This window comes from Mycobacterium sp. UM_CSW (assembly GCF_000455205.1).
Taxonomy (GTDB): Bacteria; Actinomycetota; Actinomycetes; order Mycobacteriales; family Mycobacteriaceae; genus Mycobacterium.
Genome location: NZ_AUWQ01000065.1, coordinates 1 through 56,972 on the forward strand (window position 1 = coordinate 1; position 56,972 = coordinate 56,972).

Here is a 56,972-nt window from a genome sequence, read left to right on the forward strand (position 1 = left end):
GTCGCCACCATGATCAAGCGCACACGCGTTGTCAGCGGTCACCGGGGCTTGCCGCAACGTCGTGACACCCTCAGACTGGTTGATATGCGCGATCGGGAGGCGATCGACCAAGAGCTGAGGCGCATAGCCCTTGGGCGCCAATCGATGGGTGAGCACAGTGGTCGGCCGTCGATCCGGGACATCGACGCGCTGCTCGACGAGCGCCTGGGCCACCCCGTCGAGGTCGTCGAACCCGAGGCGGTTGACGAGGTTCCGGTCCTCACAGCGACCTCATCGCCGCGCAACGGGCCCCACGGCCGCAAGCGTCGCCGTCGCCGCTTCGTTCCCCTCACTGCGGCGTTGCCGTTGTCTTTACTGGCCGTCGCCGCGGCCGTGGTGGCGGTCATGTTCGCCGCGCACAGATCGGACCCGGCGCCGTCGGCCGACCCAGCATCACCGTCGGCCGCCCCGCCCCCGGCGGCCGTCCCGCCGCCGCCGGCCGCTGCACCCAGTCCGGCCGCGCCGGCAGCACACGCCCCCACGCTGGAGATCGTCGACAGGGCGTTCATCGGCGCGCTCAAGCAGGATGGCGTGCCGGTTCCCAGCAACGAGTACGTGACGACCCATGGGCACGCGGTCTGCGAGTTCCTAGCGAACCAGCCAGACTTCGCCGAGGCCGTCCGCGTCCTGCAGCAATCGTCGGTGTGGGATGCGAATCAAAGCGCCAGCGTCGCGGCCGGCGCCGTCGTCGCGTATTGCCCTCAGTACCAGCCGTCCGGCCAGGAGCACCTCCAGACCGGCTTCCAAGATGCCCTGTCCGGACTGCAGGCCATCGAACGTGATCTGCAGGGCATCAATGGCAATTTGCAAGACATCCGGGATGGCCTGCCGCCAATCCCGGGCCAGCAGTAGCGTTCGCTATCACCTGGGGCGAACCACATCCGATCTGTTTGCAGCAGTCCATATTTGGCTCGACCAGACCCAGCGCGGCGGTACGCGTCGGGATGCGCCGCCTAGCTTCGTGAAGGGTCTGTCGAGGTCGTCCCGATCGCAGCCGGGCCGCAGTGGGTCGGCGAGGCTGTCTACGCCGCCATCCGCGACGAAATCTCGCGACCGCGTCTCCTGTGGCGACGCGGAAGAACCGCCCTTACGATCCGACGACCGACATCGTCCTAGTCACTCGAGCCGAAAAGGAACCTGTCAGCGATCGCATGCTCATTGCGAATTGACATCTCTTGCGCGGTGTTGAGCCAAAGTCCGTCAAACCCGGCCGAGTGCATGCCGGCGTGGACGGCGCCGATGTTTCTCAGGTCCTGTGACGGCAGCTCACCCCAGCCGTCGTGGTCCTGCCACCGCTCGAAGACCTGCCATTGCGTCTCGGGCACCTCGCCGGGCGCAAAATGCTCAAGAGAGAACATTTCGAACGTGCACCGATTCGGATCCTCCGCGTCGGGCAGCATGCGGTATCCGAGCAGACAGGACTTCTCGACCAGGATGACCATGGTAGGAAACACGTGCCAGTCGCCGTTCCCGGCGAAGTACTGCTCCATCGACATCTGTGGAAAGTCAACGCCCTCGGCGCGTGCGAGTTCCTCGCACATCTGGTGGTACAGAACAAACGGCGGGACGTCGCTGGGTTCCATCGCGGCCAGCTTCTGCGCGGCCCGATAGTCACGTTCGGTGACCAGCGATCCCACTTCCAGGTATTGGTACTTCATCGAATTGGCGAACACCTCGGGTCGGGCTGCCTGTTCTTGGCGGCCCCTGTCGCGACCGGCATGCTCGGGGCGTTGCGTATAGACGAACCGGGAGTGGTTCTTATACGTGATGGTTGGGGTGTAGGGGGCGTAGACATACTCCTGCGGCGAAGCGGGCTCGGCCGACGGCCGCGGGCCCTCCGCCGATCGCATGGTCTGCGGATGGGTGCCGGGAGTGTGGTAGCCCTCGATGAACGCGTCGATAACGGTCTTGTAGTTCGCCGGCAAGAAGGTGCGCTTGCGCCAGCGGTAGCGCATGTCCTGCAACCGAAACGGCGCCAGCGCGGTCGGCAGCGGGTCAAGCCACTCGAGCAGATCGGGTGGATTCTCGGCCATGCTGACGAACACCCATCCACCCCACGTGCCGACAGCGACCGGCCGTAAGCCCCACTGCTCGCCTGGGCGGGGAGCAAATTCGTCACGACACGGGACGAAGGACGACCGGCCGTCTAACCCGTAGCGCCATCCGTGAAACTCACAGCGCAAGTCCCTGTCGCCCGAGCAGCCGCTGCCCCGAATAACTTTCATCCCGCGGTGGGCGCAGGTGTTGTGGAATGCCTTGATGCTGCCTTCCTTCTGGCGCACGACGGCGATGGACTGCCGGCCGATCGTGTACTCGTAGAAGCAGCCGGCGTCCGGGATTTCTTCTTCGCGACACGCGGGCTGCCAGACCCGGGTGAACAATCGCTCGAGCTCGAGGTTCAAGAATTCGGGGTCGATGTACCGGCTCTTGGGCACGAAAGTCTCGCGGCAGGCGAACTTCTGGGGCACCCGCTCGGTGGCAAGCTCGGTCATTGTCACACTCTTCGTCGGCTCAGCTGGACGGTGGCTTGTCGAAGATGTTGGGATACAGCACCGCTTCCTTGAACGACGTTTCGATCTCGGCGAATGCGGTCGGGATGTCCCACGTCCCAGATGCCGACACGATCTCCCGTTCGACGACGGGATTGGACATCAGGCTGATCCGGCCATTGCCGGCGAAGATGACGCGGCGATTGAGCCATTCGGACTGCTCGCTGGCCAGATATACGACCGGCGGCACACAATTCTTGGGCGACAGGCGAACGTTGGCGTCCGAGTAATCCATGCTGCCGCCGCCCTTGATGCCCTGCGTCATCCGGGTGCCCGCGATCGGCGCGATGGCGTTGCAGCGCACCCCATAGTTGCGCAGCGCGTTGGCGCACGAGAACGTCAGGCCGACGATGCCCATCTTGGCCGCGGCATAGTTCGGCTGGCTCGGCGCGCCCTGCAACCCGGACATCGATGTGAAGGTGATCAGCCGGTACTGCCCGCCCCGGTTCTCCCGCCACCAGGCCGCCGCGTGGCGCGTGACGTTGAACGTTCCTTTGAGGTGCACGGACACCACTGCGTCCCAGTCCTGCTCGCTCATCTTGAAGACCATGCCGTCCCGAAGGATCCCCGCGGCGTTCACCACGACGTCCAAGCCGCCGAGCGTCTCGGCGGCGCGGCCGATGAGGTCCGCGCACGCGTTGAAGTCGGTGATGTCGGTGGTATCGGCGAACGCCTTGCCGCCACGGCTCGTTATTGCCGCCGCGACGCTTTCCGCCGGGGTGGAGTCGTGTCCGGTCCCGTCGACGCTGACGCCCGCATCGGACACCAGGACCGTAGCGCCCTCGGCGGCCAAGCCCTCGGCCACCGCGGCGCCGATACCTCGCCCGGCGCCGGTGACCAGCGCGGTACGTCCGTCAAGCACACCCATCGTCACTCAGCTCCTCGTGGTTTCGCGCTAGTACGAGCATACAGAACACCCATACATTATCTGTATAGCTGTATAGTCTGCGTTACTCGAACCCCCACTCCGCGTAGCGGCGTTCGAGCTCGGCCATCGCCTCTCGGCCGCCGCGGGTACTGCGTTCCTTCATGAAGTTGAACTCGTCGTCGCGCCATACGAGGTTGCTGAACACCGTGTGGCCCATCGGAACCCAGTCACCGAACTGCGCCATGCCGACGGCGTGCCAGAACGCGATCAAGGCGTGCTTTCCCACCATCAGGCCGTCGGCCGAGTGGTGAGCGATCGCGCGGGCGTACCGCAACGCCTCGTCGCGGAGCCCGTCGGCGGGCACCACGGACGCGGCCACCCCCCACTCGCGCAGTTCGGTTGCGGTCACCCTGCGGCCGGTGATCATCGCCTCGTAGCCGCGGTTGGGCCCCAGCTTGAGCAGCGCGAGCGGCATGGCGGTGGAGAATCCGGCGAACCCGATGCGCGCCTGAGGGCGGGCAAGGTACATGTCATCGGAGACCAGCAGAATGTCGGCGGCCAGGGCCAGATTCATCCCGGCGCCCAGCGTGGCGCCCTGGCAGCCGGCGATCACGGTCTTTGGAAACTCCAACCAATTGGTCAGGTGCCGGTGCAGGCGCCGGGCGTTGCCCAACCGCGCGGTCTGCGGCAATCGTTCCCCCTTGCGCAGTCCCGCCTCTTCCACCGGGAGTCGGCGCACGTCGTCGCCACTGCAGAAGTCCTTGCCCTCGGCCAGCAACATGACGACCTTGACTTCGTCGTCGTCTTCGGCCCGGTCCAGCCGTTGCTTGAAGAGTCGATGCATTCCGGGCGACAGGATGGCGTTGCGCCGTTCTGGCCGGTTGATGGTGATCTGGGCGATGTGCGGTTCGACAACCTCGTAGCCGACCCAGTCCTCATCGACCTCGAATTCGCCTTCAGCGGCGGCGTCAGTGCCCATCCGCCCTCCTTCGCGCGTCGCGGTACATAAGTACAGTAGTCGATCAATTGTCACATCTGGTGATACGGTCAGCGAATGCCAACATTCACGGTCACCAAGCGCCTCGCGGCGCCACCGGAGGCGGTATGGGCCGTTCTTGCCGACTTCGGCAACGTGGACTGGATCCCCGGACCCAGCGACGTCAAAGTCGAGGGCGAAGGGCCCGGCATGCGGCGGTTCATCGCCGCGAGCACCGAGAAGCCGGTCATCGAGACCCTCATCTGGATTAAGCCCGACGAGCGCGCACTGTCGTATGAGATCACCAACAATCCGATGCCGGTCAGCCGCTTCGTGGCCGTGAACACCGTAACCGGGAGCGCGGATGCCGCCGGGGAGTCAATCGTGGTCTGGGACATCGACTATGAGCCCATCGGTGACGATGCCGCCGCACGCGATGCCATGGAGTCGGTGTACGGCTTGATGGCGGGGTGGGTGCAGGACTTCGCGTTAGCCCGCGAACCCAAATAGAACACTTAGACAGAAAGTGTCTATTAGTTTAGGATTATTCAAGTGATTGATCCTCTCGATCTGGTACTGATCAGCGTCGACGACCACACCGTGGAACCGCCCGACATGTTCGTCGGCCGGGTGCCCAGCCGCTTCGCCGACGACGCGCCGCGCATCGTAGAGGACGCCGACGGCGTGTGTTTCTGGGTGTACGACGGTCTGCAGCTGCCGAACATCGGGCTCAACGCGGTCGCGGGGCGGCCCAACGACGAATGGGGATTCGAGCCGTCGCGGTTCACCGACATGCGGGCCGGGTGCTACGACGTCGACGCACGGGTGAACGACATGGACGCCTCCGGTGTGCTTGCCTCCCTGTGCTTTCCCTCGTTCCCCACCATCTCGGGCGCGCTGTTCACCTATCGCGGAGACCGCGACGTGTCGGAGGCGATGGTGCGTGCCTACAACGACTGGCACATCGAGGATTGGTGCGGCCGGCATCCCGACCGGTTCATCCCGATGGGGATCCTGCCGTTGTGGGACCCGGCCCTGGCCGCTGGTGAAGTGCGGCGCCTGGCGGGGCGGGGCTGTCGCGCGGTGACGGCGCCTCAGCACATCGGCAATTACGGGCAGCCCCCCTGGCAGGATCCGCACTGGGACCCACTGTGGGAGGCGCTGTGCGAGGAAAACACCGTGGTGAACATTCACATCGGCACGGGCGGCGGGATGCCGGTGCCGTCCGACCTGACCACCTACCTCGCGTACAACGCGATGATCCCCCTGGACACCCAGCGGTTCACCGCCGATCTGTTGTTCTCCCCGGTGCTAACCAAGTTTCCGTCCATCAAGTTCTCGCTGTCCGAAGGCGGCATCGGCTGGATCCCATTCCTGTTGGAACGGTTCGAGGACATCTACTCGCGCCAACGGGCGTGGACGGGCGACGACCTCGGCGCCGGGCTGACCCCGACGGACGTCTACCGCCGCAACTTCATGTCGTGCTTCATCCGCGACCGGGTCGGCATCGAGATGCGGGAGCGCATCGGGGTGGAGACCATCTGCTGGGAGATGGATTACCCGCATTCGGACAGCAGCTGGCCGGATGCCCCCGAGCAGCTCGCCGCCCAGCTGGAGGGCTGCACGCCCGACGAGGTGGAGGCCATCACCTGGCGTAATGCGGCTCGCGCCTTCGGCTACACCGGCGTCGAGCGACGCGGCAGGGAAAACTGCACCGTCGCGGCGCTGCGGCGACGGATCGCCGGCCTTGATCTCTCGGCGCCGAAGGTGGATGCCGGACGCGCACCGAAAGCCGGCGCCACGGCAATCACCTACGGCGACATGAAGATACGGATGGCGTCGATACTTCGCGGTGGGGCGTGACCGAACCGGATTACGGGGTCGCCCTCACCGAGGCCGATCGACAATTCCGCGACGAGGTCCGCGCCTTCCTGTCATCGGCACTGACGGACGACGTCCGCGGTTCCGCGCGCGACGAGGCCGACCGGTTGCAGCGAATGCGCCTGTGGCAGAGTCGGCTTCACGACGCCGGCCTGGCCGCGATCTCCTGGCCCGTGCAGTTCGGCGGACGCGCCGCCACCCCCGTGCAGCAACTCGTCTTCAACGCCGAGATGGCCGCAGCGCACGCCCCGGAGCCCATCAACCGCAGTGCCGTCAATCAGCTCGGCCCCACCATCATTCAGTGGGGCACCGACGAGCAACGCCATCGCTACCTGCCGAAGATCCTTTCGGGCGAAGAAGTCTGGTGTCAGGGCTTCAGCGAGCCCGACGCGGGCAGTGATCTCGCCGCTCTGAAGACCAGGGCCGAACTGTGCGACGACGAGTTGGTCATCAACGGCCAGAAGATCTGGACCTCCAAGGCCCAGTACGCCGACTGGATCTACATCCTGGCGCGCACCGATCCGGCAGCGGACAAGCATCGAGGGATCAGTTACATCCTCGTGCCCCTGAACACGAGCGGCATCGAGGTGCGCCCCATCCGCCAGATCACCGGGCAGGCCGAGTTCAACGAGGTGTTCTTCGATTCGGTGCGGGTGCCGCTCGCGAATGTGCTCGGGCCACTGCACGGCGGTTGGCAGGTGGCCAAATCCACGCTGGGCTACGAGCGCGTCGGGCAGAGCCGCACCCACCGCATCGAACGGCGGCTGGCGATTCTCGTCCGGATGGCGCAGGAGCAGGGGGCGCTGGGGCGCGAGGGCCGCGATGACGGCTACGTGGCCGATCGTCTCGTGGGGTTCGCCGCGCGAGTGGAGGCGTTGCGTCAAATTGCGGCGCAGGCAACGGCCGCCGGTGTCCGGGGTGTCAGTCCCGGACCCGAAGCGTCGGTGGCCAAGCTGATGACCTCGGAGGTCGACCAGGCGATGGCCGATTTCGGGCTGGAAATCGCCGGCTGCGCGGGAACCCTGGAGCGCGGCTCGGTAGGGGCGACGAAGAATGGCAACGTCGCACAGAGCTACCTGCTGATGCGGGCCGCAACATTCGGCGCGGGCACATCGGAGATTCAGCGCAACGTGATCGCCGAGAAGCTGTTGGGGTTGCCGCGTGACACCTGACGGCCTGTCATCGTTGAGCGACATCGCCCAGAGCGCAGAAGAACTGGCCCGGCTGCGCGCGTCGGCCGATGACATCCTGCGAAGGGCTTGGTCGCCTCAGGCGTTTCGGGCTTTGCTCGACCGCCCGGGCGCGGTGTTCGACCCCAAGCTGTGGCACACCATCACCGAAGCGGGTTGGGCCGACGTCTTGGTGAGCGAGACCGCCGGTGGGGGCGGGGGTGGCGTTCGCGAACTGTGTGCCCTGGCCGAGGCCGCCGGCGCCGCGTCGGCACCCGTCCCGCTCACCTGCGCGGCGGCGGCGGGCTGGTGTGCGGACCGCTGCGCCGACGGCGTCAGCCTGTTGCTGCCCGAGCGCGGTGAGCGCACCGAAGAGGGCGTCTCAGGGCTATGGCCCCTCGTGCCCTACGGCGCGGTCGCGACCAGGCTGCTGGTCTGCGCGGGCACGGGTGACGCGACGGTTCTGGGCGTGGTCGAACCCAGCGCACCGGGCGTGCTCTGTGAACCGGTGACCCCGCTCGACCACAACCCCGCGGCACGAATCACGTTGCATAACACGCCCATTCAGGTCATCGAGTCGGGCGAGCGCGCCGGACTTCGCCACCGTGAGGCGGGTTTGCGGAGTCGCGTTGCTCAGGTAGCCGAACTGGTCGGCATCGCGTCGGCCGCCAACGACGCCGCAACCGCGTACGCGAAGTTGCGCGTCGCTTTCGACCGCCCGATCGGCGCCTTCCAGGCGATCAAACACCGCCTGGTCGACCAGCGGTGCGCGATCGAAGTTGGGCGTGCGCTCGTCAACCGGGCCGCCGACGCCTGCCAGCAACAGCATGCCGATGCCGCGGCGCTGGTATCGCTCGCCGCCTACTGGGGCATCGACGCGCTGCGGGCCGTGCCGGAGGGCGCCACCCAGGTATTCGGCGGCATCGCCTACACCTGGGAACACGACGCGCATATCTACCTGCGCCGCGCGGCGACCGTAACGGCGAACCTGGGCACGCGCGCCTACCACCGCGACGCGGTCACGCGGTGGCTAACCGCACGCCATCCGGCCGCCGGCGCAGGACGGGGCACCACATGACCGCCGCCGGCCGCGCGACATTCCTGTCGGGCATCAGGGTTCTCCAACTGGGCGACGGGATCGCCGGCTCGGCCGCCGTGGCCCTGCTGGCTGACCTCGGAGCCGAGGCCACGAAGGTGGCAGGAGGGGCTGCGCCCGCCCGCGTGGGACCGGCGATCGCCACTGCGGCCGGTCCCGTCGCGGCGATCGACCTCACCCTCGACCGGAGAAAACGAGTCATCGAATCTCATTATTATTCAAGGGCATTGATCGACGAACACGACATCGTGATCGTCGACCACGGCACCGCCGCCGTCGCACCACCCGCCGCCGAGAACGCGGTTGTCGTGACGGTCAACCCGTTCGGCATTGACGGGCCGCGCTCGTCGCACCCCGGCGGCGAGCTCGTCGCGCAGGCCGCCGGCGGCATGCTCGCCACCATCGAGGGGTCGGACGGGGCACCGGTCCCGGCGCCCGGTTACGTCGCGCTGAAGACGGCGGGAGCCGTAACCGCGCTCGCGGCATTGCATGGCCTCGATCGGCGCAACGACAGCCACGGTTCGGTGCTCGTTGACGTGTCGGTGCAGGAGGCGGTCGCGTTCACCGCTGCGCTGCCGGAATGCGCCCACGTGCTGTACGGGTGTCCCGGGCGGGCGGGCAGTGGCCGTTACCTCGCGCCGTCGGGACTGTTTCCCTGCCGCGACGGTCTGGTCCGCATCACGGCGGTCGAGAATCACCAGTGGCGGGGTTTGCTTGCGGCGCTGGGCCATCCGGACTGGGCCACCGGTCTCGACGAACGCCAGGCCCGCATCGACCACGCCGATGTGATCAACCAACACGTAACAGCCTGGGCGGCAACGCATGACAAGGAAGAGTGCGCGGCAACACTACAAGCCAACGGCGTGCCGTCCACACCGGTGAATGCCGCCAAAGAGATTTTGGCATCACCGCAATTCGCCTTCCGCGGCACTTTCTCGACGACACAGCTCTGCGGTGTCGAAGTCCCCGTGCTTGAGTCGCCGTGGCTCACCTATGTCGGACAACGGTCGGATCACCGTCGCACTGGCCGTCTGAGCGACTTGCGGATAGCCGAACTGACCCACGTCTTAGCCGGGCCGATCGTCGGTGCGCTGCTCGGTGCAATGGGCGCAAAGGTGTTGCGGCTCGAAGATCCTCAGCGCCTGGACATTTACCGGCGTACTGGTCCCTTCGCCCGGGGTAAGCCCGGCGTCAACCGCGGTGCGTATTTCGCGGTGGCCAATCACTCCAAGCAAAGCCTGCTGATCGACCCGGCCCGCGCGGTGGATGACGTCGCCGCGGCGCTGTCCGACGCTGATGTCCTCATCGAAAACGTCGGCAGCGCGCGACTCGCCAGGCTCAAGGTGGAGCCCTCCGCCGTGGCCGGTTCGGGGAGGCTCGCCCTGCGGGTCTCCGGATTCGGCTCCGAAGGCCCCATGGCCGGATATCGGGTGTACGCCAACAACGTTCAGGCTTATGGTGGGTTGGCCGGATTGACGCTCGGACCGGATGGAGCTCCGGCACGGCTCGGCACCGTGATCGCTGACCCGCTGTCCTCGGTCGTGGCCGCCGCGGTGATCGCGGCGTGGGCCGTCGGGCCGGCACGTGACACCGGTGCGGTCATCGATCTCTCCATGGCCGAGGTCGTCGCGTCCACCGTGGCCGAGTTCGTCGCCGCAGCCGCGGCTGCGGGTAGCGCCGACGCCGGCGATTGCGGGCATCGCGGCGTCTATCGCGCCGCCGACGGCCGCTGGGTCGCCATTGAAGTCGTGGACTCCGATGAGTGGAAATGCCTGGCAGAAATCTTTGGAGTATCGAATGATTCGGAACATCCCGCGATCCTGGAGAAGCTGGCGGGCCTGGTTGCCGCCGCGTCGGCCGACGAGGTGGCCGCGCGCCTGAGCGGGTCGGGTTTGCGCGCCGCGGCGGTGCAGCGGGCAGAGGACCTGGTTTCGGACCCGCACCTGGCGATTCGCGGATTCTTCCCGGAGATCGCTTACCCGGACCCGGACATCGGTACCGCACGTCTAGTCGGGCTGCCATGGCGATTCGTCGGTCACGGCCCCATCCCGCTCATGCCGCCGCCGGCCCTGGGCAACGTGAACGCGCGCGAAGGAGGCATGACCAATGTCGGATGATCGCCGCGCGACTGTGTGGGCGTCGACCTTCGTTCCCGGGAAGTCACCGATCCCCGGCTACGGCCAGGACGGCTACAGCGTCGCCTGGGTCGACACCTCCGACGGGCGGCTGCAGATCTTGGTGTCCGGGCCGCGTCCGGTGCCCGGCACCGCCGGCCGAGTCGTCGAAAAGACAGTGGGGGACGACACCATCATCCTGTTCGAGGCGGAATCGGAATGACGGGCGCGCACATCGCCGGTATCGGCGTCACACCGTTCGGTAGGCATGCTGACACCGCGCTCGCCGCGCTCGGCGTCGCGGCCGCCGAGGCGGCACTCGCCGACGCGGGCATCGGTTACGACGCTGTGGGCGAGGTGTTCACGTCCTCCTCGATGGCGCCGCCCCAGACCGGACTCAAAGTCGCACTTCGCTTGGGCCGCACCGGTGTTCCGGTGACCGCCATCGAGAGTGCCTCGGCGGGAGGCATGGTCGCCCTGCGGCACGCCGTGTGGGCGGTGGCATCCGGTCGCTGCGACACCGCGCTGGCGATCGGCTACGAGAAAACCACGGCGCTGGAACCCGGCGGCGTGGTGCCGGCGGCGGTCGACTTCTGGGATTCCTTTCCGCCGCAGATCCACTACGCCATCGAGGCGAATCGGTGGCTGTATGAGACAGGTTGCGCACCGGAGGTTTTCGGAGCCGTCGCGGCAAAGTCGTACAACCAGGCTCGTCTCAATCCATTGGCGGCGCGGCGCAATGACGACGAGGTCACCGTTGAGCAGGTGATGTCGGCGCGGATGGTGGCCGAGCCGCTCACCAAGATGATGTGTCACGCGTCCGTCGACGGCGGCGCGGCGATCGTCGTGACCTCCGGGCAGCGGCCCCGATCCGTGGCGATCAACGCGATCGAGCAGAGCAGCTGGCCGCGGGACCCGGCCTGGCCACTGGCCGGTCCGTGTGTCGGCCCGCCGTCACAGATCGCGCTGACCGCTCGGCGCGCGTTCGAAGCGGCGCAGGCGGCGCCGGCCGACATCGGGGTGGTCTCCCTGCATGACATGTGCGCCAGCGAGGAGGTCACCGCGTTGATCGCGCTCGGCCTGGTCGAGGGCCGGGAGGTGGCCGAGCTCGCGTACTCAGGCGGGCTGGGATCCAAAGGCGAGCTGCCGACCAACACCGACGGCGGCTGCCTTGCACGCGGTCACGCGTTCGGTGCGACCGGCCTGGCGCAGGTCGCCGAGGTCGTCGGTCAGCTTCGGGGAGAGGCGGATTCGCGGCAAGTTGCCGATCCCCGCGTCGGGCTGGCGCAGGCGATGGGCGGCGGCGGGTCCTGCGTCGTGGCAGTGCTGGGCCGGTGATTGGCGGGCATGTCGATGGGTTGGTCGCGACGCAGATTCGATTACCGGAGTGAGGTAGATCGATGATGGTTCTTGATGATCCGGTGCAGTTCTTCGGGCCCGAGGCGCTCCAGGATCCGTATCCGTTGTATGACCGGATGCGTGCCGAGGCGCCGGTGCATCGCATCGGGAGCTCGGCGTTCTACGCGGTGTGCGGGTGGGATGCCGTGCTGGATGCCGTCGAACGTGTGGACGATTTTTCGTCGAACCTCACCGCGACCATGGTCTATCACGACGACGGGACGGTCGCCCCGTTCGAGATGGGTCCGCCCGGCGACCCCTCTCACGCGTTGGCCACCGCGGATGATCCGGTGCACGCCATGCACCGAAAGATCCTGCTACCGCACCTGTCCGCGAAGAGGGTCCGCATCATCGAGGAGTTCGCCGCCCATACCGCCGACCGGTTGTGGAGCGAGCATCTGCGCGGCGACCGGATCGAATGGATGAGCGCGATGGCCAACCGGCTCCCGATGATGGTGGTGGCCAGACTGCTGGGTCTCCCCGACGGTGACGTCGACACGCTCATTCGCCTCGGTTACGCCACCACGACCCTGCTCGACGGGATCGTCACGCAGACACAGCTCGAAGCCGCCGGAGCCGCGGCGATGGAACTGTCCGGCTATGTAGTGGAACATTTCGAAAAGGCAAGTGTTGAAGCCGAACACGGCCTGATGGCGGACCTGGCGCAGCGCTGTGCGGCCGGCGAGCTGGAGCGCCACCCGGCGCTGACGATTATGCTCACCCTGTTCAGCGCCGCCGGCGAATCCACTGCATCACTGTTGGGAAGCGCGGCATGGATTCTCACCGACCGCCCCGAAATCCAAAGCCGGGTTCGTGACAATCCCGAGCTGCTGGGCGCCTTCATCGAAGAGGTATTGCGCTACGAGGCGCCGTTTCGGGGCCACTACCGCCACGTGATGCGCGATACCACGCTCGGCGGCGTCGAGGTGCCCGCCGATTCCCATCTGCTGCTGATGTGGGGAGCGGCCAATCGCGATCCCGCGCACTTCGAGGCGCCAGACGAATTCCGCCTCGACCGCAGCAACGCCAAGGGACACGTGACCTTCGGCAGGGGAGTGCACTTCTGCCTGGGGGCCGCGTTGGCCCGCCTGGAGGCCAAGATCGTGTTGGGGATGCTGGTCGAGCGCACCAAGTGGGTGGAGGCCACTGACGTCGGAGAGTGGTTGCCCAGCATTCTCGTTCGGCGACGGGAGCATCTGGAGTTGGCCGCCCGTTAGCGGCTTTCAGCCGATGGCGCCGCTGTCTTTGAGCGCGGCGATTCGCTCCCACTCGCCACCGAGTTCCATGAGCGCCACGGCGTGTTCGGCGAACGCATTGGGACAGTCCAGGAGCCTGTGTGGTTGGCGCGGTGGAAGGCGATGAGCGGGTTGTGCGGTGTCAGCGGCCGAGCAACTGCGCCAGGGGTATCAGCGGCTGCACGCCCCCACCGCGATTGAGAACTGGTTCTAGCAAACGCATTTGCCGCATGATGCGGCGGTGGAACAGCCGAATGAGTTCGGCGTCCATGTTCTCGGGAGCCCGCAACACAAATGCCTCCAAGGCCTCATCGCCCGCACGCCAGTCGGCGCACCGGGAGCCAAGCAGATGCTCAATATCGTCAAGGTTTTCGGATTCGATCGCGGAATCGTGCCGACAGCAATCGGCAACGTAGCGTGCGGTTTGCGCGGTTTGACGCCGGCGAAAGCGCTCAACTTCGGTCTCGGCGGGCAAATCCTCGATGATGGGCGCCAATGCGTCGATAAGGCCGCCGTGCCGGACATCTGCCGGCGGCGGAAGTCGGTAATCGCCGAGGGCGAGGCCCTCGACGGCGGCCATTGCTTCGACGGCGTTGAGCGAGCATTGCTGAAACCACTCCTCATATTGCAGCAAGTCACTCATCGGAAAAGGGTTGTGCAAGACCATCACCAACGAGAGAGGTGTGGTGAGTGAGAACTGCGCGGTGTGGAACTCGACCACCGGCAGGTCCAGTTCTACGCCGGAGACCTCCTCATAGCGCCGAAACGCGCGCTCGAGGTCGCCGAAGGGCTCCGAGATGTCGCGCAGGCGCAGTCCTGCCAGGTCATGCGCGGTGTCGCCGAGGTAGGCCAGTTCGACGTCGAGCAGTCCGGTCACGCGCCCATCGGCGAACATGAACTGCCCTGGATCGCCCAGGACGAAGCGAGGGTCGAACCGATGCGCGGGAATGTGGCGGCGGATCCAGCCGATGCCGAACTCGAGAAACGGTTCGGGGCGCTTTTTGGTAGACCGGTACCGCGCGACGGACTCTTCGAAGCTCGACAACGCTTGCTGCTGAGGGTCTTTGGGTAACTTAAGTCCGACGGCGGAGAATTCACCTGGATCCAGCCGATGGATCCGCGCAAGGATTTCCATGTATTCGTCGATGACCGAGTTGCGCTCTGTTGCGCTCGGTGAGGTTGACAGATTGCTGGCGCCGGACAAGCGATCCATCACGATGGCCGGTGGCGCGTCAATCCGACCGTGAATGTGTGGAACTGGGATTCCTTGCTTCTCCAGAGCTTCAAGGACTTCCGCTTCCCGATAGGTGGACATCGAGAACTCCATGCCCACGCGGTCGCCACGCACATACAGCGGCATGACTGTGCCGTCACGTTCGACGTCGGCGAACCAGGCTGGACGCCAACGTGGTTGACGCTCGAAGGCTCGCACGGGCCCGAGGTTACTCTCGAGCCAGCTTCGTACCGCCTCATCGGGTGTCATGTCAGCTGGTGCCCTCGTCGGCGAGATGGACTGCGTGACCGCGTCGTTGTCCGCGCGCGGCGCCCGTGACGACCGCTACTTTGCCGATAACGCGATTCATGTGCTTCCTCCGTTGTTGGCTCTTTCGCCGTCAGGCCATGAAGGTCGTCACGCGATGGTTCCGCTGTCCTTGAGCACAATGATGTCGTCCCAGTCCTTGCCCAGTTCGAGTAACAGCGCTTCGGTATGTTCCGCGAACTCCGGCGACGGCCCGAGCCGCAGCGGGGTCTCGTCGAAGAGCACTGGGCTAGCCACCAATTCGTACGACTCGGTATCACCATCAACGGATACGATGCCGCCGTTGGCACGCACCTGAGGGTCGGTTGCCACCTCGGCGGTGTTGAGCACCGGCGCCCACTGGCCGTCGAAATCCGCGAGCGCCTTGCGCCAGTGGTCGAGTGGCTCCGCAGCGATGACCTTGCGCAGCACGGCGATGGCTGCATCGGCGTTCTTGGCGAGCAGCTCATGGCTGGCGAACCGTTCGTCCGCCCCAAGTTCGGGAACCCCGACCCGCGCACAGAAGTCGGCGAAGTACCGAAAAGCCTGCAGCATGGACAACCCCAGGAACCTGTTGTCGCTGGTGCGGTAGAAGCCGGTGAGCGGGTTGTGCGGTGTCACGTTGGCGCCGGCCGGGTTCGCAACCCACGGCTCGCCGCTGACCAGGGCGGCGTTCACCGCGACGCCCATCGCCCAGACACCCACGCCGAGCAGTGAGATGTCCACCGTGCGCGGCACGCCGGTGCGCTCGCGTTGGAAGAGCGCGGCGGCAATGCCGCCCGCGATCGTCATGCCGCCAATCGAATCGCCGTAGGCCGGACCGGGTTGGGCAACAACGCCATTCAGATCACTGGGGGTGGTGCTGGCGGCCCCGGCGGCACGACTCCAGAACCCGGTCATGTCATAGCCGCCCTTCCGGCCATCATCCCCGAGGGGGCCGTAGGCGCTGCCGCGCGCGTAGATGATGTCGGGGTTGGCCGCACGCAGGTCGTCGACATCGATCTTGAGCTTCGCGCGCGCGTCCGGCAGGAAGTTGGTCAGGAAGACGTCACTGTTCCGGGCGATCTCCATCAACAGCTCATGGCCGTCGGGGGTCGAGATATCCAGCGCGACGGACCGCTTCCCCCGGTTGGCGTGTTCCATCACGGGGTTGCGCGGACCATCGATGGTGATCTTGCCGAGCTGCCGCAGGCCGCGCTGCGAATCGCCGGTGCGGGGATGCTCGATTTTCACGACGTCGGCGCCCCAGTCGGCCAGGACGGCTCCCGCGGCGGGGACGAACGTCCATTGCGCGACCTCCAGGACGCGCACGCCCGCCATCGGTCCGCCCATCATTAAGCCCCTCAGCGGTAGTCGAGTACGACAGGCAGGTGATCGTGCGTGTGCACCAATGTCGACACGCGGGGCACGCGGTCGCCGACCACGTGAATCCCCTTGGCACGCCGCGCCACTTCCTCCAGGAGCAGACGAGCTTCGCGTCGGGCCAGGGCGGCGCCCATGCAGAAGTGCTCGCCGACCCCGAAGCCGAGGTGATTGGCGGCGTCCTGGCGGTGGATGTCGAACTGTTCGGCGGTCGGGCCCCAGTGCTCTTGGTCGCGGTTCGCGGAGGCGTAGGCGAGCAGCACCCCGTCGCCTTCCTTGATGTCCGAGCCGCGCAGGCGAACGTCGCGCGCCGCCTGCCGGGCCATGCTCATCACCGGCGTCCAGTAACGCAGCACCTCCTCGACCGCGTTGCCGCTGAGGTTCGGGTCGGCGAACATTACTGCGGATTGGTCGGGATGCGCGTCGAGACAGTCCGCGATTCCCGCGATCAGGCTCTGCGTCGTCTCGCTGCCGGCGGCGAGCAAGGTGAGCGCGTAGATCATCACCTGCATCTCGTTGAAGGGTTCTCCGTCCACGGTCACCTCCGTGAGCAGCGTGAGCAGATCGTCCTGCGGACGTTCCTTGCGTTCGGCGACGAGCCCCATCAGGTAGGGTCCGATGTGCTCGAAGATGAACGCGTAGTCCTCACCGCTCGCGGCTCCGCCACCGACGTTCGCGATCGTGGTCGCCCACCCGGCGACCTTGGACCAGTCCTCCTCGGGCACTCCCAGCAGGTAGGCGAACACATATACGGGGATGGGCTCGGCGACTCGTTGAATCCAGTCGAATTCACCGTCCGGCAGACCGTCGAGCACGTCGTTGACGACCTGGCGGACCCGCGCCTCCATCTTCGCGACCGCGGCCGGTGTGAACCGCACACCAACGGCTTTGCGGTGCACCCGGTGCACCGGCGGATCCATGAACATGATGCCGCGGTTCCCGTACCCCTGGGGTTCGCGGCCCTCCCGGTGCGCGATCAGGTCCATCATGATCCCGATGCGCTCCGACTTGAACTTCTCGGGTCGAGCGGAGATGTTTTTGATGTCGTCATATTTGGTGATCACCCAGAACTTGCCCTCGACGTACCAGTGCACGGGATCGTGTTCGCGCAACTGCGCGAACGTGGCGTTCGGGTCGCCCAGATAGAACGCCGGCTCGTCGAAGCGGGCCGCTGTGATCGTCACCATAAGACTGAACAATAGAACATCGACTGTTAATCTGCGAGTAGCCCTCCGCTCAGCCGAGGCGCCCGCCCAGGCATTGGCAGAAGAACAAATTCTGTTTTATTGTTGCATAGTGAGCGCCGGCCTATCGCATCTTCGGGTGTGCGATCTGGGCGGTCAACTGGCCGGCGCCGGGGCGACAAAGATCCTGGCGGCCTTCGGCGCCGAGGTCATTCGAGTCGAGGACCCCGTCACGCGCGGTATGTGGGACGCCCTGCGCGGCGTCGGCCCGTTCGTCGACGAACGTCGGGGCGTGAATCTGGGCGCGGGCTTCAACAACCACAACGTGGGCAAGCTCGGTGTGACCATCAACCTGCGCCTCGAGGCCGGCAAGGAGCTGCTGCGTGAGCTGATCGCCGTCTCCGACATCGTCTGCGAGAATTTTGCGGCCGGCGTGCTGGACAGGATGGGTTTCGGCTACGACGAGCTGCGCCGGATCAAGCCGGACATCATCTACGTCTCCAACTGCGGCTTCGGACACAGCGGCCCGTACCGCGATTTCAAGACCTGGGGTCCGATCGTTCAGGCGCTGAGTGGGCTGACCTTCACCGCCGGGTTGCCCGATCACGAGCCCGCGGGATGGGGCTACTCGTACATGGACCACGTTGCCGCCTACTACATGACGGTCGCGATCCTGGCGGCCCTGCATCAGCGTGAACGCACCGGCGAGGGCCAGCACATCGATTTGGCCACGGTGCCAGCGGGTATCGCGATGCTGCCCACCGAAGTGTTGGACTGGACCGTCAATAAGCGGCCCGAGCGCCGGCCGGGGCTCCCGGACGGTAACCACGCCGACTTCGGTGAGATGGCTCCGCATGGGATCTATCCGTGCCTGGGGGACGACCGGTGGATAGCCATCGCCTGCCGCGACGACCGGGACGTCGCGCTGCTGTCCAAAGTCATCGACGAACCGCGCCTGATCGACGACCGGTTCGCCACCCTGGAGCAGCGGTTGGACGGCGCCGACGCACTCGACGAACTCGTTAGCGCGTGCACCCGGACCCGCGAAGCCTCCACGCTGTCAAGCGAACTCAGCGCGGCCGGGGTTCCGGCGAGCGTCGTCAAATCACCCCGGGAGCGGATCGACGAAGACCCGGACCTCGCCGAGTGGGGACTCTTCCCGACCGTGGCGCACCCCGAAATCGGGACGGTGCGCGTCGAGGGCATTCCGCTGCGCATGTCGGCCTCGCCGTGGAGCATCTCGCGGGCCGCGCCGTGCCTGGGCGAACACAACCGGGACGTGCTGGGCGGGCTGCTCGGGCGCAGCGACCAGGAGTTGGACGACTTGACTAAGCACGGTGTGATCTGAACGCGCTGAGCGGGATCCGCGTCGTCGAGATCAGCGGCCAGTTCACCCCCGTCGGGGGAAGGCTGCTCGCCGAACTCGGCGCGGAGGTCGTCGTCGTCGAACCCCTCGCCGGGTCCTCACATCGGTCGCGGCCGCCGTTCGCGCACAACAACATTGGGCCGGACACCAGCCTGCGCTGGTGGGGCGGCAACGTGGGCAAGCGGTCGGTGACGCTCGATCTCGACACCGCGCAGGGCGTCAGCGCACTGGAGCGCCTGGTCTCCGGCGCCGACATCGTGATCTCCGACGCCGGCCCCGTCGGCGATGCCCGGCATCCGTCCCTGATCTGGGTGGCGGTCACCCCCTTCGGGCTCGACAGCGTGCGGGCCGACCAACCGGTCACCGACCTCACCATGCTCGCCGGCGGCGGTCCGGTCTGGAACTGCGGATACGACGACCACTCCGTGCCGCCGATCCGCGGCGCCGGCGAGCAGTCGGCCAACATCGCCGGCTTGTATTGCGCCATCGGAGCGCTGGTCGCCCTGGCGCACCGCGACCAGACCGGCGAGGGTCAGCTTGTCGACGTCAGCGTCAACGCCGCCTGCAATGTCAGCTCCGAACAGACGACATACCACTGGCTGGTCAACAACGAGACGTGCGTCCGGCAGACCGGCCGTCACGCGTACTTCACGCCGAGCCAACCGACCCAGGTTCGATGCGCCGACGGCGCCTACGCCACCACCGGCGTGCTGCCGCGCAAGCCGCCGGAATTCGCGAAGCTGCTGGGTTGGCTCGCGGACCTCCGCCTGACCGACGACCTTCCCGAGGCGGTGTTCTTGGAAATGGCCGCCTCTCGCGACGAGCCGGTCGACATCGCGAAGATCGGTGCCGACGACGAGACCACCGCGATACTGACGGCGGCCCGCGACGCGATCACCTTGATCGCTTCCCGGATGCCGGCCAACGAGTACTTCCTGGAAAGCCAGCGACGCGGATTCCCCGCCGGAGCGGTGCTGTCACCCGACGAGGCCTTCGAGAACGAACACATAGCCGCCCGCGGGTTTCATGTTCCGGTTGACCACCCCGAACTGGGGGAGACCTTCCGCTACCCGGGCACGCCATACCTGTTCGGCGCCAATCCAGCAGTCGGCCGCGCACGGCCTCCCCTGCTCGGGGAACACAACGCGCTGCTCGACGAACTCGCCGACGACACCGCATGAGCTCCGGTGCCCGCCTCACCCATATCGGGCTGTGCGTCAGCGATCTGGAAAGGTCAGTCCAGTTCTATTGCCTGGCATTGGGATTCGACGAATGTGGTCGACTGCGGGTCGACGGTACCGAGACGGCGCGGCTGCTCGGTGTGCCCGGGCTGGTGCTCGACCTCGTCTACCTGCAGCGCGACGGGTTCCGCCTCGAGTTGCTCAGCTACCCGGCGCCCGGGGTTCGGAAGAAGCGCCGGCCCCGCCGGATGAACGCGGTGGGCTTTACGCATCTTTCGTTCCGCGTCGACGACCCGAACGCGTTCGTCGCGGGTATCGAGCGCCTGGGTGGCCAGGCTCGACCGGAGCGGACGGTGACGTTCGAGGGGGGCAATCGGGGACTGATGGCCACCGACCCCGACGGCAACTGGATCGAGTTGATCGAACGCACACCGCCAAGCAACTGAGCAGTTAGTCACTCAACGTCCGATTGTTCATCGGGATGATAGAGTCATGGCTGTGCCAGCGACCAGCGAGTTGATGTATTCGCCGTTCTCCAAGGCGATCTTCGACGATCCCTACCCGGTGTACCGGAGATTGCGCGACGAAGCGCCCGTCTACCGGGATCCCGAAAACCGCTGGTGGGTCCTGTCCAGGTTCGACGACGTGTCGCAGGCACTGCGGGACTGGGAGACGTTCTCGTCCAAGCGCGGTCCGGCGCCGGAGAACCCGGACAACGACGGACGCAAGTACTCAGTGATCTCGATGGACCCGCCCCGTCACGACCGCATTCGCGGCGTCCTCAAGGGTTTCTTCACGCCAAAAGCGGTCGCCGCCATGGAATCTGCCCTGCGGGCGGTGGTCGACACGCACCTGGGCCGGCTGCGACCGGGTACCACCATCGACGCGATGCAGGCCTTCGCGTTCTCGGTGCCCACGGACGTGATCGGTGATCTCCTCGGCGTGCCGCACAGCGACCGTGCGCAGCTGCGCGTCTGGTGGGAGGCCTTCCTCACGCGGGAGGAGGGGCAGGTCGCGATGCCGGCCCAAGCCATCGAGGCCAACCGCCTAATCAGCCAGTACATCGGTGACCTGATCGAACGGCGCCGCACCGACCCGGGTGACGACTTGATCAGCATCGTGCTGCAAGCCACGTTCGACGACCCCGAAGCCGGCAAGCAGCGCGCACTGACCCCGCACGAGGTGCTGATGTTCTGCAATCTCCTGTCGGCGGCCGGCTCGGAAACCACTCAGAAGCTGATCTCCAACGGCCTCGTCGCGCTCGCCGAGCACCCCGACGAGTGGCAGCGCATCGTCAAGGACCGCAAGCTGATTCCGGCGGCGGTGAACGAGGCGCTGCGCTACGACACGCCGAGCCACTGGGTGGCGCGCACCTTGACCCGGCCCATCGAGCGGCACGGCGTCACCATGGACGCCGGCGACTGGGTCCTGCTGCTCCTGGGTAGCGCCAACCGCGACGAACGGCGCTACCACGATCCGGACCGCTTCATCATGGGCCGACCGCGCGGCACCGACGTGTACTTCGGGTGGGGAATCCACATCTGTCTCGGGCAATGGCTGGCGCGCCGGGAGGCCCAGCTGGTGTTCGACTACATCGCCGACAAGTTCCCCGACTACGCCATCGGGGCACGCGAACGGGTGCTCACCGCGACGGTGCGCGGATACACCAGCGTGGAGATGACCCTGCGCTGACCATGGAGATCGCCTTCACCGACGAGCAGCAACTGCTCCGCGACACCGCCGCGCAGCTGGGGGAGAGCGTGGGCGTCACCAGCGCGGACGAGATCCCGACCGGCGAGGCGCTCGCCGCCCAGTGGCGCCGCCTGGTGGATCTCGGTGTGCCAACGCTGCGTTCGCCCCGCCTGTGCGGCCTAGAGGCGAGCGGCGTGGAAACCGTGATCGTCATCGAAGAACTCGCCAGAACCCTCAGCGCCGTTCCGGTGGTGGGCCAGGCGGTGCTGGCCACCGAGCTCCTGGAGGCGGCCGAAGCCGAGAAGGAACTGGAGCTCGTCGCGGAAGGCAGCCTTCGGCTGGCGCCTGTGCTGGGCCCCGACCTGATGGGTTTCGGCTCGGCTCACCGACCGGGGGTGGCATTCGACGCCGCGGGCGCCACCCACGGATTACTGGCCGCCCATACCGACGGACAACGCCGGCTTGTGTGCGCACCGCTGGGCGGCGCCGAGCACCGCGCGCTCGACCTGACGCGTGAATTCCGTTGCTTTGCAGCCGATGCGGCCGCGTCGGCGGTGGTGACCGGAGAACCCATCGATGACGAACGGTGGCGGCGGGTCGAGTCGTTGGCTTTGACCGCAGTCGCCGCCGACCTGGTCGGCGTCATGCAGGGTGCCCTCGACGACGCGGTCCGCTACGCGGGCGAGCGGGCTCAATTCGGGGTGAAGATCGGCTCGTTTCAGGCCGTGGGCCACCTGCTCGCGGATGCCCTGGTGCGAGTGGAAGGCGCCCGGAGTTGCCTCTGGCACGCCGCGTGGGCGATCGACCACTTGCCGGCCGACGAGGCGCGCCTTGCGGCGATGACGGCCAAGGCATACGCCTCGGCCGCGGGCCGGGAGGTGGTGGAGACCACGGTTCAGGTCTTCGGTGGCATCGCGATCACCTGGGAGCACGTGTCGCACCTGAGGCTGCGCCGGACCCTGTTGGACCGGCGGTTGTTCGGTGACGAGACGGTGCACTACGAGGCCATCGCCGCGCTGCGGCTGGCCAACCGGGAGCTCGCTTAACGATGGACTTCAACGACAGCGCACCCGAAGCGCGGTTCCGCGCCGAGCTCAGGCAGTGGCTGTCCGACCACGCCCCCGACGCCGCGATCCCCGACGACCCGGCCGCCCGGGCGGATGCGCAAAATGCCTGGCACCAAACGCTTTACGAAGCCGGATACATCGGGTTGTCCTTCCCCGTCGAGTACGGGGGACATGGTAAGGCGCCGGTCTACGAGGCGATCCTCAACGACGAGCTCGGGCGGGCCGGCGCCGCGCCCATCGAGGGCGTTGGTCACCTCAGCAACGCATTGCGGCTGTTCGGGACCGACGAGCAGCGCGACACGCTGTTACCCGGCCTGTTGTCCGGCCGCGTGCGCTGGTGCCAGGGGTTTTCCGAACCCGAGGCGGGATCCGACCTCGCCGGCCTCAAGACGCGGGCCGATTTGGTCGACACCGCCGGGCGTGAAATGTTTCGCGTCAACGGCCGCAAGATCTGGACGAGCTTCGGTGCGGTCGCCGACTGGTGCTTCCTGCTGTGCCGCACAGAGCCTGACGCGCCGAAGCACGCGGGCATCTCCGTGTTGCTGGTGCCGATGTCGACGCCCGGCATCGAGGTGCGCCCCATCGTCAACGCCGCACGCAACCGCGAGTTCACCGAGATCACCTTCGACAACGTGGACGTCCCCGCGAGCAACCTGCTCGGCAAGCGCGGGGATGGCTGGTCCATTGCCAACCAGTTGCTTGCCTACGAGCGCGGTCCCAGCGACATCAACTGGATCGGCCGCCTCAAGACGCAGCTGCGGCGGCTCGAGGAGGACGTGCGCGTCGGCTGGCTCGAAGACTCCCCGTCGGCTCGGGCCCGGCTCGGGCAGGCCTATGTCGAGCTGCGCGCGCTGCAGATCAAGGTCATGAGATCCCTCACGGAGCGCCAAAACGGCAAGCTTCCCGGGCCCGAGGGGTCGGTGGACAAGTTGCTCATGACGCGCGCGGACCAGTTCTTCGCCCACGCCATGATGGACCTGTCTGCCAGTGGCCCGCTGCTCACCGAAGGCCTGGAATGGGACATCTACGTGTGGTCGCGCGCCGCCGGCATCTACGGCGGGACCGCCCAAATCCAGCGCAACATCGTCGCGCAACGGGTGCTGGGATTGCCGCGGGCCTGAGCCCAATCAGCCGTGCCGGTCCGCCGTCAGGTGCTTGTAAGCCTCTTCGAGTCCTTTGAGTCGTCGAATCAGGGTCTCGTCCTTTCCATCCGACGTGGCGAGTTTGGCTTTGACCTCGGCTATTTCGGCGGCGAGGCGTTCGGCCGCCTCACCCTTGGTGAGCAGGTCCTGGTCGGCCCAGTCGTCGTGCGGGATGCGCGACGGTGGCGTTTCGGGTGGTGTCATGGTTCTCCTTGGTGCGGCCTGTTCGTTTGAGCTCCGGCCGCGATCGGCGCTATAGTCAACTAGTCACAATCTGTTCACTTGTACCGTATCGCACGACTTCGAGAGACGATTCCCACAATGCCGCTGCAACCTTCGATGAAGCTCCTGTCCGTCGACGACCACCTGATCGAGCCACCGCAGGTCTGGGCGGACAGGCTCCCGAAGAAATTCCTCGACGACGGTCCCCGCATCGTCGACTTTCCGCGCGAAGGGGCCCCACCGGTGCAGCAGTGGGTGTACGAGGGCAGGGCCTACCCCAACATCGGGCTCAATGCGGTCGCCGGCAAATCGCCGGAGGAGTTCGGCGTCGATCCGATCCGCTACGCCGACATGATTCCCGGGTGCTACGACCCGAAAGCCCGGCTGGCGGACATGGACATCGACGGAGTGCACGCGATGCTGTGCTTTCCGTCCTTCCCGCGCTTCTGTGGCACCGTATTCCTGGAAGGCGAGGACAAGGAACTCGCGCACCTGTCCGTCCAGGCGTGGAACGACTTCTCGCTCGACGAGTGGTGCGCCACCGACCCCGCCCGGTTCATCCCGATGGCGATCACGCCGCTGTGGGACCCGGCCCTGATCGTGGCCGAGATCGAGCGGGTAGCGGCCAACGGGGCGCGGGCGATCGGGCTGCCGGACAATCCGACCAACCTGAAGCTGCCCAGCTACCACACCGCGTACTGGGAGCCGGTGTGGTCGGCGCTCGAAGAGACCAACCTGACCGCGGTGATGCACTTCGGTAGTGGCGGATTCCCACCCCAGACCGCACCCGAGGCGCCGTTCGCGGTGATGATCACGTTGATGGGTACCACGTCCATGGCCGCGGCGACCGAGCTCATCTTCTCGCCGGTGTTCCACAAGCACCCGAACCTCAAGGTCGCGTTCTCCGAAGGCGGCGTCGGCTGGATGCCGTACCTCGTCGAGCGCGCGGACTACGTCTGGCGCAAGCACAAGTACTACCAGAACATCCATCCCACGGTGGCGCCGTCGGAATTGTTCCGGCGCAACATCTCCGGATGCTTCATCGAGGACGAAGTCGGCATGTCGATGCGCCACCAGATAGGAATCGACAACATCACCTGGGAATGCGACTACCCCCACTCGGACTCGTTCTGGCCCAAGAGCCGCGCGCGCGCCGAGGAGATGCTCGCCGACGTGCCCGACGAGGAGGCCGCCAAGATCGTCGAACTCAACACACGGCGTTGGTACGCCTTCCCCGAGGATGGCTTCAAATCCTGCACTGCGGATGCCGGATGGCGCCCCAACGGCGGCAACCCGCCGGAGTACGACTACGACGAGGTCATGGCCGACCACGGCGGCATCGGATTGGAGGGCTTCCTGAACAAGATGGAAGAGCAGAAGTCGCACAAGGTTTGATCTGGCTCCCGCACCTGCACGTCAATCGACCGGGACGGCGATATCGGTCGGGCTGGCGCGCCCACGAAGCACTTTGGAGTCGACGACCCGCCACCGCCCCGACTCCTGACCGGCCCTGGCCAGTGCCGCGGCCGAGGCCGCGACGCCACCCGACAGCTTGGCGACCTCGGTCAGCCGCGCCGCCTCGTTCACCGGGTCGCCGATCACCGTGTACTCGTAGCGGCCAGGGTGACCGACGTTGCCGGCCACGGCCATGCCGGCCGACACGCCGATGCCGGCCCTGATTGGGGCGCCGGGCGGATTCAGCAGCCTGTTGAGTTCACGCGCGGTCGCCAGCGCGTGCGAGGCGCAGTCGACGTCGTCGACGGGAGCGCCGAAAATCGCCAGTGCGGCGTCCCCTTCGAACTTGTTGACAAGACCCCGGTTTTGTTCGACGACGTTCACCACTGCCGCGAAAAACTCGTTGAGCGTAGCGAGCAATTCGTGGGGCTCCACTGTGATGGCCAGTCGGGTCGAGCCGACCAGATCCACGAACAACACCGCGACGTCGCGGTTGACCCCGTCGAACTCGATCCGGTCACCCGCGCCGGCGAGTTGCTCCGCCCGACGGGCCACCTCACGGCCGACGTGGCGGCCGAACAGGTCGCGGACTCGCTCGCGGTCACGCAACCCGGTCGCCATCGTGTTGAAGCCGGCCTGCAGCAGGCCCAGCTCGGACGCGTCGAAAACGGGCACGGACACATCGAATTCGCCGCGCTGAACCGACTGCATGCCGTCCCTGACCTCGTCGATGGGACCGGCGATGGTTGACGCGTTGAATGCGGCGACCACCAGACCACAGGCCATGGCGCAACCCCCGAGTACCAGAACAACCAGCGCAAGCCGATGCGCGGAGTACTCGACGAAGAGGGCGCTCGCGGCGACGAGCATGACCATCAGCGTCGGAATACCGGTTCCGATCACCCAGGCGCTCACCGCGCGCAGCCGAAGACCCGGCCCCAATGGCCGTGTCGGCGGGTCTTCGGTGAGCAACCTGGCCGCCGTCGGGCGCAGCGCGATCTTGCACATCCAGTAAGACAGCGCGGTTGTCACGATGGCGCCCAGGATCATCGACACGCCCAGCGTTGCCGCCAGCCACGGTCTGCCGAGATTGATGAGCACGAAAACTGCGCTGGCCGTTGACCACACCGCCCCGTGGAGGACGGCCATTCTCCTGGGTATGGCCAAGACGACGTGCCGCGCGGTACCGTCGCTCGCGCCCGCCGGCAGGCTCATCCACAGGTAGCCGCAGATCACCGCAAAGGGCAGGCTGATAACGCAATAGCACAGCGCCACAACGACGTTGAGCCTCAGCACATGGTGTTGGGCGAGCGCCGTGCCGGTCGGGAGACCCCACAGTGCCAGCGCGGCGATCACCGCCGCGCCGACGAGGGTCGGGATGACCGCACCGGATATGAGCAGTGGTCTTCCGGCGGGAGCAAACGGTGAACGCAGGCGGCGTGGGACCAGCCTCACGGCGACGCCCGGGCAGCGCCTAGGTGTTCCCGCCAGTCCTCCACCATGACCAGTCGCCCCGATGAGGCGAGCGTCATGAACAACGTGTCGCCATCGGCGCTCAAGGCGACGTTGGTGGTCATCGGGTCGTCGGCCGGAATAGCGCCCAGCAGTTCGCCGTTGGGCGAGAAGACGGTGACACCCCCCGTCCCGAGGGTCGCGACGAGGATCCGGCCGGCCGCGTCGACGCAGAGCCCGTCGGCCCCTCCGACATTCAGCGGACCGCCGCTGGGCACGGTTGTTAAACCGCGCGCCCGGGACACCACACCGGGCCCGTCCAGTGTGAATTCCCAGACCCGGCGCGTGCGCGTCTCGGCCACGTAAAGCAACGCCCCATCCGGGGACAGCGCAACGCCGTTGGGCATCTCGAGCGGGTAGACGATCTCGCGAAGCCCACCGTCGACGGTGCCGTAGAGCAGTCCCGTCATGCCGCGGTTGCGGTTGCGCACGGCTCCGCCGTCGGTGACATAGAAACCACCATCGCCGTCGATGCAGATGTCGCTGGGCCGCATCAGCGCCAACGTGGTGCCGGAGCGCGTGGCGAATTCGGTGTACAGGGTTCTGACCTGGCCGTCGGATTCGACCAGCTGCAGCGCGGGAACGACGGGATGGTCGGGCGGGCCGACCGGCCGGAAAAGCGTTGCGCAACCGGCGAAGTCGTACGGCCACGGCCCTTGCCCGAAGGTGGAACCGCCGTTCTGGCAGACCACCAGCCGACCGTCCGGAAGCCGGGCCACCCCGTTGGGGCCGCCGCCGGTCTCGGCGACCGTTTCGGCGACGCCGTCCGGGCGGACGCGGGTGATCTTGCCGGCCGCCATCTCCGACAACACGACGGAACCGTCGTCCAAGACGACCGGGCTTTCGGGAAACAAAAGCCCATTGGCCAGGCAACGGCCAGCGCTCACAGCCGCTGTTCCCCCTCGCTCCGCGCCGCCGCGTTGGTCTGCCACCACGCCGTGAAGACCGGATCGGTCAGCGGCAGGTCACCGACCCCGGTCTGATTTCGGGGCCAGGAGGCGGCTTCTTGAGTCAGCGGCGACGTTCGGCGGCTTACGCCGTAGAACAGCCGATGCCTTCGGTGCAGGAAAAGCCAACGCCCGCCGTGGCGTTCGTAGCGGTCCTCGTACTTGATGAGCTGTTCGACGAACCCGTCGGTGTGGGTCTGGGCGAAGCACTGGGCCCAGACCTGCCCGTGGGCGCGGTCCTCGGCGTCCAGCTCGATGAGGTGGTTAGCGACGAGGATGACGGCGAACAAGCTGGCGTCGACGCTGGCCGACATCAGCCGGCGCAGCGCCTCTCGGCCCTCACCGTGGTCGCCGAAGCGGGCGTGCGGGGCGAACAGTTCGGCCATCGCGTCGACATCCCGCGTTTCGATCGCGGCGGCGTAACGGTAGGGCAGTTGACGAATCTCCTCCTTCGCCAACAGTTCCCGGACTTGCGCGTCATGCATCGGGGCTAGGGCACCGAGGTCGGCGGGCCTAGTATGTAGCGCCCGGATTGCGGATGGTGATACCAGCCGCCGGCCGCCGATGTCCCGCCGTCGACGTGTAGCGTCTGCCCGGTCACGTAGGCGCTTAGGTGGGTGGCGAGAAATATTGCAGCTCCGGCCATCTCGTCAACGTGTCCGGCGCGACCCATTGGCACCATCAGTTTGGCGTTCTCGGTGCCGTTGGGCGCCATCGTCGCCAGACTTTCGGTGAGCGTGAAGTCGGGCGCCAGCCCGTTGACGCGGATGTTGTGCGGCGCCAGTTCGAGTGCCGCGGTCTTGGTGAAGTTGACCACCCCCGCTTTGGCCGCGGCATAGGCGGCAAACCCGGGCGCGGCCCGTACCGCCTCAATGGTGCTGATGTTGATGACGCTGCCACCCCGCCCCGCCTCCACCAGGGCCCGCGCGATGCGCTGAGTACAGAGCAGAACCTGAGTCAAATTGATCCGGATCAGGGCATCCCAGCCATTGGGAGAGGTGTCGAGCAGTCCGGACCAGAAGACCCCGCCGGCATTGTTGACCAGAATGGACGGCACTCCGAGTTCGTCGACGGTGGTGGCCAGCGCCGCGTCGACCTGTTCGGCGTCGCGTACATCGGTGACGCACGCGAGGCCGCCGACGCGCGCGGCCACCGCCGTGGCACTCCGCGGGTCTTTTTCCCAGATGGCCACCCGCGCGCCGAATTCGGTGAAGGCCGCGGCGATGGCGCTTCCGATCCCCCCGCCGCCGCCCGTGACGACCGCGACCTGGCCGTCGAGCGATGCGGCGTTCCGGTGCAGCGTCATTCGCTTCTCCTCACGCCCATCGGACCGCGTCGGGGAGGGGCCTTCACCAGCTCACCGCGAGTGACAGATTAACACTGAGTGTTCTATTATCCAATCAGTGGCGGCTGCCACGGTGGCGCGGAGCGTGCCGCCGAATCGGACGATGGAGGACCAGATGCAGCGTCTGAGCGGCAAGGTCGCCGTGATCACCGGCGCGGCGCGCGGACAGGGCCGCAGTCACGCCATCCACCTCGCGGACGAGGGCGCCGACATCATTGCGCTGGACATCTGTGCCGACATCGACACCAACGGATACCCGCTGGCGACGCGCGCCGACCTGGACGAGACGGTCAACCTGGTCGAAAAGTCGGGCCGGCGCGCGGTGTCCGCGGTCGTCGATGTTCGCGATCGCGCCGCGCTGAAGAAGGCGATCGACGAGGCGGTCGCGGAGTTGGGCGGTCTGCACGTGGTCGTGGCCAACGCCGGCATCTGTCCACTGGGCAACGACGTTCCGTCGCGCGGTTTCACCGACGCGTTCGACGTCGACTTCATCGGCGTCGTCAACGCCGTCCACGTATGCCTGGAGCACCTCCGGGCGGGCGCCTCGATAATCGTCACCGGATCCATCGCCGGCCTGGTCGACCAGAAGGATCTGGCCAGCGGCGGTGGCCCGCAAGGTCCGGGCGGTGCCGGCTACGGGCTGGCCAAGAAGATGCTGCGCGAGTACACAAAGGGATTGGCCCTGTCGCTGGCTCCGGAACAGATCCGAATCAACACCGTGCACCCGACGAACGTCAACACCGATATGCTGCACAATCTTCCGATGTACCGGACGTTTCGCCCGGACTTGCCCGAACCGACCCGCGCGGACGCCGAGATCGTCTTTCCGGTGCTGCAGGCGATGCCCGTGCCGTGGATCGAGCCGGAGGACGTCTCCTATCTCGTGGTGTACCTCGCCTCCGACGAATCGCGCTACGTCACCGGACAGCAAATGTTCGTCGACGCGGGTGCGGGTCTCAAACTAGGTCTGTAGCGATCGAGCAACAGCGGCAGTTCAGCGTCCACGAAAGTCCGGGTTGCGTCGCTCGGTGAAGGCCGCCATGCCCTCGGCGACGTCGTCGGTCGCGGCGACCTGCTCCACCAACAGCGCCTCGGTGCGAAACGCGGCATCGCGGTCGACGTCGAACGCCTGATTCAGCATCGCCTTGGCCGCCGCCAGCGCACGGGTGGGCCCATCAGCGAGCCGCTGGGCCCAGGCCGCCGTCTCAGCTTCCAGGTCATCGGCTGCGACGACCTTGTTGACCAAGCCGAGGCGCTCGGCCTCCGCAGCGGACAGCTCCTCGCCGAAGAACAACAGCTGCTTTGCCACGTTGAACGGGACCTTGCGTGCCAGCAGATAGGCGGCACCCCCGTCGGGTGCGAGCCCCCGCCGCGCGAAAAGCTCAATGATCCGGGCACTTTCAGAGGCCACAATGAGGTCGCAGGCCAGCACCATGCTGGCGCCCACCCCGGCGGCAATGCCGTTGAGCGAGCACAGCACCGGCTTCTCGCAATCGAGCAACGCTGACACCACCGCCTGAGACCCGGTGCGCAAGATGCGGGCGGCGTCGCCCGCAACCCGATCTTTCTTGGGCTGCATTCCCGGGTCCCGGAGATTCGGTCCCGTACAGAAATGCTTGTCACCGTGGCCGGTGAGCACCACCGCCCTGACGCCTGGCTCGTCGGATGCCGACCGCAGGTTTTCGATCAGGGCCTGCTGCACCGCCCGCGTCACCGAATTGCCGGCCTCGGGGCGGTCCAAGACCAACCAGAGCACCGCGCCGTCGGTGCGGACGGCAAGGCCGGGGGTCACAGCCGCATCGGCACGCTGGCCGGACCGCGTACGGAATTGGTGTGCACGTAGGTCACCGCGCCTTCGTCGACATCCCAGGTGGGGAAACGCTTCAGCGTCTCTTCGAGGGCAACCCGGGCCTCCAGGCGGGCCAGTGCCGCACCCAGACAGAAGTGCGAGCCGTGGCCGAAGCTGACGTGGCGAATTCCCGTGCGCTCGACGTCGACGACGTCGGGGTTCTCGTATTGGCGTTCGTCACGGCCCGCCGACCCCGTCAGCAGCGCAACGCGCGAACCCGCCGGGATGAGCGTCCCGTTGTAGGTGACGTCGCGTTCCGTGTAGCGGCCCTGCACTGGCGACGGCGCGTCGTAGCGCAGCAGTTCCTCGACGGCGTTGCCGATGAGGTCCGGCCGGTCGACCAGCTTGGCCCGCTGGTCGGGGTACTGCGCCAGTGTCAGCGCGGCCCATCCCAGCAGACGCGCAACGGTCTCATTGCCGGCGACGTTGATCATGGCGATGAACATCAACACTTCGCCATCGTCCAGGCGACGGGTCTCGCGGCCCGCCTGGATCAGGTCGGAAGTCATCAGGTTGCCGACGATGTCGTCGGTCGGCGCGGCCCGCCGTCGCTGAATCTGGTCGGCGTAGTAGCCCAGCAGCTTCGCGTTGGCCTGCTGGCCCTCCTCATTCAGCTCGGTCGTGCCCTCGTCGCGATGTAGCTGGGCATCCGACCACTCGCGCAGGTTGTCGTGGTCGTCCTCAGGGAAACCCAGCAGCGAGCTGATCACCATCACCGGGAGCTTCATCGAGAAGTCGCGCACGTAGTCAAAGCCGTCGGTGCCGACGAAAGCATCGAGGTAGGCGCAGCACAGCGAGCGGACCCGGTCCTCAAGCTGGGCGATCTGGGTGCGAAAGAACGTGCGATTGACCATCTTTCGCAGTGCGGTGTGGTCGGGTGGGTCCATCATGATCATGGCCCGGGGCGGCGGCCACGGCTCGTCGGTGATTGCATCCAGGGTGATCCCGTGCGACGACGAGAACGTTTCGGTGTCGAGCGACGCTTCCAACACGTCGGCAAACCGGCTCAACGCATAGAAATCGTACTGGTCGTTGTAGTACGTTGGCGCTTCGTCGCGCAGCCGCTTCCAGACTCCGTACGGATTCTGGTGCAGCGCGCGGTCGAACGGATCCCAACGTAACTCGATCGTCGTCATCGGCACCGTCCTCTCGCCAAAGAACATTAATACATAATCTGTATAGTTGCACCATGCTGACGGCGTGGTGATCGCCCGCCCGGTGTTGAGGAGGACGAACGATGGAAACCCGAGAACTCGAGCACGTGGTCTACGAGAAGGATGGCCCGATCGCGCGGATCATCCTGAACAACCCGGATGCCGCCAACGCTCAGAGCTCGGAAATGGTCCACAGCGTCAACGAGGCGCTGGACGATGCGCAGTACGACTACGACATCAAGGTCGTCATCATCAAGGCCAACGGCAAGGGGTTTTGCTCCGGTCACATCCCTACCGGCGCGTACCCCGAGTTCATGGCCGAACTGCAGGCTTCCGGGAAGGTCTGGCGTTCCGCCGCGCAGTTGTTTCTGTGGCCGGTGCTGAAGCTGTGGGAATTTCCCAAACCCGTGATCGCTCAGGTGCACGGGTATGCGATCGGCGGGGGCACCACGTGGGCGCTGATCCCCGAGATCACCGTCTGCTCCGAGGACGCGTGGTTTCAGATGCCCCTGGTGCCGGGTTTCGGGCTGCCGGGCGCCGAGACCATGTTCGAGCCGTGGGTCTTCATGAACTACAAGCGGGCCGCCGAGTACCTCTACACCGCTCAGCGGTTGAGCGCGGCCGAAGCGCTCGAGTTCGGCCTCGTGAACCGGGTGGTCCCCGCCGACCAGCTCGAGGCCACCGTCGAGGAACTGGCCGCACAGATCGCCAAGGCGCCCCTGATCACGTTGCAGGCCGTCAAGTCCGGCATCATCCGCGCGTGGGAGACGATGGGCTTTCGGACCCACCAACAGACGACCAATGACCTGCAGGCGATGGTGACCGGCAGCAAAGAGTTCCAGGAGTTCATGGCGGAGCTGATGAAGAAGGGCTCCAAACCCACCGAGCGCATTTAGCCATGCCTTTGAAACCGATCATTCGCTTCGGCTGTGATGAGAGCGCCGAGTCACTGCGGGCCTCAATCCGCGAGTGGCTGGCAGCCAATCTCCCGGACGAATTCCGGCGCACCGCGGCCAATCCCGACTACCTACCGCGCGACGCCCACGAGCGTGCGGTCGCATTCTGCAAGAAGCTGCACGCGCGGGGCTGGTTTGTGCCGCATTGGCCCGCCGAGTACGAGGGCGGCGGACGCGGGATCGTCGAGCAGGTGATCATTCGCGAGGAGCTAGCCTATGCGGGCGCCCCGCTGGTGAACACCAACGGGGTCAACATGCTCGCGCCGGTGCTGTTCAAATACGGGACACCCGAACAGAAGGCGGAGCACCTGCCCGCCATTGCGCGTTCGGAACGCATGTGGGCGCAGGGTTATTCGGAGCCGGAGGCCGGCTCGGACCTGGCGTCGCTGCGCATGACGGCCCGCCGAGACGGCGACGAGTACGTCTTGGACGGCCAGAAGACCTGGACCAGCAATGGCGTGCTCGCCGACTGGATCTTCGTGCTGGCCCGCACCTCGCCCGTGGCGGACAAGCGCCAGTCCGGCATCTCGTTCTTCCTCGTCGACCTAGAAAGTCACGGGATCACCCGTCGGCCCATCCGGTCCATGACCGGTTACCCGACCTTCGCCGAGGAGTTCTTCGACGGTGTGCGCGTGCCCGCCGCCAACCTCGTCGGGGCCGAGGGGGAGGGGTGGAAAGTCGGTAAGGCGCTGCTTGACGCCGAACGGTCGAACATCACCAGGGCGGCCCAGGCGCAGCGCTATCTCGATGAGCTCGTCGACTGGTGCCACGCGCAGAAGGGCTCGGCGCACGACCCCCTGTCCGATCCGGCCAACCGCATCGCGCTGGCCCGCGCCGTCGAACGCGTCGAGGTGGGCCGCGCCCTGTCGTACCGCGTGGCGCACCTGCAGGCGGCCGGGGCGCTTGACCCCACGCTGCCGTCGTTGTCGAAGTTGTACCACTCCGAACTGACGGCCGAGTTGCGCGGGCTCGGAGCCCAAATCCTCGGTCCGGCAGGCGGACTCATGCCGGATGACCCCGGCGCCGTGCTCGACGGGCACTTTTCGGAAGGCCTCTTGCTGTCCCTGCTTCACACGATCGGCGGCGGTACCAGCGAGATTCAGCGCGACCTGATTTCGACGGTCGGTCTGGGGATGCCGCGCTGATGTCAGGAGTAGGCGGCCCGTCCGTCGGCGGCCGCCGAACGTTGTTGCGCCACGGTCGCCATCGCCAGCTCGAGCGGATGAAAGGCGGCGAGCTGAGCGGCCTCGGCCGAATTGATCAGCCGCTTGGTCATTTCGACCGCCCCGGCGTCGGCTCGGCCGAGCTCATCGGCGATGAAGACCGCCCGCGCGATCGCCGAACCCGGCTCCACCACATCGGTGACCAGCCCCAGCCGCTCGGCGTCTCCCGCCGAGAGGCGGATTCCGCGTAGCAGCAACGACGCCGCGCGGTGCCGCCCGAGCTGCTGGGTCAGGCGCCACGCCAGCCCGCCGTCTGGGACCACGGCGCGGGCCACGAACGGCGCGGCGAAGTAGGCGTCGGACGCGCACACCACGAGGTCGCACGACAGGGCCAGGCTCCACCCGAGGCCGATGGCCGCGCCCTCGACCGCGGCAAGGGTCGGCACCGGCACCGCTCGAATCTGCTCCATCACCCGTTGCGCGTGTTCGACGCGCCCCGCCGGGCCCAGCGGGCCGCTGCCATGTGCCGGCCCGGTCTTCAAATCGCCACCCGCGCAGAAGAACCCGTCCGCACCCGCGAGCACAACGCCGCGAACGTCATCCGCGACGACGCCGTCAAGCACCTCCGACAGTTCGGTCCACGACTCGTAGCGCAGAGCGTTGCGCTGTCGCGGCCGGTTGAGCAGCAGGAGGGCTATGCCGTCGCGGTCCTCGCGGCGGATCAACGGATCGTTTGCTGTCACTTGCGGCCGAGGAAGTTGTCGATGGCGGCCCGGTGTTCCGGCGTGGTGAAACACTCAGTCTCTGCGGAGATCCCGTATTCGAGGATGCCGGTGATCGCGCGCTGGGCGTGCAGGTTCAACGTCCGCTTCGTATCCTGCACGGCCCGTGGTGGTAACGCGGCCAGACGGTTTGCAATCGACAGCCCCTCCTGCTTGATCTCCGCGTGCGGCACGACCCGGTTGGCCAGGCCCAACTCGACGGCCTTGTCGGCCTTGATGCGTTCGCCGAGCATCAGGTACTCCTTGGCCTTCAGCAGGCTCATCAGCAGCGGCCAGAGCACCGACCCGCCATCGCCGGCCACCAGCCCGCTCGCGACATGTGTATCGGCGAAGAACGCCCGGTCGGACATCAGGACGATGTCGCACAAGACCGCGATGCTGCACCCGAAGCCGACCGCGGGCCCGTTGACGGCGGCGACGACGGGCAGCGGAAAGTCGATCATGTCGCGCACGATGCGTCGGGCGTCGCGCATCCCGGCACGGCGAGTGACCGGATTGTTGACGTGGGTTTCCAGCCACTCCACCAGGTTTCCGCCGGCGGAGAAGTAGTCACCGGTGCCGGTGATCAGCACCGCCCGCGCGTCGGCATCCTCAGCGAGGTCCGCCCACAGTCTGGTAAATGCCGTGTGCATCGTGTTGTTGACCGCGTTGGCGTCGTCGGGGTTGTTCAGCGTCACGATCCGGACGGGACCGTCGGCGGCCACGAGGATCTCCTCGCACCCGGTCAGTTCCGACGTGCCCTGCGGTAGCTCGGTCATGGGCAGTCAGCCATCCTCGTGCGGCGCCAGCCACGCCGACCGTCGGGTCTCAACGAACGCGTCCCGATCGCGGTTGACCGCCCAATCAGGAGATCGCTTCTGCAGGAACGCCGTGAAGGCCTCGATCTGTTCGGCGGTTCCTATTGAAGACCAGTAGCCCGTCACGTCGACGGGTGGTAGCGCGCGCGCCATCTCGCGTTTGACGGCCGCGCGGGCGGTGGGGCCGGTCTTACGGACACGCTCGAGCAACGCATCGACTTCCGACCCAAGGGAGTCGTGCGCGACGACCTTGCCGACCAGTCCGAGACGCTCGGCCTCTTGCGCGTCGATCCAATCATTGCCGTAGATAAGGTGATTAGCCCTCAGCGTGCCCAGCCGCTGTGGCAAGCGCGCCGCGACGAACGCCTCGTACACGCCGCGGGTGAGGTCCGGGACCCGAAACCGGGCGCGATCGGAGGCAACAACCAGATCGGCGAACAGGGTCATCACTAACCCGCCACCCATGGCGATGCCGTTGACGGCGCAGACGACGAGTTTCGGTATCTTGCCGAGTGTTTCGAACGGCGTGCCGTCGTAGGACTCGGTGAACGCATCCCACCCGCGATCGGCATTCTGCACGGCGTTCATGTCGCCGCCCGCGCAGAACACGTCGCCCGTGCCGGTGATCACCAGGAAGTTCAGGTCCGGTTCGTCGGCGACGATCATCGCCGCCCTTTTGATCCCGTGATAGCCGTCGGCGGTGACGGCGTTCTTTTTCTCCGGTCGGTTGATGGTGACGGTCAGCGTGTCGCCGTCGATCCTGCCGTGGAGCTCGGCGGCACTGAGGTCGACATCGACGGACTTCGGGAGCGTGCTCACCGTGCCTCGATCACGGCGAGCAGTTCACCGACGTCATAGCTTGCCCCGGCGCTGATTTTCCAGGTGACGATGCCACTGGCGGGCGCCTCGACGTCCATCTCGACCTTGTCGGTGGCGATCTGGTAGAGCGCATCGCCCTCGGAGACGTGGGCGCCGTCCGCCACGTAGATCTCGGTGACCTCCGCTTCGGTGATCGCGTCACCCGGCTTCGGCATCCGCACCTCCGTCACACGATCCCCCTGACCGCTTCGACGAGTCGCGCGGCGTCCGGGCGGCAGGCGGCTTCCAGTGTCGCCGCCCGCGGCACCGGTGTGTAGGTGCCGGCCACCCGCTGGATGGGACTCGCCAGCACGCCGAAAAGCTCCGTCCCGACGGCTGCGGCGATTTCGGCTCCCGGGCCGCAGAATCCGACGGACTCGTGTGCGACGACCAGACGGCGGGTTTTGCGGACTGATTCGAGGATGGTGGCCAGATCCAGCGGCACCAGGGTGCGCAGGTCGACCACCTCCACCGAAACACCCTCGGCTGCAAGCTGTTCAGCGGCGGCCAGGGCGGCATGCACCAGGCTGCCGTAGGTGCAGATCGTGACGTCGGTGCCGGCGCGTTTGATGTCGGCCTGGCCGAGCGGGATCAGGTAGTCGGCCGTCGGCACCGGTCCCTTGCCGCCGCCGTAGTACAGCTTCATCGACTCGATGAACAAGCATGGATCCTGTTCTGCCAGGCAGGCATTGAGCAACCCGGCCGCGTCGGCGGCGGTGCTGGGCCACACGACCTTGATGCCCGGTGTGTGCATCGCCCAGACCTCGAAGGCCTGGGAGTGTTGCGGGCCGGCCGCTGTGCCCACCATGGCGCGGATGACCATCGGGGCGCCCTGCCGGCCACCGGACATGTAGCGGATCTTGGCTGCGTGGTTGGCGATCTGGTCCATGGCCACACCGAGAAAGTCCACGAACATCAGCTCCGCAACCGGCCGCAGCCCGCCCAACGCCGCACCCACGGCGGCGCCGATGATCGAGGACTCGGCGATCGGAGTGTCGCGCACCCGGTGGCTGCCGTACTTCGTCGACAGCCCGGCGGTGATCTTGAACATGCCGCCCGACGGGTCGGCGATGTCCTCCCCGAGGAGCACGATCGAATCGTCGGCCGCCATCGCGCGGTCCAGCGTGCGGTGAATCGCCTGCACGAGGCCGAGGGTCTCCGTTTCGCCCTCGGGAATCGCGGCACGTTCTGTCACCGGTGCCGCGATCTCGACGCCGTGCGCGGCGAACACGTCGCGGGTCAGTTCGTCGGCGTCGGGGAACTCGGCGTCGCGCGCGGCGGTGAAGGCTGCGTCGATCTCGGCAATGAGATCCGCGTCGATGCGATCGAGGTCGGCCTCATCGGCCAGACCCGCGTCGATGAGCTGCCGCCGATACCGGGCGAAGGGCGGGTCGGCGCGCTTGGCGGCCAGTTCGTCGGGGTCGGCGTAGGGCATCTGGTCGCCGAAGTAGTGCCCCTGCAATCGGTAGGCGACCGCTTCGACGAACGACGGGCCCGCTCCGGACCGTGCGCGCCCGGCGGCCTCGGCCACGGCCCGGTACACCGCGTGCGGGTCCGTGCCGTCGACCGTGACGCCGGGCATCGCGTAGCCCGCGGCCCGGTCGGACAATTGCGTCGTGCGGGTGTAGCCGGCGACGGGTGTGCATTCGGCCCACGCGTTGTTCTGGCAGAAGAACACCACCGGAAGCGCCCACAGCGCCGCCATGTTCATTGCCTCGTGGACGTAGCCGATGCTGGTCGCCCCGTCGCCGAAGCTCACCAGAACCACGCGGTCACTGCCCTTGATGGCCTCCGCCAATGCGATCCCGTTCGCGATCAGCGGGCCCGCGCCGACGATGCCGGTTGTCCACGCGATCCCGTGCTCGGGGTCGTAGATGCCCATGGCGCCGGCCTTGCCCTTCGACAGACCGGTGCCGCGGCCCAAGATCTCGGCGAAATACCCGGGCAGGTCGATGCCCTTGGCCACCACGTCGCCGAGTCCGCGATAGGTGGTGACCAGTTGGTCGCTGCTTGACAGGGCGAGCGCGGCCCCGGCCGACATCGCCTCCTGGCCGTCCACCGGCCAGTAGCTCATCGCGATTTCACCGGAAGACAGGCCCTTTCGGACGCGCTGGTCGCTGTGGTGCACCTTGCTCATCAGTCGGTACAACTCGACGGCATGGTCGCTGCTCAGGGCCCGGGTTCCAGTGTCTACTTGCGTGGCCATCACCACTCCTTCGCGATGTGCACTCCGCCGACGAGCATACAATACAATATGACGATATCTGTTCAGTCGTCCGATGGGGCGACTCAAGCGCCAGTTGAGGAGAACTTCGACCGCGATGCCCGAGCGACCAGCCCTGCGGGCCGGTGATGATCTGCCCACCCACGTGCACGGTGCCGCCGACCCTCGATTTGCCTGCGCCGTGAAAACCTTCGCCACGCTGTTTCCCGGCCCACGCTATGGCGGCGGGGCGCTGTCCGTCTATGTCGATGGACAACCCGTAGTCGACGTGTGGACCGGCTGGTCGGATCGCGAGGGGCGGGTGCCCTGGTCTGCGGACACCGGCGCGATGGTCTTCTCCGCGGGCAAGGGCGTGGCGTCGACGGTCCTGCACCGGCTCGCCGACCGTGGGTTGCTGTCCTACGACGACCCCATCGCCCACTACTGGCCCGAGTTCGGCGCCAACGGTAAGGCCGACATCGCCGTGCGTGACATGATGCGTCACACGACGGGCCTGTCCCGGCTCGGGACAATCACCACCGAGCAGTTGCTCGATCACCGGTTCATGGAAGAGCGGCTGGCCGCGGCGCCGGTTGACCGCCTCGCCGGCCGGGCGGCGTATCACGCGTTTACGTTCGGATGGTTGGCATCCGGATTGGCCCGCGCGATCACCGGCAAGGGCATGCGGGAGCTGTTCCGCACGGAGATCGCGGGACCACTGGACACCGACGGCATTCACCTGGGGCGGCCGCCGGCCGACGCTCCCACGAAGGCCGCGCAAACGATGTTCCCGCAACGCTTCTCGGGCGGCCCGGTGCTCGGCCGGCTCATCTCGCTGATGGCCAGACTGCCGGTTCCGGGCCCGCTCGGTGCGACCTACGTACCCGGTATCACCTCGCTGGTGCAGGGCGACATGGCGTTGCTGGACAGCGAGATTCCCGCCGTGAACGCGGTGGTGACCGCGCGGGGGCTGGCCAAGATGTACGGAGCGCTCAGCAACGGTGGAAATATCGACGGGCAGCGGTTCCTCTCGGAGGAATTGGTCGCGTCGCTCACGGCCAGGCGCAGCTTGCGGCCGGACCTCAACGTCTTCTTCCCGATGTCATTTCACCTGGGCTACCACGGATCACCGGTGCCGGGCTTACTGCGGGGCTTTGGACATGCCGGCCTGGGCGGGACCATCGGCTGGGCCGACCCGGTTACCAAGAGCTCTTTCGCTTTCGTGCACAACCGGCTGCTGACGCCGATGGTTGCCGACCAACTCCTCTTCGTGCCGCTGCTGATACCGCTGCAGCGTGCCGTCAACGAGGCACACGGCAGTGATCTCGTCACCGTGCCACGCTTCGGCGCACGAATCTCCGGCGAGGCGCGCACCGAAACCGCCGGCCGCTGAGCCGACAACGCCGGGCGGTATCGTCTGGGGTCTCTATCCGACCGGCACGGGAAGCAGATGGATATCTCGCGCGCAGTTCCCCATGCGGAACTCGAAGCGCTGTCCCGCAAGTACGCGGCGGCGGTCGATCGCCGAGACCGCGACGCGCTCCTGGCGGTGTTCGCGCCCAACGCTTCCATGCTCGTCGAAAGGCCCGGGCGCGAACCGGGCACGCTGACCGGTCACGACGAGATCCAACGGATAATCGGCATCGTCGCGCGGTGGCCGCGCACGGCCCACCTCATCGGCCAGGGCCTGTATGTCATCGAGGGGAAGTCTGCGGTCGGCGAAATTTACTGCACTGCCAATCACTTTCGTGGTGGCGAGCCGGACGGTCGAAACCACGTCATGCACATCCGCTACCTGGACAAGTATTCGCTCGACGGTGAGGGGCGGTGGCGGATCGTGCACCGCAGGGTCGTCGTCGATGCGACCGAAGACCGGCGCGCGTCGATCGGCTAGGGCGCGCGGACCGCATCGAGCTGCGCAGCGAGCAGCATCCGGTCGAAATAGCAACGTTCCAGAACCAGATCCGGCCCGCGGAAGCCGAAGAGGTTGACGCTCAACATGTCGAGCGGTGTGCCGGGTGCGCTCGTTCTGGTCTCCACGGCCAGACCGTTGTCCCCGTGGTAGATCGCCTCCGCGGCATATCGCAGCATGGGGAGATCCGCCCACTGTTGCAACAACATTGCGCGGACCGCCTCGTCCCCGTCGAAAACGGTTCCCGTAGGGATGATCTCGTAGCGGGGACGGGTGAAGGTAGCCATCGCCGCCTCCAGGTCTCGCGCATTCTCGGCCGCCACGTGTCGTAGCACGAGCTCTTCGCGGGTGCGCCGCAGGGCGCTATCGGGACTCACTTCGGCTCGAAGACAGCGAGGTTACGGCCGTCCGCGAGCGGCACCCACGCCACGGCGACACGATCACCGACCGCGGGAGGGCGACCGAACACGTTCGACATCATGCGGACGCCTTCGTCCAGATCGACGAGCACCACTGAATACGGCACCTTGTCGGCGAGTGCGGGGAGCGCGGCGCGGTGGTGCACGCTTACCGCGTAGACGACCCCGTCACCGCTCAACTTCTCCCACACCAGCGACGACCCGCCGCAGCGCGGGCAGACGAACCGCGGGTACCAGACCAGCCGCGCGCACGACTCGCATCGTTGGACGGTCAGCTCGTGACGACGGGTCGCGTCCCAGAAGGGTGCGGACGCCGGGCTGGGCTCGGGGACCGGCAGCGTATCAGTCACAGCGTGGCCCCCGTTCCCAGAATCACGGTCGACGTGGCCGAGAGAACCCCGCCGGTGCCGTGCGCGACAGCCGTTTTCGCTTCCGGGACCTGACGTTCGCCGCATTCGCCGCGCAACTGGCGCGTGGCCTCGACGAGCAGGAAGGCCCCGAACGCCCCGGGGTGGGTGTAGGCGAGGCCGCCGCCCGACGTCTGGCCGGGCAGGGCACCGCCGGGTCCCAATGCGCCGTCCGCGACGAAAGCGCCGCCTTCGCCCTTTCCGCAGAAGCCCAGATCTTCGAGCGCCAGCAACACCGTGATGGTGAACGAGTCGTAGAGCTCGACCACGTCGATGTCGACCGGTTTGAGGCCGGCGGTCCTGAACGCGGCGGGCCCGGAAACCGCCCCGGGCGTGACGGTGAGATCGGGCATCTGGGAGATCATCGCGTGCGAGGCCGCCGACGCCGCACCCAGAACGAATGCCGGCGGCTTGGCCAGGTCGCGGGCGCGCTCGGCGCTCGTGACCACCAGCGCCGCGGCGCCGTCGGTGACCAAACAGCACTCGAGTTTGTGCAACGGTTCGGCGAGGAAGCCTGAGTTCAGCACGTCCTGCACGCTGATCGCCTCGCGCAGGTGAGCCCGCTCGTTCAGCGCGGCCCACCGCCGGGTGTCGACGGCGATCTGCGCCAGTTGTTCGGCCGTCGTCCCGTACGTCGCCATGTGCCGGTTGGCGGCTAGCGCGTAGGCGCTGATCGGGAGCATCACCCCGAACGGCGTCTCCCATTCGAGTCGCTCGGGGGTGGCGAACACTCCGAGGCCTTTTTCGCCACGCTTGCGCGCGGCACGCGGGGTCGAGGCGTAGACGATCACCACGGTCTCGGCCTCGCCGGCCGCGATCGCCGCGGCGGCGTGCTCGACGTACAACCCGTAGCTGGCGCCGCCGGTCTGCGTCGCGTCGGTGAAGCGGGGGGCTATGCCCAGGTACTCGGCCAGCTCCACCGAATGCATCAGCGTTCCGCCGGTGCAGGTGCACAGCCCGTCGACGTCGCGCAGCGACAAACCCGCATCGGCCAGGGCGGCGGTGATGACGCGCGCCTCGAGCTCGCGCAGGGGAACGTCGATCACCCCGCTCGCCGAAACCTCGTCGGCCACACCGACAATCGCGGCCACACCTCGGGTCGTCAAATTCCTGTCCCTTCGAAGATTTCGCGCAGCGCGGGTTGACTGACCTTGAGCGACGGCGTGCGGGGCAACTCCTCAACGATGACCAGGCGGGCCGGGACGTAGTACCGGCTCAATCGTTCGCGCGCGTACGCGAGCAGGTCCTCCGGCGTGGCGCGCGCGCCCTCGGTCAACTCGACCGCCGCGACCGGCACCTGGCCGAGCCGTTCATCGGGCAGGCCGATCACGCCGGCATCGCGGACCGCCGGATGGCTCCGGAGCACACCGACGATCTCGGCCGGATTGACCTTGAAACCCCCGCGAATGATGACGTCGTCCGTGCGCCCGTCGATGAACACGAAACCGTCGGCGTCGACCCGGCCGAGGTCGGTGGTCCGCACCCAGTCCCCGCCCGTGGTGCGAACCTCGATGCGGCCCTGCTCACCGGGCGGCATCTCCGTGTCGTCCTCGAGGGACATGACACGGATCTCCCGGCCGCGCTGCGGGCGCCCCACGCTTCCGCGTTTAAGGGTGGCCCACTGCCGGTGCAACTGGAGGTTCCACCCGGCCACGCCGCCGGCGAATTCCGTTGCCCCGTAGGACGGCAGCACCGCGACGCCGTAGCGACACTCGAACCTGGTCTGCACGTCGACCGGCAGATGCGCGGTACCCGAGGTCACCACCTCGATGCTCGAGAAGGCATCCGGATCCACCCCGGCGTCGAGCACCATCGCCATCGCCGACGGCACCAGGCTCACGGCCTTCGGGCGGTGCCGGAGTAGCAAATCGACGAAGTCGGGAACCCGGAATCGCTCCAGGAGCGCGATCTTTCTTCCCTCGCAAATGTTGAGCAGGGTGCGGAACAGCCCGGACATGTGCACCAGGGGAGAGGAGACGATGGCGACACCCGAACGCAGTCTCAGTTCGGCGTCCTGCCCGGCGCCAACACTGTAATGCGCGCCCGCCGCTGCGACGGTGTGCTTGAAAGAGCTGTAGGACAGCGGTATTCGCTTCGGCGGACCCGTGGTGCCACTCGTCAGCATCTCGACGGCGACGCCTTCGCGGGGCGGTCGAAACGGGCCCGGTCCGGGATGTTCCAGCCCGTCCACAACGGCCACGTCACTCGATACCCGAACGCCCAGCGATCCGGTGGCGGCGTCGACGACTCCGGCGCGCTCCCAGTCAGCCTGCAACGCCACCACCGCGGGCAACCGCAGCCCCCGGATGTCCGCGCAGAGCCCGGCGTCGCCCTGTGACGGGTTGATCGTGACCACGCAACCGCCGGTCAGCAGCACGCCGAGCAGGGCCCCGACCATCGCGGGATGATTGCGCAGCACCAGCCCGACGGGGGATCCCTCCCCCAAACCAGCTCGCCTCAAAGACGTTTGAACGCCCGCGGCGATGTCCGACAAATGCTGCCAATCCACCCACCGGCCCTCGTACTCGATCGCGGGCGCTCGCGGGTCGAGGGCGAGGACCGCGCGGATGCGGTCGGCGAGTTGCTGGCTCAAGCCGCGGCTGCCGCGAGCTCGGTCGCCGCGGGGATCACCTCTTGGGCGAACAACTTCATCGACTCGTATACCTTTGTGCGATCCATGGCGCCGCCGCGCGACATGCGCAAAATGATGTTGCGCCAGCCCATGTCGATGACGGTGCGCATCTTCTCGACGATGCGGTCCGGGTCACCCATCAGCGTGAGGTGCGAATTCAGCACCTGTTCGTAGCTTTGCTTGTCGTGTTTTTCGAACCAGTCCGAATAGGCCTTGTAGTCGGCCGGTATCTCGCCGCCGCGCTCGAACGGGCTCGAATACTTTCGATGGGTCTGAATGGAGAGCTCGACGCTTTCCCGCGGGTAGCTCCGGGCGAACGCGTCGTCCTGGTGGCAGAAGGCGTTGAGCAGCGCCCACACGTGGCCGGTGGCGGCGTCGAGTCCCTTTTCCGACTGCACCTTCAGGTAGATGTCCAGGGCCCCCTGCAGATCGGGGTCGACCTGATAGGGGTTTCCGATGATCGCGCCGAACCCCTTCTCGGCGAGCCATTCGAAGCTGGACGGCGTCTTCATCACGGTGCCCCACACGGGGATCGGCTGCTGCGCCGGCCGCGGATAGATCGTGACGTCCTCGAGATGGAAGTACTTGCCGTGGAAGCTGACGTTCTCTTCGGTCAGGAGGCGGCTGACGATCTCCACGCACTCCTGGTATCGGCCGGTGGCCTCCTCCATCGAGATGCCGAAGCCCTTGAACTCGTGCGCCTGATAGCCGCGCCCAAAGCCGGCGTCGAAGCGCCCGCCGGACAGGACGTCGACCAAGGCGATCCGTTCGGCCAACTGAATCGGCTCGTGGAAGGGCGCCACCATGCAGGCCGTACCGATGCGGATGCGCTCGGTCTGCGCGGCGATGGCGGTCGCCACTTGGGGCAGGTCCGGGAGCATGCCGTAGGGGGAGAAGTGGTGTTCGGCCAGCCAGATCTCGTCGTAGCCGAGTTCCTCCGCCCAGCGCGCCTCCTCGAGCACGTTGGCCAGCACCTCCCGCTCGCTGAGGTGGTTGGGCTTGTCGCCGAGGATGAACACGCCGAACTTCATGTCGGTCCCTCCCGCTGTCCGTCGATAAAAGTAGTTGCACTGACTGCCACAATAATGCACGATTGAACACATATCGTCAATCCGTTTAGTAGGGAGTGCCGTGGCTCTGTTCGACTCCGCGGTCGGAACCGCGTTGCCGCCGAGCACCTTCCGCTGGTGCGAGACCGACGTGATCCTGTACGCCTTGGGGGTGGGCGCCCGTCCGCCGTCCGAGCTGGGGCTGCTCAACGAGGCTTGCGGTCCCGATGTGCTGCCGACGTTCGCCCTGGTGGCCAACTGGTGGGCGGTCAAGGACCTGCGCAGTGTGCTCGATCTGGGCACGTATCCGATCGTGCACTCCGCGCAATCGCTGGAGCTGCGTCGGCCGATCGGCGCCGGCGGGGAAATGTCGGTGCAGGCCGAGGTGTCGGCGGTGTGGGACAAGGGCAAGCACGCGGCCGTCGAGTTGACCAGCCGGGGCGCCGATCCGGACGGGACCGTGTTCGTCGCCAAGTCCCAGACCATGGTCCTCGGTGCGGGGGGATTCGGCGGCGACCGTGGGCCCGCCGCCGAACCGGACCCCGACGGGCCGCCGGACGCGATATTCGACGACGTCGTCCGGCCCGAGCAGGCCGCCCTCTACCGCCTCTCGGGTGACCGCAACCAGCTGCACATCGACCCGGAGGCGGCCCGCAGGTACGGCTTCGACGACGTCTTCCTGCACGGGCTGTGCACGCTCGGGTTCGCCGCGCGGGCGGTGATCGACCGGATCGGTGACGGGGACCCCCGGTCGCTGACATCCTTGGGCTGCCGGTTCTCCAAGCAGGTGAAGCTCGATGCCCCGCTGCGGACGGAGATCTGGCGAGCCGAAGGTTCGGTGCGTTTCCGGACGTTGCAGGGTGACGCCGTCGCCCTGAGCTCCGGAACCGCCACGCTGGCAGGGGCGTGAGCATGGACCAACGACGGGCCCGCGGATTGCGCAACAGGCAGGCGCTCATCCATGCCGCGATCGAGCTGTTCACCACTCAGGGCTACGAGGGGACCACCGTCGACCAGATCTCGGCGGCGGCCGGGGTCGCGCCGCGCACGTTCTTCCATCACTTCGCCAGCAAGGAAGACATCCTGTTCGACGGCTACGCCGAGCGGCTGCAGGAGGCGATCCGCCGCTTCCGCGCCGCGCGATCGGACTCGTTGTGCGACGCCCTCGCCGAGACGTCGATGGCGGTAGCGCAAGCGATAGTCGATCAGCCCGACATGTTTTTGGTCCGCGCGCGGATGTATCACAGCCTGCCGGCGCTGCGCGCGACCATGCTGCGGATCAACGAGGACTGGATCGATCAGCTCACCGCCGAGGTGGCGCGCTGGCTGGGCAGCGAAACCCAACCGGACTTGCGGCCTCGGCTGGCCGCCACGCTGATCAACGCCGCCAACCGCGCCGCGATCGATTCGTGGGTCGCCGCCGGTGGCCGGGGTGAGTTGTCGCAATTGATGGCCGAATCCGTGGAGTTGGTGCGGCCCTCGATCGCCGCGATCGAGCGCACCGTCGCAACGTCCGGACCGGGGCGGGGAGGTGGCAAGCGTGTCGGGTGATTCCCGTCCGCTCGCGGTCGTCACCGGGGGAGCGCGAGGCATCGGTGAATCGATTGTGGCCGCGCTCATGTGCAGCGGGTACCGGGTGGCCGCGATCGATGTGAACGCGAAGGCCATTGCGCGCGCGGCGGATTCGGATGAGGCGAAATCGGGATTGCTCGTCCCGATGAACCTGTCGATCACGGACCGTAGCGCGGTCGAGGACGCGCTGAGCGGGTTGGCCGACCGGTACGGGCCCGTCCGGGCGTTGGTCAACAACGCGGGTATGACGCTGCCCGGCACTTTTCTCGAACAGACGGACGAGGACTGGGACCGCATCGTCGACGTCAATCTCAAGGGCACCTTCGTCATGGCGCAGGTCGCCGCCCGGCAGATGGTCGCCCACGGCGGCGGGGCCATCGTGAACGTTAGCTCGGTGTCGGCCCACGGGGTGCGCACCGGGCCGCCGGCCTACGCGGCCGCCAAGGCCGGTGTTGAAGGGCTGAGCCGGCTGATGGCCGTTCAGCTCGGTGTGCATGGGATCCGGGTCAACACTGTGGTGGTCGGCACCACCGCGACGCCGTGGCTGTTGTCGCGTAAGACGTCCGACGAGCTGGCGCAGATGCGCCAGACGACAGTGACCGGAAAAATCGGTGAGCCGGAGGACGTGGCCGGGGTGGTGGCCTTTCTGTGTTCGCCCGCCGCCAAACATGTCACCGGCCAGCTCATTTCGGTGTCGGGCGGGCAGTGGATGCCATGACGTCGATGCGGAACGACAAGACACATGCTGATGTAGTGTTTACTGCTACGAAACGATGCCAGGGGATGTCGTGGAACTGAAGAGAATCCTGTTCGACGTCAGCGAGCAGGTCGCGACCATCACGATCAATAGACCGGAACGGCTCAACGCCACCGACGACCTGACCCGCACCGAACTCGGCATCGCGTGGGCACGGGTGCGGGAGGACCCGAACATCCGGGTCGCCATCATCACCGGAGCCGGCGACCGCGCATTCTCCGCGGGTCAGGACATCCGGGCAACGGCCGAGGGCGGCATCCGCAATAAGGTTCCTGGTTCGCGGTTGCACCACAACGTGTGGAAGCCGGTCATCTGCGCCCTCAACGGAATGGTCGTCGGCGGCGGCCTGCATCAGGTCGCCGACGCCGACCTCATCATCGCGGCCGAGCACGCGGAGCTGATCGACACGCATCTGGCCGTGGGCAACGTGTTCGCGCTCGAGCCCGCGGTGCTGCTGCGCAGAATGCCGCTGTCGATGGTGATGCAGCTCGGGTTGATGACCAAGCAGGGCCGGATCAGCGCGCAGCGCGGCTACGAGATCGGCCTGATCAACGAGGTCGTGCCCGCGGATCGGCTACAACAGCGGGCGCGCGAAATCGCCTTGGACATAGCGAAGCTCTCGCCGGCGACGGTCCAGGCATCGATCAAGGCGATGTGGAGCAGCCTCGATGTCGGGCTGCGCGCGGCCAACGACGTCGCGTATCGCTATGTGCTGCAACACCAGCTGACCCATCCCGACTACCGGGAAGGGATGCTCGCATTCGCGGAAAAGCGCGAACCGCGGTGGGTCGTGGAATGAGTCGATGAGTTCTGGAATGACACGCAATGGGTGAATCCGCACGAACGTTCAGCTACGACCCGCTGCCCTACGCGCCCGTCGTCCCGTCGATGCTGGCCGACCTGGTCGCCGCGTACGGAGAGAACGACTTCGTCGTCAGCTCGGCCGGCGGGGGGGCCATCGAGCGGATCAGCTACGGCCAGGCGGCTATTCGGTCTGCCGAGATGGCGCGGCGGCTGCTCGGAGCCGGGGTCACCAAAGGCGTTCGGGTCGGAATCCTGGCGCCCAATGGACCCGACTTTGTGATCGCCTTCCTGGCTGCCACCCGGATCGGCGCGGTCGCGGTGCCCATCAACACCTTCTTTCAGCCGCCGGAGTTGAGGTGGCTGCTTCGCGACGCCGACATCCACACCCTGCTATCGGTCGACGCGCTGCTCGGCAAGGACATGCTGGCGCGGGTCGCCGATGCTGCGGGTGAGTTTCCGGCCCCGGGTCCGCCCCTGAATCTCGAGCGACTGCCACAGCTGCGCAACGTTTTCGGGCTCGGCGACACCGAGCGGCCCTGGCCGAGTGTGTGGCCGGAACCTGCGCCCGAAGCGTTTCTGCGAGCGTGCGAATCCACCGTCCGCCCGTCCGACGACCTGGTCGTCATCTACACATCGGGAAGCACCTCGGACCCTAAGGGCGTCATCCACACGCACGGCACCGCGATCACACACTCTCGCTTCGTCGCCACGCAGCACGAGTGGAAACCCGACGACCGGGTGTACATCCCGATGGTGTTCTTCTGGGTCGCCGGGTTGGTCTTCGGTCTGCTCGGACCGATGCAGACCGGCGCCACCATCATCACCGAGCACAAGTTCGACGCCGGCGACGTGCTGCGCCTGCTCGAATCCGAACGGGCCACCTACGCAACGGGATTCCCCCACGTGGGCCGGGCCCTGGCGAATCATCCCGACTACGCGTCCACCGATCTGTCGAGTCTGCGCGCGGGATACCACCAGGTCCTGCTGCCGCCGGAACTGCGCGCGGCCGATCCGTCGCTGCTGGTTACACAATTGGGCATGACCGAGACGTGCAGTTCGCACACCTGGTGGCCACCACACGAACCGGTGCCGGAAAGCAAGCGCGGTTCGCTCGGGGTTGCGGCACCCGGCTATCAGCACAAGATCGTCGATGAAACGGGCGTGGAGCTGCCCAACGGGACGGTAGGGGAAATCTGCGTGCGGGGCACGGCCATGATGCGCGGCATGGTCGGGCGGCAGCGCAGCGACCTGTTCGACGACGACGGCTGGTATCACACGAAGGACGCCGGATACCTGGACGACGACGGCTTTCTGTTCTTCACCGGACGCACCGACGACATGATCAAGACGTCGGGCGCGAACGTCGCGCCGGTGGAGGTCGAGGCGGTGATCGGCGGCGTCGATGGCGTCCGGATCGCCTATGTCGTCGGCGTTCCGGACACGGACAAGGGCGCGCTCGTCTGCGCCGTGGTCGTGCTCAATCAGGGGCGGTGCACATCGCAGGATGAGCTCGCGGCGGCTTGCCGGAAGGAACTGGCCGCGTACAAGGTCCCCAAGCGGTGGGTGATCCTCCCCGACGCCGATGGGCTGCCCTACACAACCACGAACAAGATCGACAAGCCCCGGCTGGTGCAGTTACTGAGGTCGGGGGAGCTGGCATGACCGGGTTGGAGGCGCGGGTCGCCCGACTGGAGGCCATCGAGGAAATTCGGCAGCTGGCGGCGCGTTACGCGGTGGCGTTGGACATGCGCGACTTCGATTCCCTGGCAAATCTTTTCGTTGACGACGTCGGTGTGCCGGGCAAGCGCCGTGGGCGCGACGCGATGCGCCAATGGTACGACGCAGAGGTTCGTCCGACGCTACTGGGCAGCGCGCACGGCGTCCTCGGCCACGTCATCGACGTCCACGACGCCAACACCGCGAGCGGACTTGTCTACTCGCGCAACGACTTGGAAACCGAGACCGCGTGGTTCATCGAGATGCTGGCCTATCTCGACCGCTACGAACGGCGCGCCGGCCGTTGGTATTTCGCGCGTCGCACCCCGCTGTTCTGGTACCGCAGCGACATCACCGACCCGCCGATCGGTCCGCGGAAGGTGCGCTGGCCCGGCGGCCCGAGCCAGGACGGCTCTTTCCACGACGCCTTCCCGTCGTGGGACGCATTCTGGGCCGCCGACCCGGGACGCTTCGACGCGCCGGTCCCCGCCCCCGCCGCCGTCGGTGACTGGCTGCGCAGTTTGCGCCGGGGGGCTGAGGCTCCGCGGGTGAGCCAGACTGGACGCGGAACCGCGGGGCCCTGAAATGTCGTACCAAGCAACGAGTTTCGCATTCACCAACGAGCAGGACGAGCTGCGTCGCGTCGTGCGCTCCTTCCTCGAAAGCAAGGCCGACGAGGCGCAGGTGCGCCGCCACATGGAATCACCGCTGGGGTACGACCCGTTGTTGTGGGCGCAGATGTCCGACGAACTGGCCTTAGTGGGGCTCGCAATTCCCGAGGAATTCGGCGGTCAGGGGTACACCTTCGTCGAACTCGGCATCGTCGCCGAGGAGCTGGGACGGGCGCTTGCTCCCTCCCCGTTCTTCGCGTCGGCGGTGCTGGCGTCCAGCGCGCTGCTTGAGTCGGGCGACTACGATGCCCAGCGACGATTCCTGCCGGGCATCGCGTCCGGAGCGACGATCGCCAGCCTGGCGGTGACCGAGGAGTCGGGCCGCTGGGAGGCCGGGGCGATCCACACGCGGGCGCGAGAAACGGCCCACGCGTGGGTGCTGGACGGGGCGAAAACCTACGTCCTCGACGGCTGTAGCGCCGATGTGCTTTTGGTAGCCGCCCAGAGTGACTCCGGATTGTCGCTGTTCGCGGTCGACCGCTTCGACAACATCGCCCGGCGCGCGCTGTCCACCCTGGACCAGACCCGAAAACAGGCCCGTATCGAATTCACCGCAACGCCGGCGTCGCTCGTCGGTCGTGAAGGCGGCGCCGTGTCGGTGCTGCGGCGGACCCTCGCGCTCGGCTGTGCCGCGCTGGCCGCCGAACAGGTCGGTGGCGCGCAGCGCTGTCTCGAGATGGCCGTCGCGTACGCGAAGGCACGCAGGCAGTTCGGCAGGCCCATCGGCTCATTCCAGGCCATCCGCCACAAGTGCGCCGATGTCTTCTTGGACATCGAATGTGCCCGCGGGGCGGCCTATTACGCGGTGCGGGCCGCGGCCCAACGCTCTGCGGAATTGCCGGCTGTGGCGTCATTGGCCAAGGCGTGCAGTTCCGAGGCGTTTGCTCGGGCCGCCGCCGCCAACATCCAGATCCACGGCGGCATCGGATTCACCTGGGAACATCCCGCCCATTTGTACTTCAAGCGTGCTCAATCGTCGGGGCACCTGCTCGGCGACGCCTCCTATCACCGGCGACTGCTCGCCGACGAGATCGGGATCTGAGCGGGTCAGAAGTCCGTGCCTCCGTCGATGTTGACGGCAGCGCCGGTCATGAACGCCGCCCTGTCGCTCAGCAGGAAGGCGATCAGCTCGCCCGCCTCCTCGGGACGTCCGCCGCGACCGAGGGCGACGCGCATGTTCCAGTCCGGGTTGCTCGCCAGGTGCGTATAGATCGCGTCCTGAAGCGCCACGCCATATTGCGCTGCCCGCTGGGCGCGGATGAAGTCGTTCACCTCGGTGTCGAACAGCCCAGGGCACACGGTGTTCACCCGGATGCCGTCCGGGCCATGCGTTTTGGCGAGAATCTTGGACAACGTCAACACCGCGGCCTTCAGCGCGTTATACGGCGGAATGAGGACCTTCGGCGCCCGAACGGAATACGCGGCCGTCGTCACGATGGTTCCGCCCCCATTGCGTTGCAGGTGCGGGATGACCGCGCGGCAGGAGCGCACGGTCCCCATCAGAATCAATTGGTAGTACCAGTCCCACGACTCGTCGCCGTGTTCGAGGAACGGCCCCTGTTGATTCATCGGTCCGGCGGTGACGGCCAGGCCGCGCAGCGGTCCCAGGCTTGCTACCGCGCGGTCGACGGCACGGTCCACGCCATCACCGGCGGCGGCGGCGTCGACCGCGATGCCGACCGCACCCACCCCGTAGTCCGCAGTCAATCGCTCCGCACGCGCCTGGGCGCGGTCGCCGTCACGAGCGAGCAGCGCCACGTTGGCACCGTTGGCGGCGAGCTGCTCGGCGGCGGCGAACCCGATGCCGGTCGTCCCGCCAACCAGAACGAAGTTGTGTCCCGCCACACCAAGCTCCACGCGCTGCCCTCGTTTCTGGCGTCACCGCCGACGACAGCCATACTAAACAGAAGTACGCCAAGTGTTGCAATGACCACTTTGGGGCCACCGTCCAGCGGCTTCACGGCCCCCCGACGGAACACAATGCACAAATTTGTCGCGTAGCATAGGGCGGCATGTCGACGAAACCAGCCCCCACCGAACTCGAGTCGGACGGGGAATTCGATCGCCGCGACCAGATCCTTGAGGCGGCGAACGAATGTTTCACCCAACTCGGCATTCAGCGCACCAGCGTCCAGGACGTCGCGCGAAAGGCCAACGTGTCGCGGGGCACGGTGTACCGGTACTTCGAAGACCGCAACGTGCTCATCGACGCCGCCATCGAATTCGGCGCGCAGCGGTTCTATCGCGAGGTCGCCTCGGCGATGGCCAAGAAGAACACGCTGGCGGAGCAGGTCGGCGCGATGGCGGAAACCCACGCCAGGATCCTCCTCGACCATCGGACAAGGAACCGTTTGATGGCCGACGACGCCGAACTGATGCGGCACATGATCTCCGACGGTGACACGGCGGTCCGGCGTACCACGCAATTTCTCGAACCGTATGTGCGGGCCGCGCGCGAGCGTGGCGAGGTGGGCACCGGTGTCGACGTTGCTGCTGCGAGCGAATGGCTGGCCCGAATCATCTGGTCGTTTTCTACCGTCAACGAGGCCCAAACGTTCGACATGTCCAAGCCGGACACTGTCCGGCGCTATGTGGAGGCGTTCGCGATCAATGGGCTCCGCTGACGGACCATGCGGAAGCCGCTCAACTGAACAATAGATGTACTATTGTTCTCCATTGTCGGACGGCTTTGAACGCGTGGATTATCGATCGGTGGTCAGCACATGGGCGAACGGACGTTGGCCGGCAAGCGGGTCGTGGTGATCGGGGCATCGGCCGGGATCGGGCGGGCATTCGCGGTGCGTGCCGGCAAGGAGGGTGCCGACCTGCTCATCGCGGCGCGCCGTCAAGACCGTCTGGACGAGGTTGCCGCGGAAGCCGGGTGCTCCGCCGCCATCAGCGTGGATGTGCGTAACGCTGACGACTGCGTGCGGCTTGCCGATATGGCCCGCCGGACCGTTGGCGAAATCGACCTGCTGTTCATCTCGGTGGGTTACGCGCCGCTGAGAATGTTCGCCGACACCTCCGTCGACGATTGGATGGACGTGATGCGGACGAATGTGGTTGGTGTACATAACGTCGTCCGGTCCTGTCTGCCAGTTCTCGCTCCCGCGGCGATCGTCAGCGCCATGTCCTCCGAGACCGTCGGACAACCACGAGCCGCGCTGGGCGCCTATTCCTCCAGTAAGGCCGCGCTGTCGGAAAGCCTCAATGCTTGGCGCACAGAGCATCCCGGGTTTCGCTACTGCTGTGTCACCGTGGGCGGCACCGTTCCGACCGAGTTCACCGCCGCATTCGACCCCGAACTGCTCGGCACGGTCGTTCAGGATTGGGTCGCGCGCGGCCTCCTGCAGGAGACATTGATGTCGCCGGACGACGTGGCCGACATGCTGGCAGGAACGTTCGCCAGCGCAATGAATTTTCCCACGGTCGGCCTCGAGCAGCTTGTCATTCGTCCACCGTCACCACCCCGTCGTGGGCTGACGGTATGAGGCCGGATGAAAGGGCAGTGATGACAACACAAGTCGAATCGGCGTGGCCCGATTACCCCGATTACCGCATCGACGCGACCCTGTGCCCATATCGGGGCGAGGTGTGGTTCGGTGACGTGCTCGTCGCCCAGAGCGACCGGTGTCTCGTGGTGACCGAGACCGACCACGAGGACCGCTTGTACTTTCCCGAGTCCGCGGTGCGGTGGCAGCTGTTCCGCCCGTCGGATCACAGCAGCGTGTGCCCGTTCAAGGGTCGGGCCAGTTATTGGAGCCTTGACGGGGCAGGTTCTGGCGTTGAAAACGTGGTGTGGACCTACCGCACCCCGCTGCCAGAGGTCGCGGCGATCGCGGGACACGTCTCGTTCTACGGCGACGCGCTACGTGTAGTCGTCGTCGAAGTCTGGCCGGACGGCTCAGAGGTTGCCGTGAGATTCCCGCTGTGGGGAGACGCCGACGAACTGTCGAGGATTATCGACGTCCAGGAGGTGGCCGATAACCGGTTCATCGGGCCCGCACATGGGCCGACTCATCGCAATGTCGTCGAGGGCGGCCAGCTGCTCGGGGAGGCGATCGTGGCCGCGTCAAAAGCGCTTCCAGGACAGAGAGTCACGTCGGCATCGATGATCTTCGCCAAAGCGGCCTCGTTCGACGCGCCCGTAGACCTGTCCGTCGACGTGCTTCGCCGGGGTAGATCGTTCTCGACGGCCGAAATTCGCATCAGTCAGCGGGGCGTATTGCGCAGCGCAGGTGTGGTGCTTGCAGCCTCCGGAGCGGCCGACGTGATGCGGCACGGCGAGCCGATGCCGGACGTTCCGGGACCCGAGTCGGCGGTGCCGTTTGCGGGCTTCGGTATGACGGGCCGCGAGATTCGGGTCGTGGATGGTGCGTACGACCCGGATCCCGATCGGGTGGGCCCGCCGATCATCAACGCGTGGGTGCGATTCCGCGATGCGCCGCCGACCCCCTACCTGAACGCCGCGTTGCTGGCCCAGTCGACGACGCATTGGACGATCGCCGCGGGCATGTTGCCGCATCCCGGCCTGGGTGAGGCGCGCGCGCATGCCACCTTATCGACCGGGATCATGAAGGCCACCATCGCGTTTCACGACGACGTCGACGTCGCGGACTGGCTGCTCTACACCAATCACGCGTTCTGGTCAGGACGCGGGCTCGTGCAGGGCGACGGCCGAGTCTTCACCCGAGATGGACGGCTCGCCGCGTCCTACACCATCCAGGCGATGGTGCGTGAGTTCTCGACGGACCCCGCGGCGATGGGCCGCGACAGCCGGACGGCGATGTAAGGCCGTCCCGTCATTTCAATGCGTCAGCGCAGACCGTTGATGGCGAATTTTTCGACATAGCGGCGGACGGTGGCCGGTTTGCTCATATCAAAGGTCAGACCCTGATTGACGGTCGAGAACGAATAGATGATGCGGGCCAGCCATTCGCTACCTGCCGTCACGTCGACCCCGGCGCCGACCTCGCCGCGTTTCTGGGCATCGCGAACGTAGGGCTCCAGAAACTTCGTGGTGCGCCGGACGGCGGCGTCGCCGTCGGCCACCATATGACGCATCAACTCCGCGTCGTCGGCCATCAGCCGGTTGCGAGTCCGGTGGTCGAGCAGGATCTTCGCGTGCGTCTCGGCCATCGCGCCCAGTTGCTCGGCCAAAGTCGATTTCTTGGCCATCGCCGTGGCGACTTCGCGGTAGAAGCGTTGGGCGCCATGCTCGATCGCGGCCTCGATCAGGACATCGCGGTCGACGAAGTACCGGTAGATGGTGCCCCGGGAGACCTTGGCCATGCGCGCCACGTCCTGCACACTGGTGCGCTGGATGCCCAGCTGCGTGAAGCACTCGTTTGCCGCGTCAAGAATTTGGTCACGGCGGTCAGCCTCGGCGGCGACCTCCGCCTCGCCGGCGACTGGGTCGGTCAACATCACACTCCTATGCGCCCAACGGCAGTGATCCCGGTTATTCATGGTACGCGACGTGCGGCGTTGCGCCCGGGAGCCGGACCGGTCCGCGAGGCCGGCTGCACCCCTGCGGATGCGCGTCTTCGTCGCGGCAGGAGGGCTCGCGAGGGGTGCACTAGGCACCGCCGCGGCGATCTGCAATTATTGGATAATTGAACGTTGGATGTTCCATTGTTACATAGCAGCAAGGAGTGGTCTTGGCTCGTCTGGAGGGCAGATACGCGCTGGTTACTGGCGGAGCTCAGGGGTTGGGCGGGGCCATTGCCGAGGAGTTGGCCGGCCTGGGTGCCCACGTCACTATCGTCGATCTGAACGGGGAGAAGGGCCTTGAGCGCGTCGAGCGCATTCGTGGCAATTCCGGGCGAGCCTCCTTCATCAGGGCAAATGTGGCCCACCGCGATGCGATTGAAGCCGCCGTGCGCGAGGCGGCGGAAACCGGAGGTGGCCGCATCGACGTCTTGGTCAACGCGGCCCAGTTCTTCGCGATGC

Annotated in this window: 57 protein-coding genes and 1 pseudogene (1 of these 58 running past the window's edge); 32 read left to right on the forward strand and 26 right to left on the reverse strand. The window is 66.7% G+C overall.

The genetic code is table 11. The annotated features are described in order from the left end of the window. On the forward strand, positions 1-891 hold an 891-nt coding region (locus N415_RS21035; RefSeq protein ID WP_239645645.1), incomplete at its 5' end, for a DUF732 domain-containing protein. 260 nt (positions 892-1,151) lie between these two features. Here N415_RS21035 and N415_RS21040 read toward each other — a convergent pair. From N415_RS21040 to N415_RS21050, 3 genes are all read right to left on the reverse strand, one after another. Further along, positions 1,152-2,531, reverse strand: coding sequence for an aromatic ring-hydroxylating dioxygenase subunit alpha (locus N415_RS21040; protein ID WP_068186472.1), 1,380 nt, complete (start codon positions 2,529-2,531; stop codon positions 1,152-1,154). Positions 2,532-2,550: 19 nt separating this feature from the next. After that, positions 2,551-3,456 carry an SDR family NAD(P)-dependent oxidoreductase gene (locus tag N415_RS21045; RefSeq protein ID WP_068186366.1) on the reverse strand — a complete coding sequence of 302 codons (906 nt, stop codon included), beginning with the start codon at positions 3,454-3,456 and terminating at the stop codon, positions 2,551-2,553. An 82-nt stretch (positions 3,457-3,538) separates the two neighbouring features. Continuing rightward, entirely contained in the window at positions 3,539-4,435 is an 897-nt protein-coding gene (locus N415_RS21050) for an enoyl-CoA hydratase/isomerase family protein (protein WP_068186369.1), read from the reverse strand. A 75-nt stretch (positions 4,436-4,510) separates the two neighbouring features. Here N415_RS21050 and N415_RS21055 point away from each other — a divergent pair, with 75 nt between their 5' ends. From N415_RS21055 to N415_RS21090, 8 genes are all read left to right on the forward strand, one after another. After that, on the forward strand, positions 4,511-4,942 hold the full coding sequence (locus N415_RS21055) for an SRPBCC family protein (protein WP_068186371.1): 432 nt from the start codon (positions 4,511-4,513) through the stop codon (positions 4,940-4,942). Between the two features lie 42 nt (positions 4,943-4,984). Then, the gene (locus N415_RS21060; RefSeq protein WP_239645647.1) at positions 4,985-6,295 is read left to right on the forward strand and encodes an amidohydrolase family protein; all 1,311 of its coding nucleotides are present in this window, start codon (positions 4,985-4,987) and stop codon (positions 6,293-6,295) included. Then, positions 6,292-7,485 (forward strand): acyl-CoA dehydrogenase family protein, encoded by a 1,194-nt coding sequence (locus tag N415_RS21065; RefSeq protein WP_068186374.1) that lies wholly within the window; start codon positions 6,292-6,294, stop codon positions 7,483-7,485. The genes N415_RS21060 and N415_RS21065 overlap by 4 nt, the downstream gene beginning before the upstream one ends. Then, positions 7,475-8,560 carry an acyl-CoA dehydrogenase family protein gene (locus N415_RS21070; RefSeq protein WP_068186376.1) on the forward strand — a complete coding sequence of 362 codons (1,086 nt, stop codon included), beginning with the start codon at positions 7,475-7,477 and terminating at the stop codon, positions 8,558-8,560. Before N415_RS21065 ends, N415_RS21070 begins: the two co-directional genes overlap by 11 nt. Beyond that, the gene (locus N415_RS21075; protein WP_068186379.1) at positions 8,557-10,695 is read left to right on the forward strand and encodes a CoA transferase; all 2,139 of its coding nucleotides are present in this window, start codon (positions 8,557-8,559) and stop codon (positions 10,693-10,695) included. Before N415_RS21070 ends, N415_RS21075 begins: the two co-directional genes overlap by 4 nt. After that, positions 10,685-10,915, forward strand: a complete 231-nt coding sequence (locus N415_RS21080; RefSeq protein WP_068186383.1) for a hypothetical protein — start codon at positions 10,685-10,687, stop codon at positions 10,913-10,915. Before N415_RS21075 ends, N415_RS21080 begins: the two co-directional genes overlap by 11 nt. Then, positions 10,912-12,030 (forward strand): thiolase family protein, encoded by a 1,119-nt coding sequence (locus N415_RS21085; protein ID WP_068186386.1) that lies wholly within the window; start codon positions 10,912-10,914, stop codon positions 12,028-12,030. Before N415_RS21080 ends, N415_RS21085 begins: the two co-directional genes overlap by 4 nt. A gap of 62 nt (positions 12,031-12,092) precedes the next feature. Further along, on the forward strand, positions 12,093-13,307 hold the full coding sequence (locus tag N415_RS21090; RefSeq protein WP_068186388.1) for a cytochrome P450: 1,215 nt from the start codon (positions 12,093-12,095) through the stop codon (positions 13,305-13,307). 160 nt (positions 13,308-13,467) lie between these two features. Here the strand turns inward: N415_RS21090 and N415_RS21095 are convergent, their stop codons facing one another. The 4 genes and pseudogenes from N415_RS21095 to N415_RS21105 all read right to left on the reverse strand — a co-directional run bounded on the left by N415_RS21095 (position 13,468) and on the right by N415_RS21105 (position 17,390). Then, the gene (locus N415_RS21095; protein WP_239645648.1) at positions 13,468-14,757 is read right to left on the reverse strand and encodes a phosphotransferase family protein; all 1,290 of its coding nucleotides are present in this window, start codon (positions 14,755-14,757) and stop codon (positions 13,468-13,470) included. Positions 14,758-14,818: 61 nt separating this feature from the next. After that, positions 14,819-14,908: pseudogene (locus N415_RS31620) on the reverse strand (SDR family mycofactocin-dependent oxidoreductase); the annotation flags it as partial. Between the two features lie 47 nt (positions 14,909-14,955). Beyond that, positions 14,956-16,176, reverse strand: coding sequence for a CoA transferase (locus N415_RS21100; protein WP_068186475.1), 1,221 nt, complete (start codon positions 16,174-16,176; stop codon positions 14,956-14,958). Between the two features lie 11 nt (positions 16,177-16,187). Then, positions 16,188-17,390, reverse strand: coding sequence for a cytochrome P450 (locus N415_RS21105; RefSeq protein ID WP_239645649.1), 1,203 nt, complete (start codon positions 17,388-17,390; stop codon positions 16,188-16,190). 112 nt (positions 17,391-17,502) lie between these two features. On the opposite strand from N415_RS21105, the gene N415_RS21110 reads away from it, so the two are divergent. Genes N415_RS21110 through N415_RS21135 form a run of 6 tightly spaced genes read left to right on the forward strand, consistent with a single transcriptional unit; the run spans position 17,503 to position 23,817 of the window. Then, complete coding sequence (locus N415_RS21110) at positions 17,503-18,738, forward strand: CoA transferase (protein WP_068186394.1); 1,236 nt, start codon at positions 17,503-17,505, stop codon at positions 18,736-18,738. Positions 18,739-18,752: 14 nt separating this feature from the next. Continuing rightward, positions 18,753-19,937 carry a CoA transferase gene (locus tag N415_RS21115; protein ID WP_255342540.1) on the forward strand — a complete coding sequence of 395 codons (1,185 nt, stop codon included), beginning with the start codon at positions 18,753-18,755 and terminating at the stop codon, positions 19,935-19,937. After that, a complete protein-coding gene (locus tag N415_RS21120; RefSeq protein ID WP_068186399.1) occupies positions 19,934-20,383 on the forward strand; it encodes a VOC family protein in 450 nt (149 codons plus the stop codon). Before N415_RS21115 ends, N415_RS21120 begins: the two co-directional genes overlap by 4 nt. A 46-nt stretch (positions 20,384-20,429) precedes the next feature. Further along, the gene (locus N415_RS21125; protein ID WP_068186401.1) at positions 20,430-21,629 is read left to right on the forward strand and encodes a cytochrome P450; all 1,200 of its coding nucleotides are present in this window, start codon (positions 20,430-20,432) and stop codon (positions 21,627-21,629) included. A gap of 2 nt (positions 21,630-21,631) precedes the next feature. Next, entirely contained in the window at positions 21,632-22,675 is a 1,044-nt protein-coding gene (locus N415_RS21130; RefSeq protein WP_068186403.1) for an acyl-CoA dehydrogenase family protein, read from the forward strand. Positions 22,676-22,677: 2 nt separating this feature from the next. Then, positions 22,678-23,817 carry an acyl-CoA dehydrogenase family protein gene (locus N415_RS21135; RefSeq protein WP_068186405.1) on the forward strand — a complete coding sequence of 380 codons (1,140 nt, stop codon included), beginning with the start codon at positions 22,678-22,680 and terminating at the stop codon, positions 23,815-23,817. 6 nt (positions 23,818-23,823) lie between these two features. Here the strand turns inward: N415_RS21135 and N415_RS21140 are convergent, their stop codons facing one another. Next, the gene (locus N415_RS21140) at positions 23,824-24,042 is read right to left on the reverse strand and encodes a hypothetical protein (protein ID WP_068186407.1); all 219 of its coding nucleotides are present in this window, start codon (positions 24,040-24,042) and stop codon (positions 23,824-23,826) included. A 117-nt stretch (positions 24,043-24,159) separates the two neighbouring features. Between N415_RS21140 and N415_RS21145 the strand changes: the two genes are divergently transcribed. Further along, positions 24,160-25,455, forward strand: coding sequence for an amidohydrolase family protein (locus N415_RS21145; RefSeq protein WP_068186408.1), 1,296 nt, complete (start codon positions 24,160-24,162; stop codon positions 25,453-25,455). 21 nt (positions 25,456-25,476) lie between these two features. On the opposite strand, the gene N415_RS21150 is transcribed toward N415_RS21145, so the two are convergent. The 4 genes from N415_RS21150 to N415_RS21165 are packed head-to-tail and all read right to left on the reverse strand — an operon-like array spanning position 25,477 to position 29,280. Next, the gene (locus tag N415_RS21150) at positions 25,477-26,970 is read right to left on the reverse strand and encodes an adenylate/guanylate cyclase domain-containing protein (protein WP_152531507.1); all 1,494 of its coding nucleotides are present in this window, start codon (positions 26,968-26,970) and stop codon (positions 25,477-25,479) included. Next, positions 26,967-27,914 carry an SMP-30/gluconolactonase/LRE family protein gene (locus N415_RS21155; RefSeq protein WP_081665396.1) on the reverse strand — a complete coding sequence of 316 codons (948 nt, stop codon included), beginning with the start codon at positions 27,912-27,914 and terminating at the stop codon, positions 26,967-26,969. The genes N415_RS21150 and N415_RS21155 overlap by 4 nt, the downstream gene beginning before the upstream one ends. Then, the gene (locus tag N415_RS21160; RefSeq protein ID WP_068186409.1) at positions 27,911-28,459 is read right to left on the reverse strand and encodes a nuclear transport factor 2 family protein; all 549 of its coding nucleotides are present in this window, start codon (positions 28,457-28,459) and stop codon (positions 27,911-27,913) included. The genes N415_RS21155 and N415_RS21160 overlap by 4 nt, the downstream gene beginning before the upstream one ends. 5 nt (positions 28,460-28,464) lie before the next feature. Beyond that, positions 28,465-29,280: an SDR family oxidoreductase gene (locus N415_RS21165; RefSeq protein ID WP_068186411.1), complete on the reverse strand. Its 816-nt coding sequence runs from the start codon at positions 29,278-29,280 to the stop codon at positions 28,465-28,467. 154 nt (positions 29,281-29,434) lie between these two features. Between N415_RS21165 and N415_RS21170 the strand changes: the two genes are divergently transcribed. Continuing rightward, positions 29,435-30,292, forward strand: coding sequence for a mycofactocin-coupled SDR family oxidoreductase (locus tag N415_RS21170; protein WP_068186480.1), 858 nt, complete (start codon positions 29,435-29,437; stop codon positions 30,290-30,292). A 21-nt stretch (positions 30,293-30,313) separates the two neighbouring features. Here N415_RS21170 and N415_RS21175 read toward each other — a convergent pair whose 3' ends face one another. Together N415_RS21175 and N415_RS21180 are read right to left on the reverse strand one after the other, a co-directional pair. Further along, entirely contained in the window at positions 30,314-31,111 is a 798-nt protein-coding gene (locus tag N415_RS21175; protein WP_068186413.1) for an enoyl-CoA hydratase-related protein, read from the reverse strand. Further along, complete coding sequence (locus N415_RS21180; protein ID WP_068186415.1) at positions 31,108-32,304, reverse strand: cytochrome P450; 1,197 nt, start codon at positions 32,302-32,304, stop codon at positions 31,108-31,110. The genes N415_RS21175 and N415_RS21180 overlap by 4 nt, the downstream gene beginning before the upstream one ends. 101 nt (positions 32,305-32,405) lie before the next feature. On the opposite strand from N415_RS21180, the gene N415_RS21185 reads away from it, so the two are divergent. Both N415_RS21185 and N415_RS21190 read left to right on the forward strand, forming a co-directional pair. After that, positions 32,406-33,218, forward strand: coding sequence for an enoyl-CoA hydratase-related protein (locus tag N415_RS21185; RefSeq protein WP_068186417.1), 813 nt, complete (start codon positions 32,406-32,408; stop codon positions 33,216-33,218). Positions 33,219-33,220: 2 nt separating this feature from the next. Then, positions 33,221-34,423 carry an acyl-CoA dehydrogenase family protein gene (locus N415_RS21190; protein WP_068186419.1) on the forward strand — a complete coding sequence of 401 codons (1,203 nt, stop codon included), beginning with the start codon at positions 33,221-33,223 and terminating at the stop codon, positions 34,421-34,423. Positions 34,424-34,425: 2 nt separating this feature from the next. Here the strand turns inward: N415_RS21190 and N415_RS21195 are convergent, their stop codons facing one another. Genes N415_RS21195 through N415_RS21215 form a run of 5 tightly spaced genes read right to left on the reverse strand, consistent with a single transcriptional unit; the run spans position 34,426 to position 39,084 of the window. Next, positions 34,426-35,184: an enoyl-CoA hydratase/isomerase family protein gene (locus N415_RS21195; protein ID WP_068186421.1), complete on the reverse strand. Its 759-nt coding sequence runs from the start codon at positions 35,182-35,184 to the stop codon at positions 34,426-34,428. Further along, positions 35,181-35,981, reverse strand: a complete 801-nt coding sequence (locus N415_RS21200; RefSeq protein WP_081665397.1) for an enoyl-CoA hydratase/isomerase family protein — start codon at positions 35,979-35,981, stop codon at positions 35,181-35,183. Before N415_RS21200 ends, N415_RS21195 begins: the two co-directional genes overlap by 4 nt. A gap of 6 nt (positions 35,982-35,987) precedes the next feature. Next, positions 35,988-36,839, reverse strand: a complete 852-nt coding sequence (locus N415_RS21205; RefSeq protein WP_068186423.1) for an enoyl-CoA hydratase/isomerase family protein — start codon at positions 36,837-36,839, stop codon at positions 35,988-35,990. Then, the gene (locus N415_RS21210; protein WP_068186484.1) at positions 36,836-37,054 is read right to left on the reverse strand and encodes a lipoyl domain-containing protein; all 219 of its coding nucleotides are present in this window, start codon (positions 37,052-37,054) and stop codon (positions 36,836-36,838) included. The genes N415_RS21205 and N415_RS21210 overlap by 4 nt, the downstream gene beginning before the upstream one ends. An 11-nt stretch (positions 37,055-37,065) precedes the next feature. After that, positions 37,066-39,084 (reverse strand): alpha-ketoacid dehydrogenase subunit alpha/beta, encoded by a 2,019-nt coding sequence (locus N415_RS21215; protein WP_081665405.1) that lies wholly within the window; start codon positions 39,082-39,084, stop codon positions 37,066-37,068. A gap of 115 nt (positions 39,085-39,199) precedes the next feature. Between N415_RS21215 and N415_RS21220 the strand changes: the two genes are divergently transcribed. After that, positions 39,200-40,474: a serine hydrolase domain-containing protein gene (locus tag N415_RS21220; protein WP_068186427.1), complete on the forward strand. Its 1,275-nt coding sequence runs from the start codon at positions 39,200-39,202 to the stop codon at positions 40,472-40,474. 57 nt (positions 40,475-40,531) lie between these two features. Beyond that, the gene (locus N415_RS21225; RefSeq protein WP_068186429.1) at positions 40,532-40,975 is read left to right on the forward strand and encodes a nuclear transport factor 2 family protein; all 444 of its coding nucleotides are present in this window, start codon (positions 40,532-40,534) and stop codon (positions 40,973-40,975) included. Here N415_RS21225 and N415_RS21230 read toward each other — a convergent pair. Genes N415_RS21230 through N415_RS21250 form a run of 5 tightly spaced genes read right to left on the reverse strand, consistent with a single transcriptional unit; the run spans position 40,972 to position 45,482 of the window. Then, the gene (locus N415_RS21230) at positions 40,972-41,370 is read right to left on the reverse strand and encodes a nuclear transport factor 2 family protein (protein ID WP_068186431.1); all 399 of its coding nucleotides are present in this window, start codon (positions 41,368-41,370) and stop codon (positions 40,972-40,974) included. The genes N415_RS21225 and N415_RS21230 overlap by 4 nt on opposite strands. Continuing rightward, positions 41,367-41,762 carry an OB-fold domain-containing protein gene (locus tag N415_RS21235; RefSeq protein ID WP_068186433.1) on the reverse strand — a complete coding sequence of 132 codons (396 nt, stop codon included), beginning with the start codon at positions 41,760-41,762 and terminating at the stop codon, positions 41,367-41,369. The genes N415_RS21230 and N415_RS21235 overlap by 4 nt, the downstream gene beginning before the upstream one ends. After that, on the reverse strand, positions 41,759-42,925 hold the full coding sequence (locus N415_RS21240) for an acetyl-CoA acetyltransferase (protein ID WP_068186435.1): 1,167 nt from the start codon (positions 42,923-42,925) through the stop codon (positions 41,759-41,761). The genes N415_RS21235 and N415_RS21240 overlap by 4 nt, the downstream gene beginning before the upstream one ends. After that, positions 42,922-44,412, reverse strand: coding sequence for a class I adenylate-forming enzyme family protein (locus N415_RS21245; protein WP_068186437.1), 1,491 nt, complete (start codon positions 44,410-44,412; stop codon positions 42,922-42,924). Before N415_RS21245 ends, N415_RS21240 begins: the two co-directional genes overlap by 4 nt. Then, entirely contained in the window at positions 44,409-45,482 is a 1,074-nt protein-coding gene (locus tag N415_RS21250; protein ID WP_068186439.1) for an LLM class flavin-dependent oxidoreductase, read from the reverse strand. Before N415_RS21250 ends, N415_RS21245 begins: the two co-directional genes overlap by 4 nt. Positions 45,483-45,582: 100 nt before the next feature. Here N415_RS21250 and N415_RS21255 point away from each other — a divergent pair, with 100 nt between their 5' ends. The 7 genes from N415_RS21255 (at position 45,583) to N415_RS21285 (ending at position 52,062) form a co-directional block, all read left to right on the forward strand. After that, positions 45,583-46,410 (forward strand): MaoC/PaaZ C-terminal domain-containing protein, encoded by an 828-nt coding sequence (locus tag N415_RS21255; RefSeq protein ID WP_068186441.1) that lies wholly within the window; start codon positions 45,583-45,585, stop codon positions 46,408-46,410. Positions 46,411-46,412: 2 nt separating this feature from the next. Further along, positions 46,413-47,051 (forward strand): TetR/AcrR family transcriptional regulator, encoded by a 639-nt coding sequence (locus N415_RS21260; protein ID WP_068186443.1) that lies wholly within the window; start codon positions 46,413-46,415, stop codon positions 47,049-47,051. Next, positions 47,041-47,790 carry an SDR family oxidoreductase gene (locus N415_RS21265; protein WP_068186446.1) on the forward strand — a complete coding sequence of 250 codons (750 nt, stop codon included), beginning with the start codon at positions 47,041-47,043 and terminating at the stop codon, positions 47,788-47,790. Before N415_RS21260 ends, N415_RS21265 begins: the two co-directional genes overlap by 11 nt. A 70-nt stretch (positions 47,791-47,860) precedes the next feature. Continuing rightward, on the forward strand, positions 47,861-48,628 hold the full coding sequence (locus tag N415_RS21270) for an enoyl-CoA hydratase-related protein (protein ID WP_081665400.1): 768 nt from the start codon (positions 47,861-47,863) through the stop codon (positions 48,626-48,628). A 26-nt stretch (positions 48,629-48,654) separates the two neighbouring features. Continuing rightward, positions 48,655-50,295, forward strand: coding sequence for a class I adenylate-forming enzyme family protein (locus tag N415_RS21275; RefSeq protein WP_068186448.1), 1,641 nt, complete (start codon positions 48,655-48,657; stop codon positions 50,293-50,295). Then, positions 50,292-50,933, forward strand: a complete 642-nt coding sequence (locus N415_RS21280; protein ID WP_068186450.1) for a nuclear transport factor 2 family protein — start codon at positions 50,292-50,294, stop codon at positions 50,931-50,933. The genes N415_RS21275 and N415_RS21280 overlap by 4 nt, the downstream gene beginning before the upstream one ends. A 1-nt stretch (position 50,934) precedes the next feature. After that, positions 50,935-52,062, forward strand: coding sequence for an acyl-CoA dehydrogenase family protein (locus N415_RS21285; protein WP_068186452.1), 1,128 nt, complete (start codon positions 50,935-50,937; stop codon positions 52,060-52,062). A gap of 5 nt (positions 52,063-52,067) precedes the next feature. Here N415_RS21285 and N415_RS21290 read toward each other — a convergent pair whose 3' ends face one another. Beyond that, positions 52,068-52,877 (reverse strand): SDR family oxidoreductase, encoded by an 810-nt coding sequence (locus N415_RS21290; protein ID WP_081665401.1) that lies wholly within the window; start codon positions 52,875-52,877, stop codon positions 52,068-52,070. A 155-nt stretch (positions 52,878-53,032) separates the two neighbouring features. Here N415_RS21290 and N415_RS21295 point away from each other — a divergent pair, with 155 nt between their 5' ends. The 3 genes from N415_RS21295 (at position 53,033) to N415_RS21305 (ending at position 55,812) form a co-directional block, all read left to right on the forward strand. After that, positions 53,033-53,644, forward strand: a complete 612-nt coding sequence (locus tag N415_RS21295) for a TetR/AcrR family transcriptional regulator (protein ID WP_068186454.1) — start codon at positions 53,033-53,035, stop codon at positions 53,642-53,644. Between the two features lie 99 nt (positions 53,645-53,743). Then, positions 53,744-54,511, forward strand: a complete 768-nt coding sequence (locus N415_RS21300) for an SDR family oxidoreductase (RefSeq protein ID WP_068186456.1) — start codon at positions 53,744-53,746, stop codon at positions 54,509-54,511. Between the two features lie 20 nt (positions 54,512-54,531). Continuing rightward, positions 54,532-55,812 (forward strand): DUF427 domain-containing protein, encoded by a 1,281-nt coding sequence (locus tag N415_RS21305; protein ID WP_068186488.1) that lies wholly within the window; start codon positions 54,532-54,534, stop codon positions 55,810-55,812. Between the two features lie 23 nt (positions 55,813-55,835). Here the strand turns inward: N415_RS21305 and N415_RS21310 are convergent, their stop codons facing one another. Beyond that, entirely contained in the window at positions 55,836-56,447 is a 612-nt protein-coding gene (locus N415_RS21310; protein ID WP_068186458.1) for a TetR/AcrR family transcriptional regulator, read from the reverse strand. A 233-nt stretch (positions 56,448-56,680) separates the two neighbouring features. Between N415_RS21310 and N415_RS21315 the strand changes: the two genes are divergently transcribed. After that, on the forward strand, positions 56,681-56,972 hold the 5' end (the start) of the coding sequence (locus tag N415_RS21315) for an SDR family NAD(P)-dependent oxidoreductase (RefSeq protein ID WP_068186490.1). It continues 506 nt past the right edge of the window; the window shows 292 of its 798 coding nt (coding positions 1-292); its start codon is at positions 56,681-56,683; the stop codon falls past the right edge of the window.

Bases quoted from the DNA above. Each gene is read 5' to 3' on its own strand.
- N415_RS21165 (WP_068186411.1), bottom strand. From the start codon at position 29,280: ATGACGCTGCACCGGAACGCCGCATCGCTCGACGGCCAGGTCGCGGTC.
- N415_RS21285 (WP_068186452.1), top strand. From the start codon at position 50,935: ATGTCGTACCAAGCAACGAGTTTCGCATTCACCAACGAGCAGGACGAG.
- N415_RS21215 (WP_081665405.1), bottom strand. From the start codon at position 39,084: ATGGCCACGCAAGTAGACACTGGAACCCGGGCCCTGAGCAGCGACCAT.
- N415_RS21050 (WP_068186369.1), bottom strand. From the start codon at position 4,435: ATGGGCACTGACGCCGCCGCTGAAGGCGAATTCGAGGTCGATGAGGAC.
- N415_RS21145 (WP_068186408.1), top strand. From the start codon at position 24,160: ATGCCGCTGCAACCTTCGATGAAGCTCCTGTCCGTCGACGACCACCTG.
- N415_RS21135 (WP_068186405.1), top strand. From the start codon at position 22,678: ATGGACTTCAACGACAGCGCACCCGAAGCGCGGTTCCGCGCCGAGCTC.
- N415_RS21295 (WP_068186454.1), top strand. From the start codon at position 53,033: ATGTCGACGAAACCAGCCCCCACCGAACTCGAGTCGGACGGGGAATTC.
- N415_RS21300 (WP_068186456.1), top strand. From the start codon at position 53,744: ATGGGCGAACGGACGTTGGCCGGCAAGCGGGTCGTGGTGATCGGGGCA.
- N415_RS21225 (WP_068186429.1), top strand. From the start codon at position 40,532: ATGGATATCTCGCGCGCAGTTCCCCATGCGGAACTCGAAGCGCTGTCC.
- N415_RS21100 (WP_068186475.1), bottom strand. From the start codon at position 16,176: ATGGGCGGACCGATGGCGGGCGTGCGCGTCCTGGAGGTCGCGCAATGG.
- N415_RS21045 (WP_068186366.1), bottom strand. From the start codon at position 3,456: ATGGGTGTGCTTGACGGACGTACCGCGCTGGTCACCGGCGCCGGGCGA.
- N415_RS21260 (WP_068186443.1), top strand. From the start codon at position 46,413: ATGGACCAACGACGGGCCCGCGGATTGCGCAACAGGCAGGCGCTCATC.
- N415_RS21305 (WP_068186488.1), top strand. From the start codon at position 54,532: ATGACAACACAAGTCGAATCGGCGTGGCCCGATTACCCCGATTACCGC.
- N415_RS21220 (WP_068186427.1), top strand. From the start codon at position 39,200: ATGCCCGAGCGACCAGCCCTGCGGGCCGGTGATGATCTGCCCACCCAC.
- N415_RS21140 (WP_068186407.1), bottom strand. From the start codon at position 24,042: ATGACACCACCCGAAACGCCACCGTCGCGCATCCCGCACGACGACTGG.
- N415_RS21090 (WP_068186388.1), top strand. From the start codon at position 12,093: ATGATGGTTCTTGATGATCCGGTGCAGTTCTTCGGGCCCGAGGCGCTC.
- N415_RS21080 (WP_068186383.1), top strand. From the start codon at position 10,685: ATGTCGGATGATCGCCGCGCGACTGTGTGGGCGTCGACCTTCGTTCCC.
- N415_RS21185 (WP_068186417.1), top strand. From the start codon at position 32,406: ATGGAAACCCGAGAACTCGAGCACGTGGTCTACGAGAAGGATGGCCCG.
- N415_RS21125 (WP_068186401.1), top strand. From the start codon at position 20,430: ATGGCTGTGCCAGCGACCAGCGAGTTGATGTATTCGCCGTTCTCCAAG.
- N415_RS21055 (WP_068186371.1), top strand. From the start codon at position 4,511: ATGCCAACATTCACGGTCACCAAGCGCCTCGCGGCGCCACCGGAGGCG.
- N415_RS21130 (WP_068186403.1), top strand. From the start codon at position 21,632: ATGGAGATCGCCTTCACCGACGAGCAGCAACTGCTCCGCGACACCGCC.
- N415_RS21250 (WP_068186439.1), bottom strand. From the start codon at position 45,482: ATGAAGTTCGGCGTGTTCATCCTCGGCGACAAGCCCAACCACCTCAGC.
- N415_RS21160 (WP_068186409.1), bottom strand. From the start codon at position 28,459: ATGCATGACGCGCAAGTCCGGGAACTGTTGGCGAAGGAGGAGATTCGT.
- N415_RS21280 (WP_068186450.1), top strand. From the start codon at position 50,292: ATGACCGGGTTGGAGGCGCGGGTCGCCCGACTGGAGGCCATCGAGGAA.
- N415_RS21190 (WP_068186419.1), top strand. From the start codon at position 33,221: ATGCCTTTGAAACCGATCATTCGCTTCGGCTGTGATGAGAGCGCCGAG.
- N415_RS21075 (WP_068186379.1), top strand. From the start codon at position 8,557: ATGACCGCCGCCGGCCGCGCGACATTCCTGTCGGGCATCAGGGTTCTC.
- N415_RS21170 (WP_068186480.1), top strand. From the start codon at position 29,435: ATGCAGCGTCTGAGCGGCAAGGTCGCCGTGATCACCGGCGCGGCGCGC.
- N415_RS21275 (WP_068186448.1), top strand. From the start codon at position 48,655: ATGGGTGAATCCGCACGAACGTTCAGCTACGACCCGCTGCCCTACGCG.
- N415_RS21310 (WP_068186458.1), bottom strand. From the start codon at position 56,447: ATGTTGACCGACCCAGTCGCCGGCGAGGCGGAGGTCGCCGCCGAGGCT.
- N415_RS21180 (WP_068186415.1), bottom strand. From the start codon at position 32,304: ATGACGACGATCGAGTTACGTTGGGATCCGTTCGACCGCGCGCTGCAC.
- N415_RS21085 (WP_068186386.1), top strand. From the start codon at position 10,912: ATGACGGGCGCGCACATCGCCGGTATCGGCGTCACACCGTTCGGTAGG.
- N415_RS21210 (WP_068186484.1), bottom strand. From the start codon at position 37,054: ATGCCGAAGCCGGGTGACGCGATCACCGAAGCGGAGGTCACCGAGATC.
- N415_RS21120 (WP_068186399.1), top strand. From the start codon at position 19,934: ATGAGCTCCGGTGCCCGCCTCACCCATATCGGGCTGTGCGTCAGCGAT.
- N415_RS21040 (WP_068186472.1), bottom strand. From the start codon at position 2,531: ATGACCGAGCTTGCCACCGAGCGGGTGCCCCAGAAGTTCGCCTGCCGC.
- N415_RS21200 (WP_081665397.1), bottom strand. From the start codon at position 35,981: ATGACCGAGCTACCGCAGGGCACGTCGGAACTGACCGGGTGCGAGGAG.